Here is a 57501-nt window from a genome sequence, read left to right on the forward strand (position 1 = left end):
CGAAGCCGATGCCGATGCCGATGCCGATGCCGATGCCGATGCCGATGCCGATGCCGATGCCGATGCCGATGCCGATGCCGATGCCGATGCCGATGCCGATGCCGATGCCGAGTCCGTGGGTTGGGGGGGTCGCGGTGGTGCGGCGTTCGCTGGGTCGGCGGCCCTGGCCTGGCCGGCAGGGATATCCGGGCTCGACAGGACGGCGCCCACCTGCAGGGTGCGTTCGTCGCCGGTGAAGGCGTGCGGATTGTGCTCGAACAGAAGCCGGACCGTTTCCTGGATCGAGGTGTGTTGGTCCGGGCGCAGGTGCTCGGCCAAGTCCCAGAGGGTGTCGCCCGGCTGAACCGTATAGGGTCCCGGAGGGGCGGCCGCCAGGGGCAGGGGGCCAAGCACCAGCAACGCGGCGAGGGCCAGGGCGGGGTGCCCTCCAGCCCGGAGGCCGTCGGCGTTATGGGCGATAGGGGCGCGCAAGGCTCGGGTCCGACAGGCCGCGGATGGTGAACAACTCGCTCGGCAGCCCGCTGTTGTAGGTCACGTCCTCGACCTCGAGGATGGTGGTGCGGTCGCTGGCGAGATCGGTCATGGCGCTGCGGGTGACTGTCCAGTAGCCCTGGATGTCCTCGATCCGCTGGACCTCCAGGCGTTTGGACGGTTCGTCCCCCCCTTCGTACAGGTCAATTCGCAGCGGCAGCAGGGTCTCCTTGTGGATCCAGCTGACGCGCTTGCTGTAGACGGAGTTGCCGGAGTCCACGGGGATGCTTTCGAGGATAGTGACGGGCGCCCCTTCGTAGGTTTCCTCGCCCAGGATGCGATGGTGGTCCTTGTGTGGTTCGCGGTCTTCCAGATCCTCGAAATAGAGTTCCGACTGCACGAAGCTGCCGCCCCGGTTCTCGCTGCTGATGCGGCGCTCGCGCTGGATGGCGGGGAGATACAACCACTGATCGACGTCACCCCCGGGGTGGTTGTGGATCAGGATGGCGGTGTCGGCGATGTTGCGCGGCGAGGTGAAGCGGATGAGGTTGCGGCTGGCGCCGGGCTCGTCGCCTTCCAGGCGGTATTCGTAGCTTTCGCGTACCCGCTCGCGGCGGCCGCCGCCGGTGAGGGTCATGATGCCGCGGGTGACGGCGTCATCGCCGTCCGGGCGTTCGTGCACTGCGCGCGCCAGATCGCGTGCCGCGGATTCCTCGGCCAGGGCCGCGGTGGGGAGAGCGGCGGCCGACAGCAGCAGGGCCGTGCCGGCGAATATGGCGATCCGGGTCATCATGGCGTCATTGTACTCCCGGGTTTGCGGCCCGCTGTTGGGCGCGCTGGGCGTGCAGTCGCTTGCGGGCCATGCGGATCAGCAGGCGATGCAGCGGGTTGCGGTTGCCGCCCGGGCGCCACGTCCGCGCCAGGCGCTGGCGGTAGGCATCGAAATGCACGCCCCGCGGGGCCCACGTGACCGTCCCGCGGCCCAGCAAGAGCTTGAGCACCTCGGTTCCCATGACGCCGGCGCACAGGTCGCAGGCCATGGGCGTGGAGGGCCCGCGCCGCGCGGCCAGGTCGACGGCTGTCGGGTCGGCCAGGTAGCCCATCTGCAGCATGGCGGGGGCCAGCCCAATCATGAAACGAAGCGCCAGCTCCTCGTCGTCCAGGCCGTCATGCAGGTCGAAGTAGGCATCGAAGCTCATCCCGCCGGGACGGAAGTTCAGGAGCGCCGCCCCCATACCGAGGGGCGCCACCGTGACGGCCGGGATGCCGCGCTCGGCGCAGGCCGCGAACACCTGGCGCCGGATGTCGAAGGCGAAGAAGTCGAGGCCATCGACATAGACATCCACGCCGGCGAGGAACGCATCGAGGTTGTCCGGACTGATGCCCTGCGGGAACGCGTCGATCTCGAGCTCCGGGTTGATGTCCCGGGCCATCTCTTCCAGCACCTCGACCTTGGGCCGGTCCAGGCGCGACAGGGCCGCCCCGACCTGGCGGTTCATGTTGTGCAGTTCGAAGATATCCGGATCAGCGATGCGGAAGTGGCCCACGCCAAGGCGAACGAGGGTCAGCAGGTGGGCCCCGCCGACGCCACCGAGGCCGGCGATCGCGATCCGCGCCCCGCGCAGCCGCTGTAGCTCGCCGGCGGTGACCCAGCCAACCGTGCGGGCAAAGGCCGTCTGGTAGTTGAACCCGGAACTCAATTCAGCAACCTGCGGTGTCCATTTTCGGGTCCTGCCTGCTGCGGCAGGGGCGCCCGCCCTGCCCGCAAGCCCGCAGGCCGCATGGCGACGCCGGGTGGCCAGGCCACCCTCATCGGCATGGAGGTCAGGAGAGGCCGCGGCTCACGCAGCAGGGTGGCCTCCACATGCCGACACAGTTCACTCAAAGCACTCGAACGCCGGATGCTTTCGTGGGCCTCGCCGGAATCGATGTAGAACGCCGCGCGCTTGCCGTGGTAGTGCACGACCTCGCCGATCTGGGTGAACTCCAGCCCGGTGTGACGCAGGATCCGGGCAAGGGCTGGCTCCATCATGGCGAAGGCATGCTGCTTGCGGTAGTGCACGCATAGCAGGGTCGCGGCCACGAACAGGCTGACCGCCAGGATCGGGAATACGCGAATCTGGTCCGGCGAAAGCTTCAGGGCCTCGATGTCGCCGATCGGCGTGGCGGCCTCGCCGTTGCGCCGACGAAACATGCTGTGCACGGCAAGGCGGGATACCTCGCAGATGCTGTTGCGCTCCAGACGGTCGGGGCGCCAGGCACTGTCGAAAAAGCTGTCGTGGCAATGGCGTTCCATCGGCAACTGTCCGATCGGGTCCCCCGTGTCGACATGCACCACCCGCACGCAGCCGGCCGCCATCCTGCTGGGCTTGTGTTCCAGCAGGCAATGCCAGGCCTGGGTGTCGTACTCGTCGACCTCCTTGTGGCCAGGACAGTCTTCCTCGCGTTCGAAGCCGAATTCCCTGCAGTACACCTGATAGCGAAGGTGCTGGATGTCCTCCAGGTTTCGCCCGGTCCGCTTGGAGAGCTCGAAGTACCGCTTGAACGCGCTTACCACCGAGTCGCTTTCCACGACTAAATTCCTCCTGCCGCAACCTTCGCCGTACCCAGGACCGGGTCGAATGGGTCGGCAGCCCCCGCATGCTGTTGCCTGCGCCCCAGACCGGGATCCTCCCATGCAGTGTAGTGCGGAACTTCCGAAGGTGCCGGAAGCCGCAATCGCTGCCGCCAGGCCTGAAGGGCCGCGCCCGCTTCGTCGGTGTGTGTCAGGCAGGGAATGCGCGTGCCGCGATGCCGGTGCGGGGCGCCACACACATCGACGGGCAGGCCGTGAACCCGCAGCAGGCGCGCGAGCGCCGGGCGCACCAGAAAGAACATGCGCGAGTACCCATGACGCTGTGCGTACTCCTGCGATGCCTGACACAAGTGGTAGAGCACCTCGGGCGATGCCCCGCGCACGATCAGGCGCGAAACCTCCACCGCCGGACGATCGGGATCGGGCACTACCTCGGGGAACAGTCGACAGTTTGCCGTGGTTGGCAGGGGACGTTTGCCCGGCAGGATCAGGCGCATGGTGCCGACCCAGCGCGCTTCCGGCGGGTGGCCCTCGTGCCCGACCAGGAAATGTTCGGCATGCTCGTCGAAGGCGTCGCGCTCGATTCCCTCTGGGTGCTGCTCGGCCGGTTCGAATCCGGTTTCACGGCAGTACACTTCGTATCGCAGCCGGAAATGAATGCGTCGAGCGGCCTCGGAACGGGCGAGGTAGGCGCGGAGCCGGCCGGCGCTATTCACGCGAGAGGGCGCATCCGGGATCGGATGCGACGGGTGGTTGCGGGGTCGCGCTCGCGACCGTCGTGGAAATGGCCATCCAGTTATTCATGTATCTGCTCTCATGGTTCGGAGATGGGTTGCCGCCCGTTTCAGGCCGCAGCGTTTGCAAACTCCAGCCCGACCCCCCGGGGGCTGGAAAATACGACGACTCCGTCGCGTACCCTGCCACCCGGGATCACGACCCGTATGGACGTGCCGGGGGGCAACCGTGGCTGGTAGCGCAGGGGCATGACCCGTGCGCCAAATCGCGAGAGGTCCACCAGCCGGCAGCGAGCCGGCTCTCCCCGAACCCACATCTCCGTGAGCAGGTTGACCATCTCGCGCGGCCAGCGACGCCGCTCCTCGCGCGCGGGCGCACCACCGTGGGCGTCCTGCCCTTCGCCGAACTGCCATGCCATGGCCGCACCCCAGTGCCGTTCCTTCGCCGAGCCGGCATAGATCTGTGCCTGCGCGGGGTGCGTGACCGGTGGCGAACCCAGCCGGTCGATCAGTGCCGCGACAAAGCTCGCGGAGACCTGTTCGTACTCCCCGGCGGTTTCCAGGTCCTGATAAAGCTGGCCGTGGACCTCGTCGAGGATGCGGAGCCGCTCGTCCCAGGTCTCGTTCGCGATCGCCGGGAACCAGAAGTCCGCGAGTTCCAGTGCCAACTTTTCATGACTCATCAGTGATCCTTGATGGTCGGTGCAGGTGCGCCTGCAGGCTTGAGACTCTACCCTGAGAAGTCATTAGCAAACCTTGTTCCAGTCCACAGAAAGGACCGGGATTGCTTCGCCCGGGCGCGCTTCCGGCGCCGTGATCTGCGCGTCAGTTCGCGGGATGTAAACAATCCCGACATTTGTGGACAGTCCTGAGCAAACCCACTTCAATGAACCTGGAATTCTCCAAACCCCGGTGCTGCCGACGAGTGATGTCGACGCCGGGTGGTCCCGGCGCAAATGCAGGCGCGTCCGGGGGACAGTATTCGCTGCAGACCGGCCCACGGGCGCTACCAGGCGCCGGTGCGGTCGGCGGGAAGTTGGGTTGCATGGAAAAGATCGTTCAAGAGCTCTGGCAGCATATTCGGTCCACTTGGCGCAAGCGCTGGTGGATTCTGCCCATTGCATGGCTGGTCAGTCTTGGCGGCTGGGCCTATGCCCACAACCTGCCGGATACCTATCAGGCAGATGCCCGGGTCTATGTGAATACCCAGTCGGTTCTGGATCCGCTGCTGCGCGGCATGACGGTGCGGCCGAACACCGAACAGCGGTTGCGCATGATCACCCGTACCCTGCTTAGCCGCGACAACCTCGAGGAGATTGCCCGCGAGAGCGATCTCGACGTGCTGACCGGCAACTCCAGCCTGGATGCCCAGGTGGCGTTGCTGCGTTCCCGCCTGGCCCTGGAAGGGGGCGAGCGCGACAACATCTACAGCGTGCGTTTCCGCCACAGCAACCCGGAGGTGGCCTACCGGGTCGTCCGCGAGACGGTGGACCTGTTCATGGCGCGTGGCATGGGGGACTCGCGTCTCGATCTCACAACCTCGCAGGCCTTCATCGAACGCCAGCTCGAGAACTACGAGCGGCAACTGCAGGAGAAGGAGGCCGAGATCGAGCAATTCAAGCGCGACAACGCGCGCTTCCTCAGCGGTGACGGAAATTTTTATTCGCGTCTCGAACGCACCCGTGACCAGCTGCAGGAAGCACGCCTGCAACAGCGGGAAGCGCAGAGCCGGCTGCAATCCCTGATGCGGCGCGCCGGTACCGGGCCGGGGAGCTACGAAAACGCGGAGCTGGACCGGCGTATCAGCGACCTGCAGCAAAGCATCGATTCGATGCGGCTGCGCTACACCGACGAGCATCCGGACCTGATCTCGTCACGGCGCATTCTGGAGGAGCTGGAGGCGCGTCGTGAACAAGAGGCGCAGAACCCGCAGGCCATCCGGCGCCCGGGCAGCGGTAACGAGACGCTGCAGAATGCGATCTCCCAAACCGAGAGCGAGATTGCGTCGCTGACCACGCGCATCGCCGAATTCGAGGACCGGGTGGAACGGCTCGAGGGCGATGTCGATCGGGCGCCGGCGGTGGAATCCGAGCTGACCTCCCTGACCCGCAATTATGACGTCCTGCGCAATTCCTATCGCCAGCTGCAGGATCGCCGGGAACAGGCGGTCATGTCGGGGGCCGTCGAAAGCCAGACCGACGCGGTCGACTTCCGCGTGCTCGAACCACCGCGTCAGCCGACGGCCCCGGCCTCGCCGGATCGCCCGATGCTGGCCACGGCGGTGCTCCTGGTTGGCCTCGGCGCAGGGACCGGTTTCGCGTTCCTGCTCTCGCAGTTGCGCCGGACGATCAGCAGCAGCCAGCAGCTGGCGGCGGTCACCGGTCGCCCGGTCCTGGGCAGCGTCTCGCGGGTGCGCACGCCGATGACCCGCCATCGCCGCCTGTCCGAGCTGGCGGTGTTCTCCGCCGCCCTGGGTACGCTGGTACTGGTTTATGTCGTGGTCATGGTGCTCTACGCGACGGGCTCGGAATTCCTTCTGGACGAGCTCATGGGCGTGCTCCGATGACGGGCCCCGTGGCCTTCGCGGCGGCGTGCTCCGGCAATCCGGGGACGCGCCGACTATCTTTCAGGCAACGGGCCGGCTCGAAGAAGCCGGTGGCCGGCAGGGGGCTTACAGCGCAATGAGCATTATCGAGAAGGCACTGGACAAGAACCGGGCGCGCCAACCGGCCCCCGAAGCAGCGACGGAACCGGCAGCCGTTCACGAAGCCGCCCCGGACCAGCACCAACCATGGCAAGAGCCGGTGTCGCAGGCGGTCAACATCGACTTCGCATGGCTGCGCAAGCAGGGGCTCATCGTACCGGGTGATCAGCGCTCCAGCGTGGCGGAAGAGTTCCGCATGATGAAGCGCCCGCTGCTGAACAATGCGTTCGGACGACATGCCGCGATGCGCGTGCCGAAGGGCCGGCTGATCATGATCACCAGCGCCCTGCCGGGCGAGGGCAAGACCTTCACGAGCGTGAACCTGGCCCTGAGCATGGCGATGGAGCTGGAACGCACGGTATTGCTGGTGGACGCCGATGTGGCGCGACCGTCCATACCCTATGCCCTCGGCTTCCAGGCCGACCTCGGGCTGATGGATGTGCTCAGTGAACCGGATGTCGAGATCCCCGATGTCCTGCTGCGCACCAGTGTGGAGAACCTGACGGTGTTGCCCGCTGGTCGCCCGCATGGGCGCTCGACCGAGATCCTGGCGAGCGACGTGATGCGCGATCTGATCGACGACCTCCATGACCGGTACGAAGACCGGATCATCCTGTTCGACTCCCCGCCGCTGCTCGCCACCAGCGAGCCGGGGGTGCTGGCGACCCATATGGGACAGGTCGTGATGGTGGTGGAGGCCGATCGCACGCCGGCCAGCACGGTCGAACGAGCCATGCACCAGCTGGATTCCTGCGGTGTGGTGCTGACCTCCCTCAACCGCGCGACGCCCGGTCTCGGCCTCGGGGGGCAATACTATGGCGGCAGCTATTATGGCAGCGAGCGTGAGCATGGGCCCGGCGCCCCGGCCCGCTAGTGGCCGGCGCCAGGGGGCAGCCCGCCGATGGCTGCTCGGTACGGCCGGGATCGCGCTGCTGGCTCCCGGTGGTGCGCTGGCCGTCGACTGGACGTTCACCCCGCGGGTCACGGTGTCGGCCGAGGTGACCGACAACGTCCGCCTGGCCCCGCGAGGCCAGGAGAAAGCGGACCTGATCGTCACCACCAGCCCCGGGTTTACCCTGCAAGGGGATGGTGCGCGCAGCGACACCCGCATCGATTACCGCATGAACTCGCGCTTTAATGCCGACGACCCGTTCGAGGGCCGCACGACGCACATCCTGCGCGGGCGCACCAACTGGGAATTGGTGGACGACACCTTTTTTGTCGATGCCGGGGCCTCGCGCACCGAGCAGGTGGCGTCGATTCTCGACCCGGTGGGCATTGGTGGCAGTACCCCGCGCGATAACCTGCGGGAGACCACGACCTACAGCGTCTCGCCGATGTTGCGGACCCGCTACGGCAGTTTTGCCACACAGGAGGTCCGCTACACCTATGGCGAGACCCTGAACCACCGAAGCAATATCCAGGACAGCGACTATCACCGGGGCGAATACGTGCTCAACAGCGGGACCGCTTTCAACCGCCCGTTCTGGCAGGTCGCTGCCTCCTACGACAAGGAACGTTTCGAGGAAGGCCTGGAGGGTGAGTTCGGACAGGTCAGCGGGACACTTGGCTATCGTTTCGGCCGATCCCTGCGTCTGTTCGGCGTGGTGGGCGAGGACTTCAATAATTTCGAGACGACGCGCGAGGAAAACGACGGGAGTTTCTGGCAGGTCGGTGCGGGCTGGGCCCCGACCCGGGTGACCAACATCGAGGCGCGTTACGGCGAGCGCTATTTCGGCAAGAACCGCGCGCTGTCCGTGAGTCATCGCAGTCGCCGCGCGACCTATCGCCTCAGCTACGACGAAGGGGTGAGTTCGACCCGGCAGCGCCGTCAGGGTCCCTTTGCCCAGCTGGCGGAGGATGCGCAGTTCATGACCATCGACGAGTTGCTGGAGAACTACACCCTGGAGGAGATCTTCCTGTTTGCCCTCAATCCGCAGCTGGGCGACGAGGCCTTCGTTGAAGGCTTCTTCTTTACCCGTAGCTGGCGTGCGGGCTGGAGCTATGACACCGGCCGCAGTGTATTCGGAGTCAATCTGGTGCAGACCGAGCGTGAGTCCGAGACCCAGACCAATGTCGGACTGTTCGAGGACAACCGGACCCAGCGCGCGGCCAATGCCTTCTGGCAATGGCGGTACGGGCCGCGCACGACGTCCCTGGTGAGCACCGGCGTCATCCGGACCGATTTCGACGACAGCGATCGCGAGGACGACCTCTGGTACCTGCGAGCCAGTGTCAGCCGACAGCTGACCCCGGATACCACCGCGAGCCTGGCCGTCCGGCACCAGCGCCGGGAGTCGAACAGCGCGGACAACGAGTATCGCGAGAACGCGATCATCGGCACGCTGACCAAGGAGTTCTGAGGCATGTACGAGGAATTCTACGGTTTCACCGGTCGGCCCTTCGCCCTGAGCCCCGACCCGCGCTTTTTCTATGCCAGCAAGGGCCATAGTCGGGCAATGGCGTATCTCGAATACGGCGTGCAGCTGGAGGAAGGCTTCATCGTTATTACCGGCGAGGTCGGGGCCGGCAAGACGACCCTGGTGCGCAGCCTGTTCGAGACCCTGAGTGACAAGCCGCTGGTGGCGGCGCAGCTGGTCAGCACCCAGCTGGATGCGGAAGACTTGCTGCGTTCGGTCTGTCTCGCGTTCGGACTGGACGATGCCCCCAGTCACAAGGCCGGCCAGCTGCGCCGTCTGGAGACCTTCCTGCACGACACGCGAGCCCGGGGCCAGCGCGCGCTGCTGGTGGTCGACGAGGCGCAGAACCTGGGCCCCGATGCCGTCGAGGAGCTGCGCATGCTGTCCAATTTCCAGGGCGAGGACGGGCCGCTGCTGCAGAGCTTCCTGCTCGGGCAGCCGGAATTCCGGCGCCTGCTGCGGAGCGAGGACATGCAGCAGCTGCGCCAGCGGGTGATCGCGACCTACCACCTGGGGCCGATGGACGAAGACGATACCCGGGCCTACGTCGAGCACCGGCTCGCCCGAGTCGGCTGGAACGAGCGGCCGCATTTCGACGACGACATCTGGGCACGCATCCACGACTACACCAGCGGCATCCCGCGCAAGGTAAACACCTTCTGTGACCGCCTGCTGCTGATGGGGTACCTGGAGGAATGTACCGACCTGGATGCCGCGCGGGCGCAGCAGGTGATCGACGAGATCGAGGAAGATCTGGAAGGGGTCCTGCTGGATGAGGGGCCGTCTGCCTCGGTACGCCCCGCAGACGGGGCGGACGCGGGTGGTCTGGATGACCGCCTGGTGGCCAGTCAGGTCTCCATGCTGCGGATCGAGCAGGATATCGAGGCACTGGAGGAACGCCTGCAGCGGATCGAGCGCAATCTCCTGGTCAACTTCCGGGCGACCCAGGAGGTGCTGAAGATCGTGCGCGACGAGGGCTACGAAACGGCGTCGCTGGCGCCGGTTTCCAGTGCCGCGCAGTCGTAGCGGCCGAGGCCTGACATGCAGACGCAAAGTCCCGATCGGCCCAACGCCCTGACCGTCGATGTGGAGGATTACTTCCAGGTCTCGGCCTTGGCCCCGCGCATCCCGCGCGATACCTGGGACACCCGCGAATGCCGGATCGAGCGCAACCTTGATCGCATCCTCGAGCTGTTCGATCAGAGCGGCGCGCAGGCGACCTTCTTCACCCTCGGCTGGATCGCCGAGCGTTACCCGTATGCGATCCGCCGCATCGTCGACGCCGGCCATGAGCTGGCGAGTCACGGCTACGGCCACGAGCGGGTCACGGATCTGGCGCCCGCGGCCTTCCGCGCCGATATCGAGCGCGCCCAACGCATCCTCGAAGACCTCTCCGGAGCCCCGGTCCGCGGTTATCGCGCACCCAGCTTCTCGATCGGCGAGGGCAATCTCTGGGCGCTGGAGGTGCTGCGCGAGGCGGGACTGGAGTACAGCTCGAGTATCTACCCGGTGCATCACGATCACTACGGTATGCCGAAGGCCCCGCGACACCCGCATCGCCCGATGCCCGCCGGGGTCCTGGAGCTGCCCCCGGCGACCCTCCGCATGGGCGGGCGCAACCTGCCGGCGGCCGGTGGCGGCTATTTCCGGTTGCTGCCCTACGTGATGTCGCGCGGGGCCCTTCGGCGTATCGGGGCGCTGGACGGAATGCCGGCGGTTTTCTACTTCCACCCCTGGGAGATCGATCCCGATCAGCCGCGGGTGTCCGGGCTCGGGGCGCGGAGCCGTTTCCGGCACTACGTGAACCTGCACCGTATGGAGTCGCGCCTGAAGCGTCTGCTGCAGGACTTTCGCTGGGATCGCATGGACCGCGTGTTTGCCGCGGAACTGGCGGCACCCGGGGACCATGCAAGAGTGGCAGGGGCAGACAATGTACGAACCGCCTGATCAACGTGCCAGCGGTACCGGTGCCCTGCAGGTCCGGAAGCTGTGTGCGGCCGACCATGCGCGCTGGGATGCGTTCGTGGAGCACTGTCCGCAGGCCACCTTCTTCCACCGCGCAGGCTGGTCGACCGTTTTGCGCGAGGCGTTCGGACACGAGACGCACTTCCTCTATGCCGAGGTGGATGGCGCCATACAGGGCGTGCTGCCGCTGGCCCGTATCCGTTCCCGTCTGTTCGGGGACTCGCTGTCATCGCTGCCGTTCTGTGTCTACGGTGGTGTGGCCGCAGTCACCGACGGCGCGGCTGCGGCGCTGGATGCCCGAGCACAGGAGCTCGCCCGCAGCCTGAATGTCGATTATCTCGAGTATCGCCTGCGCGAACCGAGGCACCCGGACTGGCCGACCAAGAGCGAGCTCTACTTCACCTTCCGCCGCCTTCTGGATCCGGATGTCGACGCGAACATGAATGCGATCCCGCGCAAACAGCGGCGCATGGTGCGCAAGGGCATCAAGGCGGGCCTGGTCAGCGAAGTCGAACATGACATCGACCGCTTCTACCCGATTTACGCGGCCAATGTCCGGCGCATGGGGACCCCGGTCTTCGGCCCGCATTACTTCCGCACATTGCTCGATGTGTTTGGTGATGATTGCGACGTGTTGACGGTGACCCACGAGGGCGAAGCGGTCGCCAGCGTGGTCAGCTTCTGGTTCCGCAACGAGGTGCTGCCCTACTACGGCGCGGGAACCCCGCGCGCCCGCGAAGTGGCGGGCTACGACTTCCTCTACTGGGAGCTGATGCGCCGTGCCTGCGAGGCGGGCTACCGGGTATTCGATTTCGGCCGCAGCAAGCGCGATACCGGGTCTTTCAGCTTCAAGAAGAACTGGGGCTTCGAGCCGCAGCCGCTGTACTACGAATACGACCTGGTGCGTGCCCGCGAGATGCCGGACGTCAATCCCCTCAACCCGAAGTACCGCTACTTCATCGCCGCCTGGCAGCGCCTGCCGCTGCCCGTGGCCAACTGGCTGGGCCCCAAGATCTCCCGCTCCCTCGGCTGAGCGAATGGAAGGTCAAGGTCAAGTACGTTTAACAGGAAGAAGGGGAGAAAAGAAGGTTTATGGTGTGGGGTTCGGGGAAAAGCTTGGGTTGGGGCAGCCTTTGGCGTTGGTATTTACCCCAGGCGCCTCAACCCCAGAACTCTTCTCATCTTCTAACCTTCCTGTAAACCGCTCTTTAGCCGAAGCCATGTGAGAGCTGTATCGAACCGCACAATGTTGAAGGGACGGGAGCGAAATGGAATTCGACCCGCTTTCGAAGGAAGTGATTGGCGCCGCGATCGAAGTTCATCGAGAGCTGGGCCCGGGGCTAATGGAATCCGTCTACGAGAAATGTCTTGCCCATGAGCTTCGTGAAAGAGGGATCTGTTGCACCACGCAGGTTTCGATGCCGGTTGCCTACCAAGGCGAAACCATTGATGTGGGTTACCGCATTGACGTTCTCGTTGAGGAGTGCCTGATGGTTGAACTGAAAAGCGTGGATGAGCTCAGTGGCTTGCACAAGGCGCAGCTTCTTACCTACATGAAACTTGCGCGAGTCGATACTGGGCTCTTGATCAACTTCAACGCCCCCGTTCTCAAGGACGGGATCCGCCGTCTTGAGCGGCGCGGTATTTCAACTGGCTCTTGAAACTCATTCCATGAGCCTTCCCTTCTTCAAATCTTCCTGTGACCAACTGCAGTTGGCAGATGCCTGATGGATGATCTTTTGTATCTGGTGCACCGGATTCCGTGGCCGCCGAACAAGGGGGACAAGATCCGCTCGCACCATATCCTGCGCTACCTGGCGCAGCACTACCGCGTGCATCTGGGTACCTTTATCGATGACCCGGTGGATGCCGCCTACCTGCCCGAGCTCAAGGAGCTGTGCACCAGCGTCTGTGCCCGTCCGCTGCCACGCCGGCGCGCGCAGTTGCGCGCTCTCACGGGGTTCCTGACAGGCGAGCCGCTGACGGTACCGTGGTATCGCGACCGCGAGCTGGCGCGCTGGGTCCGCACCACCCTGACCCGCCAGCCGGTGGCCTGTGCCGTCGCCTTTTCCTCGGCCATGGCCCAGTACCTGCCGGAAGGAACCGCGCGCACCCGGGTGGTCGACTTCGTGGACGTAGATTCCGACAAGTGGACCCAGTACGCGCCGACGCGGCGCTGGCCTATGAGCGCCATATATCGGCGCGAAGGGAGACGGTTGCTGGCATACGAGCGCCAGGTCGCGCAGGCCAGTGACGCCAGTCTGTTCGTGTCGCCGGCCGAAGCGGACACCTTTCGCGAGCAAGCACCGGAAGTGGCGGACCGGGTGCATGCCCTGAACAACGGTGTCGATGCCGCCTTCTTCTCGCCCGATGCGGTTGCGGCACCCGGTCCCTATGCGGACGGGGTGCGCACCGTGGTGTTCTCGGGGGCGATGGATTACTGGCCCAATGTCGATGCCGTGATCTGGTTCGCCGACCACGTCCTGCCTGCGCTGCGGCTCGAACATCCCGGTGTGGAGTTCTGCATCGTTGGCAGCCGGCCGGCCCCGGAGGTGATGGCGCTGGCGGATCGCCCCGGTGTCACGGTGACCGGATTCGTGGACGACGTGCGACCGTGGATCGCGCACGCGACCGTCGTCATTGCACCCCTGCGAATTGCCCGTGGGGTGCAGAACAAGGTCCTGGAGGCGATGGCCCTGGCGCGCCCGGTCGTGGCCAGCCCGCAGGCTCTGGAAGGCCTGGCCGCGATGGCTGGGCGCGAGGTGATCCGTGCCGAGGCCGAACCGGGCGCGTTCCTGCAGGCCGTTTCCGGATATCTGCGTGCACCGGATCCGGCGCTCGGGCACGCGGCGCGCACCCGGGTGCTGGCGGACTATGACTGGGCGCGCAATCTCGCGCACCTGGGCGAGTTTCTCCGCCTGCACCCCGGCGGGCTTCCCGGCGCCGAGCCGGTCCCGGAGGCTGCCCATGGACGCTGAAACGCTCAACATCCGGGCGTCCGTCCGCGGCTCGTCCTGGTGGCTGGCCGGGCCGGTGCTGGTGCTGGGTCTCGCCGTGCTGGGATGGATGTTCTACCCGACGTTCGAATCCATTGTGGCCGTCTGGAACCGTTCGGAGACCTTTGCCCATGGTTTCCTGATTGTCCCCATCGTGCTGTTTCTGTTGTTTCTCAAGCGCGAGGAGGTGCTGGCCCTGGAGCCGCGACCATCCTGGTGGGCGCTGGTGCCCCTGGTGGGCTTTTCCCTGGTATGGGTGGCGGGAGAACTGGTGGATGTGGTGTCCGTGCGCCAGTTCGCGGCCGTGCTGATGATCCCCGCGCTGTTCTGGCTGGTCCTGGGCAACGCGATCAGCTGGCGCCTGCAGTTCCCCCTGGCGTACTTGCTGTTCGCCGTTCCGTTCGGCGAATTTCTGGTACCGCCGCTGATGGACTTCACAGCGGACTTCACCGTGGCGGCAGTCCAGCTCACCGGGATCCCGGTTTATCGCGACGGGCTTTACTTCGATCTGCCCACCGGACGCTGGTCGGTGGTAGAGGCCTGCAGTGGCGTACGCTACCTGATCGCGTCGGTCGCGCTCGGGACCCTGTACGCCTATCTGATGTATCGCAGCACCTGGCGGCGGCTGGTGTTCGTCGGTGTCTCCGTCGTGGTGCCCATCGTGGCCAACGGGCTGCGGGCCTACATGATCGTGATGATCGGGCACTTCAGCGACATGGAACATGCGGCCGGGGTCGATCACCTGATCTACGGCTGGATCTTCTTCGGCGTGGTGATCGCGCTGATGTTCGGCATCGGAGCCTTCTGGCGCGAGGACATGGACCCACCCCGCGCGCCGGTGCGCACCGCCGCCCCCGGCCGCTCGCTGCGGGCCGGACGGTTCGCCGCGGCGGCCGTTCTGGCCGTGGTGCTGGCCAGTGCCGCCCCGCTGTATGCGGGCTGGATGAACCAGCGGGATCTCGGCCCGGTCGCCGGCCTGGGTACGGGGCCGCTGGCACCCGCCGGCTGGCGGGTGCTGGAAGATCAGGCGGATGCCTGGGAGCCGGGATATCGCGGCTCCCGGGACGGCCGTGGCGGCCTGGTCGTCGGGGACGGAGGCGGGCCGCCGGTGGGCATGCACGTGCTGTTTTATCGCGAGCAGCATCGGTACGGGAACATGGTGGGCTGGAGCAACACCCTGGCCGGGCGTCACCGCGCGGCGGCCTGGTCGCAATCGCATCGCGGGCGGGCCACCGTCGAAGGCTATCCCGATCCGGACCGTTTCCTGCTGAACGGCCCGGGACAGCAGTTCCTGGTCTGGCGCTGGTACTGGGTGGATGGTCGGCTGACCACGCGCCCGCACGCAGTGAAGGCCCGCGAGGCGCTGAACCGATTGGTGGGCGGTCGGGACGACGCGGCGCTGGTCGTGCTCTATGCACCCTATGGCGCCGAGTCCGGCGAAGCGGAGCGGGTGCTCGGGGCCTATGCGGAGGATGTTCTCCCCGGGCTCCTCGAGCAGCTCGACGGCGTCGCGCGACAGTGACGGAGCCCTCTGCCAAAGCCGCCGCCCGGAAGGGAGACCCTCGCCCCTGTGTGGCACATGTGATCCACCGCCTCGACATCGGCGGGATGGAGAATGGACTGGTCAACCTGATCAACCGCATGCCGGCGGAGCGCTTCCGGCACGCCATCATCTGCATGACCGACTACACCGACTTCCGCCGGCGTATCCGGCGCGAGGATGTCAGCCTGTATGCCCTGCACAAGCGCGAGGGCAAGGACCCGCGGGTCCACGTCCGCCTGTGGCAACTGTTGCGCGCCCTGCAACCGGATATCGTCCATACCCGGAACTTCGGCACGCTGGAGGCGCAGGTGACCGCCGCGCTCGCCGGCGTGCGGGCGCGGGTGCACGGCGAGCATGGCTGGGACGTCGGCGACCTGGATGGCACGCGTGACCGCAACCGCCGCCTGCGCCGCCTGGTGCGACCGCTGGTCGGTCACTACATTGCCCTGTCGCAGCACCAAAAGGCATATCTCCGGGATGCGATCGGCGTGCCCGCCGCGCGCCTGTCGCACGTCTTCAACGGCGTGGATACCGGCCGTTTCGCGCCCCCGACAGCCGGGTTCGTGCCGCCCTTTCCGGAAGGTTTCCGGCGGGGCGACACCTTCGTCATCGGTTCGGTCATGCGCATGCAGGCCGTCAAGGCGCCGCTGGATCTGGCGCGGGCCTTTGTCGCGCTGCGCGAGCGCATGCCCGCGGATTTCCCGCGTCTGCGCCTCGCCATGATCGGGGACGGTCCGCTGCACGGCGAGCTCCGGCACTTCCTGGAGCAGGCCGGGGTGGCCGACCAGGCCTGGCTCCCCGGTGCCCGGGAAGACATCCACGATTGCCTGCGGGCGCTGGATCTCTTCGTGCTGCCCTCGCTGGCCGAAGGCATCTGCAACACCGTGCTGGAAGCCATGGCCACCGGGCTCCCGGTGGTTGCGACGGACGTGGGGGGGAACCCCGATCTCGTCCAGCCCGGGATGACCGGGGCCCTGGTTCCGGCCGGCAATCCGGAAGCGACCGCCGACGCACTCATGGGGTATCCGGGCGACCCGGCGCGGACCGCGCGCGAAGGTGCGGCCGCTCGTGCCCGGGCCGAGGCAGCCTTCAGCATGGACGCGATGGTCGCGGGGTACATGGGGGTGTATGACCGGGTGCTAGTGAACGGGGGCGCGGCCCGGCGTTAGTTCGGGCGCTAACGCCAGCCGCCGTGTGCCGCGGATTGCGGGCGCTGCGTGGCGGGGTTGTCGTTTATGCTGAATTTTCCGTGATGGTGCGAAGGGCCTTGCCCGACTCAGTGCATTCCCGGCTGTACCGACCAGCGCCTCTCCCGGCAAGGAAGCGATCAGGAACCCGACATGTGCGGCATTACCGGCATCTTCGATCTGCGCGACCGGCAGCCGATCAATCGGTCCCTGCTGGAGGCGATGAACGAGACCCAGTTTCACCGCGGTCCGGACGAGGGGGGTGTGCACCTGGAGCCGGGCGTCGGGCTGGCGCATCGTCGCCTGTCGATCATCGACCTCTCCGGCGGGCAGCAGCCGCTGTTCAACGAGGACGAAACCGTCGTTGTGACCTACAACGGCGAGATCTACAACTTCCCGGAGCTGACCGCCGAGTTGCAGCAGGCGGGGCACCGGTTCCGCTCCCACTGCGATACCGAGGTGATCGTGCATGCCTGGGAGGAGTGGGGCGAGGCCTGCGTACAGCGCTTTCGTGGCATGTTCGCGTTCGTCGTCTGGGATCGCAATCGCGACACCCTGTTCCTCGCCCGCGACCGCCTGGGGGTCAAGCCCCTGTACTACAGCGCGCTGGCGGACGGGCACCTGATCTTCGGCTCGGAGCTCAAGGCGCTGATGGCGCATCCGGGGATGCCGCGAGAGATGGATCCGCACGCGGTGGAGGACTATTTTGCCTTCGGCTATGTGCCGGAGCCGCGCAGCATCTTCCGGGGCGTGCACAAGCTGCCGCCCGGCCATACGCTGACCGTGCGCCGTGGACAGGGCAACCTGAGCGAACCACGCGAATACTGGGACGTTCCGTTCGCGGAAAACGGCGTCACGCACCTGGACACGGCCGCCGAGGAACTCACCGCCCGCCTGCGCGAGGCGGTAGACATCCGCATGGTGGCAGACGTCCCGCTGGGCGCGTTTCTCTCCGGCGGGGTGGACTCCAGCGCGGTGGTCGCCATGATGGCGGGCCTGTCCGACGACCCCGTCCGCACCAGCTCCATCGGCTTCGCCGATCCCGCCTATGACGAGTCCCGCTACGCGCGCCTGGTGGCCGAGCGTTACCACACCGATCACCAGACGCAGGAGGTTGATCCCGATGACTTCGCGCTGCTGGATCGGCTGAGCGGGCTGTACGACGAACCGTTTGCCGACAGCTCCGCGCTGCCGACCTATCGCGTCTGCGAACAGGCGCGCCAGCAGGTGGTGGTGGCGCTTTCCGGGGACGGCGGCGACGAGAACCTCGCCGGGTACCGCCGCTACCGCCACCACCTGGCCGAGGAACGCCTGCGGTCGCCCCTGTCCCTCGGGCTGCGGCGGCCGCTTTTTGGCACCCTTGCGAAACTCTATCCGAAGGCCGACTGGGCCCCACGTCCGCTGCGCGCCAAGGCGACGTTCCAGGCCCTGGCGCGGGACTCGGTCGAGGGCTATTTCCAGGGGGTATCCATCCTGCGTGACGATCTGCGCGCGCACCTGTTTTCCCCGGCGTTTCGGCGCTCGCTTCAGGGCTACAGCGCGGTGGAGGTCCTGCGTCGGCATGCGGCGCGCGCTCCCACCGAGCACCCGCTGTCGCTGGTGCAGTACCTGGACATGAAGACCTACCTGCCGGGCGACATCCTGACCAAGGTCGACCGCGCGAGCATGGCGCATTCGCTGGAGGTCCGGGTGCCCCTGCTCGACCACCAGCTGGTCGAGTGGACCTCGGGCCTGCCCCCGGATCTCAAGCTGCGGGGGACGGAGGGCAAATACGTGCTGAAAAAGGCCATGGAGCCCTACCTGCCGGAGGAGATCCTCTATCGGCGCAAGAAGGGCTTCGCCGTCCCGGTCGCCGAGTGGTTTCGCGGACCGCTGCGTGAACGCATGCGGGCGCAGGTGCTGGGGCCGCGCATCGCCGACTCCGGCATCTTCAACATGGACTATCTCAAGACCCTCGTGGACCAGCACACCAGTGGTGCCCGCGACCACAGCCCGGCCCTGTGGTCGCTGTTGATGTTCGAGGGCTTCCTGGCCCGGGCCCAGAGCCCGCAGCTTTCTGAACCAAGCGGGAGCTAACCAATGTACGGACGCCGACCTGTCGCTGATGCCAAACGGGCCTCCAGGGCTATTCTCAGCAACTTTCTGGCGAAGGGGGCGCCGGGCCTGTACGTACGGCTGACGGGGGAAACAGGGCGCGGCAAGAAGGCGGAAACGCCCCAGTCAGTTGCTGATTATTTCCGCACTTGTTTCTCGGATTATTTCGAAAAACTTGGCGTGGGAGCGGACGCTGTTGATGAATGGCTCGAGGGGAAGGTGCTACTGGAATATGGACCCGGGGATGTGCCTGGTGTTGGTCTGCTAATGCTGGCCCACGGTGCCGAAAAGGTAATTTGTGTCGATCGGTTTTCGCTCAATCAGCGGACCTCATTTCAGGTGTCGGTGTTGCAGGAAATCCTCGACGGCCTGGAAGGCGAATCCCGACGACGAGCCGCCTCGTGTTTCGTGCAAGAGGGTGATCCCGCCTCCGGCTTCAAGCCGGCACGTTTGGAATACCGCGTGACACGAAGCGGTTTGTCCGGCCTTTCAGAGGAGGTCGATCTGGTGTATTCACGAGCGGTCCTTGAGCACGTGAATGATCTGGGTGCCACTTTTGATGATATGGCCCGTGCGCTCAAGCCGGATGGAGTCGCGATCCATCAAGTGGACCTGAAGAGCCATGGCTTGCATCGGGAAAATCCGCTTGATTTTCTGACTTGGCCGGCCCTTCTGTGGCGACTCATGTACGAAGGCAAGGGCGTTCCGAATCGCTGGCGTCTTAATCGTTACCGCCAGGCCCTGGGAGATAGCGGAATGGTTGCTCTAAGCATTGAGCCGACAGCGCTTGCCGAGCAGGAGGATATCAACGCCGTTCGCCCGTTCCTTGCGACACCTTTCCGCGAATTGGATGACGAGACACTGCAATGTCTGGGCTTTTGGCTGGTTGCCACCAAGGATACCGACAAGGAAGTTGAAGTCGGGTCGGTCTGATGAGAATCCTGCATGTCCTTGATCACTCTATCCCGCTGCACAGTGGGTATACCTTCCGCACGGCCGCCATCCTGCGCGAGCAGCACCGGCTCGGCTGGGAGACGTTTCATTTGACCAGCCCCAAGCAGGGGGCGGTGGAGGCGGACGAGGAGGATGTCGACGGCCTGCACTTCTACCGCACGCGCTATCGCCCCGGGACGCTGCCGGGGCTGGGCGAATGGGGGCTGATGGGCGCCCTGACCCGGCGCCTGGAGGCCGTGGCCCGGGAAGTGCAGCCGGACGTGCTGCATGCCCATTCCCCGGTTCTCAATGCCCTGCCGGCCCTGCGGGTCGGCCGGCGGCTCGGCATCCCCGTGGTCTACGAGGTGCGGGCCTTCTGGGAGGATGCCGCGGTGGATCACGGGACCAGCCGCGAACACGGACTGCGCTACCGCATGACGCGCGGTTTCGAGTCATACGTGTTCCGCCGGGTGGACCACGTGACGACCATCTGCGAAGGCCTGCGGCGGGACATCGTCGCCCGGGGTATCCCGCAGGACCGCGTCACCGTGATCCCGAATGCGGTGGATGCCGAGGCCTTCCGCCTGGGCGGGGCGCCGGACGTCGAGCTCAAGGCGCAGCTCGGGCTGGCCAATGCCCGGGTGCTGGGCTTTATCGGCTCGTTCTATGCCTACGAGGGGCTGGACCTGCTGCTGGAGGCCTTTCCGCGCATCCGGGCGCAGGCCCCGGATGTACGCATCCTGCTGGTGGGTGGCGGGCCGCAGGCGGAACGCCTGCAGGAGCAGGCCCGGCGCCTGGGCATCGCCGATCAGGTCGTCTTTGCGGGTCGGGTGCCGCATGACCAGGTGCAGCGCTACTACGACCTGGTGGATCTGCTCGTCTACCCACGGCACTCGATGCGGCTGACCGAGCTGGTGACCCCGCTCAAGCCGCTGGAGGCGATGGCCCAGGGGCGACTGCTGGTGGCCTCGGACGTCGGCGGACACCAGGAACTGATCCGGCACGGCGAAACCGGCTGGCTGTTCCCCGCCGACGACCCGGGGGCGCTGGCGGACACGGTGCTCGACACCCTGGCCCGCGAGCCCGAATGGGATGCGGTACGCGCCGCGGGGCGCCGCTTTGTCGAGCAGGAACGCACCTGGGCGAGGAGTGTGGCCCGCTACCAGGCGATCTACGAACGTCTGCGGGGTGTCGTGGAGCCCGCCCATGCCCGGTGACCGGCGTCATGCTGGCCGGCGCCCGCGCCTGGTGGTGTTCACCCGCGTCTACCCCAACGCGGCGCAGCCCAACCTGGGGCTGTTCGTGCGCGAACGCATGCGGCGGGTGGCCGAACATCTGGACCTGGTCGTCGTGGCGCCGGCCCCGTGGTTCCCCTTCCAGGGGCTGCTCGGGCGTCTCCGGCCGCACTCGCGCCCGCCGCTGCCGCGCTACGAGGAGCAGGACGGCATTGCGGTTTACCACCCGCGGTTCTTCTGTTTTCCGGGCGTGCTCAAGTGGACCGACGGGTTCTTCCTGGCGCTGGGCAGTTTCTGGCTGATGCGGCGGTTGCGGCGCGATTTCCGGTTTGAGCTGATCGACGCCCACTTTGTCTATCCCGATGGCGTGGCCGCGCGCTGGCTGGCGCGCTGGTTGCGCTGCCCCTACACCATCACCCTGCGCGGCAGCCTCGTGCGCTTCGCCGGCAGCGCCCTGCATCGGCGCCAGATCAGCCGGGCGATGAGCGCGGCGGCGCGGGTGTTCTCGGTGGCGGACTCGCTGCGGCAGGATGCGATCGCCTGGGGGCAGGCCCCCGGGCATGTGCAGGTCGTCGGCAACGGCGCGGACCTGCGGCGTTTCCATCCCGAGGACCGGGCCGGGGCCCGCCAGCGCCTGGGTCTGCCGCAGGAGGGCCGCTTGCTCGTGTCGGTGGGGGGGCTGACCGAGCGCAAGGGCTTTCACCGGGTGATCGCGACCCTCCCCGAATTGCTGCGCACGCAACCCGACCTGCACCTGGTCATTGCCGGCGGCGCGACCCCCGAGGGCAACAACGAGGCCGAGTTGCGCCAGCAGGTAAGGAGCCTGGGTCTGGAAGACCGGGTCTGGTTCCTGGGGCAGGTATCGCCGGAAGACCTGCGTTTCGTCTATTCGGCTGGTGACGTGTTCGTCCTGGCCACCCGGTTCGAGGGCTGGGCGAATGTCTTCCTCGAGGCGTCGGCCTGCGCCCTGCCGATCGTGACCACCCGGGTTGGAGGCAACGCCGAGGTGGTGAATTCCGATCAGGTCGGGATCGTGGTCCCGTACGGCGACCATGACGCGCTGCGCGACGCCCTGCTGGAGGCGCTCGAGCGCGAATGGGACCGCGAGGCCATCCTGGCCCATGCGCGGGCGAATGCCTGGGAGACGCGGATCCCGGAGCTGGTTGCAGCCTTCGAGCAGATCGCGGCCGCGGATACCGCGACGGCCCCCGGGACCGCGCGGTCCGGCTGAACATGGGGCTTTATACCCAATGGGTGGCGCGCGGCCTGTTCCCGCTGCAGGAGCGGCTCAAGGGTCACCCGACGGTGGCGTGGCACAAGGCCCTGGAAGCCACTCAGTGGTGGACGCCGGAGGCCCTGCAGAGCCTGCAGCAGCAGCGGCTGCAGGGGCTTCTGGAACGTGTCGCGCGGCAGGTGCCGTTCTACCGGGAATGGTTTGCGCAACAGGCCTGGTCGCCTGCGGCGTTCTCCGGCATCGCGGACCTTCAGCGCCTCCCGGTCATCGACAAGGCACTGATCCGCGAACAGGGCGCGGCCTGGCGCGCGGAGGGCGCGAGGAACCTCGAAGAGCAGCACACCAGCGGGTCGTCCGGCGAGCCTCTGAGGTTCTGGCTGGGCGCGGATCGCATCGGCATGGATATCGCCGCAAAGTGGCGGGCAACCCGCTGGTGGGGCGTGGACGTGGGCGACCGCGAACTGGTCCTGTGGGGATCCGCCGTCGAGAACGAGGCCCAGAACGGCCTGCGTGCCTGGCGCGATCGCCTGTTCCGTTCGTATCTGGTGCCGGCCCGCGACCTGAATCCGGCGCGGCTCGACCGCATCATCGAGCAGATCCGCCAGCGGCGTCCGCGCATGCTGTTCGGGTATCCGTCGGCATTGTCCCGCGTGGCATGGCGGGCGCGCGAGCGAGGGCAGCGGCTGGATGATCTCGGGATTCGTGTCGCCTTCACAACCTCCGAGGTGTTGCGCCCGGAGTGGCGCGCGGTGATCGGCGAGGTGATGGGCTGTGGGGTCGCCAACGAATACGGCGCGCGCGACGCCGGGTTCATCGCCCGCGAATGTCCGGCGGGGGGCATGCACATCACGCCCGAGGCCCTGATCGTCGAGATCCTGGATGCGGAGGATCGACCGGTGCCGCCCGGCGCGACCGGAAACATCGTCATCACCAACCTGGTGGGCCCGGAATTCCCGTTCATCCGCTATCGCACTGGGGACCGGGGTGCACTGGACCCGCGTCCCTGCCCCTGCGGGCGCGGCCTGCCGCTGCTGCGCGACATCGACGGCCGTGCCAACGACGGCCTGATCACGACGGACGGTTCCTGGATCCACGGCAGCCGCTTCAACTACCTGATGCGCGACCTGCCCGGGCTGCGCGCCTACAAGGTCATCCAGCACGACCGACACCACGTCGAGGTGCTGCTGAGCCTGGTCGCCGCACTGCCGGCGGCCGCCGAGGGGCGCCTGCGCCGTGCATTGGTCGACGCGCTGGGGCAGGCGGTCCAGGTGGATGTGCGGGCGGTGGATGCCATCCCGCCGGAGCCCAACGGCAAGCACCGCCATGTTGTCTGCCGCGTTCCCGATACCGATCAGCCAGCCCGGAACGCCTGAGTACTCACCACGAAGCGCACGAAGATACGAAGAAGGGCTAGTTAACAGGAAGTGGGGAAAACGGGAAGATTCGTGATGGTGGTGCCGAGGCGTGCCGGGTGATCATGATAGCCCCCAGCGCGGCGCGTGCAGGTGAACCGGGAAGCCGGTGTCTCGTGCGTGGGCGTGGTTGGAGGCCGAGATGCGTTTCGCTGCGCTCAACACATCCTACCCGCTACTGGGAACCCGGCTCAGGCAGTTTGCTTACACGAACGGAATTCCCGGATCTGTTTCAGGTCCGCCTGTTCCGATTGCTCCGCCTTGAACAAATCCCAGCGTACCTGAAGGTTCAACCAGAAATCGGGCGACATGCCGAAAAAGCGTGCCAGACGCAGCGACGTACTTGGCGTAATGCCGCGCTTCTGGTTCACGAGCTCGTTGATGCGCTGATACGGAACATGGAGCGCGTCCGCCAACTGGCGCTGGGAGATATGCATCGGCTCCAGGAACTCTTTCGCCAGCATTTCACCGGGGTGGGTCGGCTGTCGGTGGGTAGGGATGCGGACCATGATTGTGCCTCAGTGGTAATCCGTGATTTCGACCTGGTCGGGCCCGGAGTCTGTCCAGGCGAAGCAGATCCGATATTGCTCGTTGATTCGAATGCTGTGTTGGCCTTTTCGCTCTCCCGCCAGGGCCTCCAGTCGGTTACCCGGCGGGACTCTCAGCTCCTCAACGTTCATGGCCGAATCCAGCAATTCCAGCTTTCTTGCGGCAACCCGCCATACAGATTGTGGGCAGACCTTGCGAGCAGCCTTCGACGAAAGCCCGTTGAAGATATCCTCAGTGCCTCGATCCTTGAAGCATACAATCATGGAAACACGGTATCACGGGTTCCATGCTATTCCAAAACCTGAAAAGGGCGGGGCGAAGGGCGGCGTGGGTGTCACGGCCTGGAGATCCCGGCTCTCCGCTTCGCTGCGGCCGGGATGACGATGGTGGTGTGCTGCGGCCCGGATGACGGGGATATGGAAACCGTTGCAGTCGGGAGCCCCAAGCGGTCGATCGCGGGCCATTTCGTCCAGAGCGTTCGCGCGTTTCCCGCCTTCCTGTGACCCGCCCTTGCGTCGTGTCTTCGTGCTTTTCGTGCTCTTCGTGACTCATGCCAGGCGGGCGGCGGGGTGCGATTCGAGCCAGAGGTCGAGCATCATCAGGATCCAGACGAAATCGCCGTAATAGGCTGCGTGGCCCTCGCGGTGCAGTCGGATCAGCTCGTCGATGAAGTCGTCGCGGAGGAAATTGCGGCCCTTCAGTCGCAGCAGGCTGTCGTATGCCAGCTCCCGCAGCGGCGCGTGCTCCTGCATCCAGACGCCGAACGGCAGGCCGAAGCCGTGTTTTTTCTTGTCGATGATGGCGTCGGGCAGGAAACCGGTAAACGCCTCCTTGTAGAAGTGGCGCAGGCGGCCCTTCTTTAGTTTGAGGTCCGACGGCACGCGGCACGAGAACTCGACCAGATCGTCGTCCAGCATCGGGAAGGCGACATCGACGCCGGCCAGCTGGCACATCCCGGTCACCTTGCGCAGGTCGTTGTCGGCCAGGGTTTGCTGCCAGTCCAGGTACATCATGCGGTTGAGGGACGACGCCGATTGGGGCTGCGCGTAGATCCCGCGCATCAACTCCCAGGGGGCCTCGCGGTCCACCGCCGCGAGAAACTCCGGTGCGAACATCGTCTCCGGCGCCAGGCGGTGCAGGTAGTTGTAGGTCTGCAGTCGATCCGGCAGCGGGATACGCGCCTGTTCCACGTAGCTGCGGGCCTTGCCGGCCAGCGGCAGGCCGCGCGGCAGGCGGGTGAACAGCGGATCCAGCAGGTGGTGGCGCAGCGGCGCGGGGATCCGGCCCCAGTGTTCGAATACGCCCTGCTTGGCGTAGCGCGCATTCCCCGCGAACAGCTCGTCGCCGCCATCCCCGGCCAGTAGCCGGGTGATGCCGGCGTCGGCCGCCATGCGGGCGCAGAAATAGGCCGGCAGGGCCGACGAATTACCGAAGGGCTCGTCGTAGCTGCCGGCGATCCGGGGCACGGCGTCGACGACGTCCTCCGGCGTCACGTAGTACTCGTGCGCCTGGGTCCCGAAGTGCCGCGAGGCGATGCGCGCGTACTCCATCTCGTCGTATCCGGGCGCATCAAAGCCGATGCTGAAGCTGTCGGCCCCGGGGTGCATGCCGGCGAGCATCCCGGCCACCGTCGAGCTGTCCAGGCCGCCGCTCAGAAAGGCGCCGGGGCGGGGGGAGTCCGCACGTCGTTCCACCGCTGCTTGCGCGTGTTCGTGCAGGGCATGTTCCAGGGCCTCGGGCGTGGCCGCACTGTCTTCCTCGAAGCGCGGGCGCCAGTAGCGGGACACCTCGGCCCGGTCGCCGTTGTGGGTCAGGCGGTGGGCGCCCGGCAGTTTCTCCAGCCCGGAGAACAGGCTGACCGGGGCCGGAAGCATGTGAAAGAAACAGTAGTGGTAGAGCCCCTCGCGGGTCACCTCGGTGGCAACCGCCGGGTGTGCGGCCACGCATCCGGCACTGGTGCCGAAGGCCACGCCGCCATCCAGGTGCGCAAAGTGAAGCGGTGTCTGGCCCAGGCGGTCGATGCCGGCCACCAGGCGGCCGTGCCCGGAATCCACGATGGCCAGTGCATAGTCGCCGCCAACCTGCTCGAAGAGGCCGATGCCGTGCTGCCGCCAGGCCTCCAGCAGGGCTTGCGCCGGGTCGTGCTCTCGCGCCCGTCGGGCCAGGGCAGGGTCCCGCCATTGCGGATGGCCAGTGATGGCGGCAATGACGTCGGCATCCTGCGCGATCCAGCCGCCCCGGACCCGGCAGCCGCCCAGGCGGTTCGTGCATTGGGCGTCAGGCGCCCCGGAGAGCCCCGGGAGCGCCTGCCCCTGGGCCTCAAGGGCGCCGGCCGGTGATGCGGCATTCACCGCGAACCATCCACAAAGTCCCGCCATCCGTCCGCCTGTTGCCTGGTCGGGCCAGGGAAACGTTGATTGATGTATGCGTTCGCGCTCGAGTCGTTGTTGCTTGCTGACAAGGCGCGGGATGCGCGGGGCGAGGCCGCGCGCACTGCTCGCGAGCACGGATCCGTGCCGTGCTGGACCTCATTCTACGTGCGGGTCCGGGTGCGCGAGGTGGTCCGAGGCCCAGGGCTTTAACGAGCCGATCACGCAGGGGGCGCGGTCTGCCGGCACCGATCTGGACAGCCCGTGCAGATGCGGTAACCTGCCGGATAACCCGCATCCCCGGCCGGGCACGGATACCCGACTTCAGGAACCTTGATATGTCGACGCTCGATCACACCCGGAATCTGCTGGACAGTGCCCTGAGTCTGAATGGACGCGCTCAGCACTTCGATCGCAACACCACGCTGTTGGGTGGCGTACCGGAGCTGGACTCGATGGCGGTCGTTTCGCTGATCACCTCGATCGAGAGCCATTTCGACATCGTGATCGATGATGACGATGTCAGCGCCGAGACCTTCGAGACGCTCGGCACTCTGGTCGATTTCATCGACTCCAAGCTCGACCGCTAGGCGCGCGGCATGGAAGCCGGGTTCCTGGAGGGCAAGGCCGGGCCGGTATTCCATGTGCTCCATCTGCCGGATGGTCCCTCCATCCGGGGTGCCGTCCTGTTTGTCCCGCCCCTGGCCGAGGAGCTCAACAAGTCCCGTCGCATGGTGAGCCTGCAGGCGCGCCGCCTGGCGCAGGCGGGCTACGCCGTGTTGATCCCGGACCTCTACGGGTGCGGCGACAGCGGCGGCGACTTTGGCGACGCGGACTGGGATCTCTGGCTGGACGACCTCGCACGCTGCAGTGAACACCTCGAGACGCGTTGCCCGGCGCCGTTCATGGTCTGGGGGTTGCGGGCGGGTTGCCTGCTCGCGGGTGATTTTCTGGCCATGCGTGCGCAGCCGGCCGCCGCCGCGATCTACTGGGCGCCCGTGACGAATGGCGAACAGCACCTGACCCAGTTCCTGCGCCTGCGCATGGCCGCCGGGCTGATGGGTGGGCAGAAGGAAGGTACCGCCCAGCTGCGGGCCCAACTGGATGCGGGAGAGCCGCTGGAAGTCGCCGGGTATACCCTGGCACCCGGGCTGGCCGCGCGCCTGGCGGCGGCCCGTCTGCGGCGGCCGCATGCGGAGGCGGTCGAATGGTTCGAGGTGGCCGCGCAGGACACCGCACCGCTGCCGCCGGCGAGCGAACGCCTGATCGAGCGCTGGCGAGAGGAGGGCGCCGCGGTCACCGCGACGGTCGTTGCTGGCGATGCCTTCTGGTCCACCCAGGACATCGTCGAGGTGCCGCAATTGCTGGAGGCGACCATGCAACGCCTGGAGGCTCTCCCATGAGCGAGCGCGCCGTCGTCTTCCAGGTGGGGGAGGACGAACTCCTGGGGATCCTGCATCCCGGCGCGGAGGGCGCCCGGCGTGGCGTGCTGATCGCCGTGGGTGGGCCGCAGTACCGGGTAGGCAGCCACCGCCAGTTCCTGCTCCTGGCCCGACATCTCGCGGCGCAGGGGATACCCGTTTTCCGCTTCGATTTCCGCGGCATGGGCGATTCTTCCGGTGCCCAGCGAACGTTCCACGACGTGCACGACGACCTGCATGCGGCCGTCGATACCTTTGCAGGCGAGGTGCCGGGGATGCACGAGGTGACCCTGTGGGGTCTGTGTGGCGCGGCCTCTGCGGCGTTGTTCTATGCCTGGCGCGACCCCCGTGTGACAGGCCTGGTGCTGGTCAACCCCTGGGCCCGCACCGAGGAAGGGCTGGCTCGGGCCTACCTGAAGACCTACTACCTCCAGCGCCTGTTCTCGCGCGATTTCTGGTCCGGGGCCCTCAAGGGGCGTTTTAACCCCTGGGTGTCCCTGCGCTCCCTGGGGCGCATGGTCGGCACTGCGGTGGGTTCCGGTTCCGGTGGGGCCTCCGGCGAGCCCGACAACACAAGCCCGGATCGCATCGACAAAGGCCCCCTGCCGGATCGGATGGCCGAGGGCTGGCGGCGCTTCCAGGGGCCCGTCCTGGTGATCCTGAGCGGCGATGACCTGACCGCGGCCGAGTTTCGCGATGTGGCGACGAACGCGCCGGCATGGAGTGGATTGCTGCAGGAGCCGCGCGTGACCTTGCGCGAACTGCCCGGTGCCAACCACACCTTTTCTCGCCGCGTGTGGCGCGACCAGGTGGCGCTGTGGACGCATGACTGGCTACAGACATTGCCGGAACGAGGGCGGGAGTGATGTCGTCCGTGGAGCAAGCCCGGACGAGCAGCAGGGCCCCGGCCGCGCCGGAGGGTCGTGACCGCAAGCCCCTGGTCTCGGTGATCATGCCGGCCTACAACACGGCCGCATATATTGCCGAGTCCGTCGACAGTGTTCTGGATCAGGACTACCCGGGCATCGAGCTGATCGTGGTAGACGACGGCTCGACCGACGGGACGCTCGACATCCTGCGCGGATATGGTGACCGCCTGACACTGCTGACCCAGCAGAACCAGGGGGCGGCCGTGGCCCGCAATGCCGGCGTCGCGAGGGCAGGCGGTGACTACATCGCCTTTATCGACTCCGACGATGTCTGGCTGCCGGGAAAGGTCGCGGCTCAGGTGGACTACATGGACCAGCATCCCGGGATCGGGATGACCTTTACCGCCTGGGCCACATGGAAGCCCGATCCGTCCGGCACGTTCCTGAAACCCGATGCGGCCAAGGGCGCGTACCCGATGAACCCTGACGGCAAACCGCTCGTGGATCGTGGGTCCGGGTGGCTTTACAACCGTCTGCTCTTCGGCTCGCTGCCTCACACCATCACGGTGATGATGCGACGCGACCTGGTGGGACGTGTCGGACAGTTCGACCCTGATCTCAAAAGGGGGCAGGACTACGATTACTGGTTGCGCGCGTCGCGCTTGACCGAGATCCACCAGCTGAACCTCGTGACGGCTCTCTACCGGCTTCATGGCGAGGGCTGCATCACCAAGTACCCCGACACGAACTATGAATACGAGGTCGTCCGCAAGGCGCTCGGCCGCTGGGGTCGGGTTGGCCCGGGCGGAGAGCAGACGTCACGCGGCGCGATTCGCAGGCGCCTTGCCGAGACCTGCTTCAGTTTCGGCTATCACCATTACTGGGAGGGGGACCCGAGGCTGGCGGCACGATCGTTCCTGCAGTCGACGCTTCGGGACCCCTGGTCCGTGTCCACCTGGGCCTACCTGGTCCTGAGTGCCGGGAAGAGTGTGGCAGGGAGACGCAAGGCGCGGTGAGGCATTGGGTCGGACCCGGCATCGTCCGGGCTGATTAAGGGCCCTCGGCAAGACCCAAGCCGGAGACAGGAGGAGGTACCATGACTGAAGATCCATCTTCCGCCCAGGCCGAGCGGGTCGAGGCCGAGGCCTACGAGAGCATGATGCAGCTGGCCGAAAGCGCGGGCATCCCGGGCTTTCGAGCGGTCCGCAGCGGGACGCATGTTGCCCTGATCGCCCCGGGCCTGAAGAAGATGCTGGTCTTTAACCGGGTGCTGGGATTGGGCGTTTCAGACCCGGCAACCGAGGGCCATATTGATGAACTAGCGGCCCTGTACGCCGAGCATGACCTTCCCTGGGCAATCGAGCTCAGCCCTCATGCCCGCCCGGAGTCCGTTCTCCAATGGCTACGCGATCGCAGGATTCGCCGGGGGGCGGCATCTGCGGTCCTGATGCGGGCCAGCAGCGACGTCCCCGAGGGGAAGAGCGATCTCGAGATCCGCCCCTGGCGGCCAGAAGACGAAGATGCTGGCGCCGCGCTGGCGGTCGATGCGTTCTCCGTGCCGCAGGAGGCAAAGGCCCTTCTGGCGGAACTGCCGCGATCATCCAAATGGCGTCAGTGGCTGGCGCTCGACGATGGAACGGTGGTGGCAACCGGCCTGTTGTATCTCGGGGACGGGGTGGCCTGGGCCGGGTGGGAAGCAACCCGCCCGGACTACCGTGGACGTGGCCTGCATGGGGCGCTCATCTCCGCTTGCCTCAGGGACGCGTCGCTGCATGGGTGTACGTCGGTGATCACGGATACCGCCGTGGGGACACCGGACAGACCGGACCCGTCCTATCAAAACCACCTCCGCAAGGGGTTCGAGGTATTGCATCTCCGGCATACGTACCTGGCTGTCCCTGGAGTGGTCGCGCCGGCGTAGCCTGGAAACAGACGTTGGCCAGAGGCTCGGCGCAGCCTCGTGGTTACGGGGTCGCCGTCTCTTCCAGGGTCGAGATCAGTGCCTTTCGGTCGGCCTTGCCATTGGCGTTGAGCGGCAGGTTGTCCAGCGAGTGGATGGCCCGGGGCACCATCACCGTGGGCAGTCGCTGGCGGAGTCGGTCGCGTATGGCCGATTCGTCCATATCTTCCGCGACCACGAAGGCCACGATCCCCGAGGCGCCGCTTTCCGTTCGTGGCCATCCGACGGCCACGGCCTGGTCCGTACCGGCGGCCTCGCGCAGTGCGGCCTCGACCTCGCCGAGCTCGATCCGCACCCCGCCAATCTTGATCTGGTGATCCAGGCGCCCGAGAAAGATGATCGGTTCGCCCGCGGCCGGCCGGCGCACCAGGTCCCCCGTGCGGTAGTGCACGCGCCCATCGTCTTGGTGCACAAAGGCCTTCGCCGTGCGTTCGGGGTCCTTCCAGTAGCCGGGCGTCACCTGCGGGCCACTGATCAGCAGTTCGCCCTCGGCCCCGACCGGCACCTCCCGCAGGGCCTCGTCCGCCACGCGCAGGCCGACCTGGTTGCCCGGATAGCCGATCGGGACCATGCCGTGCTCGCATTCCGCCGGCGAGCGCTCCCCGTCCCAGCGGTAGTAGCAGGCATCCACCGTGCATTCGGTGGGCCCGTAGGCATTGTCGACAATGGCATTGGGGGCGGCGGCCGCCATCGCCTCGGCCAGCTCCGCTGACAGGGCCTCCCCGCCAAAGCGGCACAGGCGCAGATCCGGGAACCGTCCCGGCGCCCAGCCGTTGCGGCGATTCATCCCGTGCCCGGCCGAGGGGGTGATGTCGATTACCGTGAGCGCCTTGTCCGCGATGTAGCGGTTGGGGTTGAACCACTCCTTGGCGGAGGGGCAACACAGGCAGGCGCCAAAGGCCCACGACACGTACAGGTCGAACATCGAGGAATCGAAGGTGATGTCGTAGAACTGCGAAAAGCGGTCCGTCTCGCTAATGCCGAACTCGCGGTAGCGCTCCTGAGACATCTCCACGAAACGGGCTGCGTTGCGCTGCAGAACGCCCACGCCCTTGGGCTTGCCCGTGCTGCCGGAGGTGAAGAACAGGCAGGCCAGGTCATCCGGGGATACGGCTGCCGGCGCCCAGTCCGCGGGCCGATGGGAATCGCCGGCCACCCGGAAGTCGTGTCGGGGCCAGCGCGTTTGCAGGTCCTCCAGTCGCTGCGTATCGGGTAGCAGGATCAGGAACGGCCGGGAGAATGCCTGCAGGAGTTCATCGAGCCGCTCAAGACCCTGGGCATCCACCAGCAACGCTGACAGATCGGCCTGTTCGGCCATGGCCACCGTACGTTCCGTGGGAAACCCCGGGTTCAGCGGAACCAGAGCTTGGCCGGCCATCAGGGTGCCCAGAATCCCGCGGTACATCGCGAGCGAGCGCTGGGCCAGCACACCGACCCGGCGGGGCCCGGTCGGGCTCTGCTGTAGCGTGTGCGCAATGTCCGCGCCGGCTGCGAACAGCTCCTCGTAGCTCAGGACGCGACCCTCGACATCCAGGGCGGGGCGTTCCGGGAAGCGTTCGACGGAGCGCAGGAAGCCGGTCAGTAAACCCTTCGTTATCCTGGCGTTTGGCATGGGTGCAGTCCTCGCTCTCCTCGGGAACCCTTTACTGCTGCGGCTCTCGGGGGTTTTTGGGTCGGCCCGGACTGGCGGTCCATCTGGCCAGTCGTACCCAGGCACGTCCACGGTGCCTTCAGCGCAGCATCCGCGAACGCCCCATCTCGTACAATCCAGACGAGAAGCCGGCCGCCAGGCCTGGCTAACGGCCGCCTGATGGCGGTTGTCTACGGGGCCGCGACAAGGCCCCTCGTGCGAAGGATCCCGATTCGGCGAAACCATGCTGCAAACTCTGCACAAGCTGAATGCCCTGCTCGACCCCCGCGATCGCGGCAAGGTTGGCCTGCTGGTGATCCTGATGATCGTCACGGCCTTCATGCAGACCGCGGGCATCGCCTCGGTCATGCCGTTTCTGGCGGTGCTCTCCGACCCCAACATGGTCCACGACAACGAAATACTTCGTCTCGCATACGAGTGGCTCGGATTCCAGTCCACGGGGGGCTTTCTCTACTTCCTGGGTGTGGCGGCGTTCGTACTCTTTGTCACCGGCACTGCGCTCCAGGCGCTGAACCAGTGGGCCATCACACGGTTTACCCACATGCAGCAGTACGAGCTGTCGCGGCGCCTGATGGGGGACTACCTCAGCCGTCCGTTCACGTTCTTCCTAAACCGGAATTCCGGGGACCTTGCCAAGACGGTCCTGCAGGAGACCACTCAGGCGATCAACGGGGCCCTGATGCCAGTCCTCCGGCTAGTCAGCCAAGGACTGCTGGCGATGTTCATCATCGCATTGCTGATCGTAGCCCAGCCCTGGCTGGCCCTGATCGTCGCGTTTTCTCTGGGGGGTATCTATGGAGCCATCTACGTTCTCGCGCGCACGTGGCTGAACCGCATCGGGCAGGATCGCGTGGAGGCGAACCGCCAGCGCTTCACCGCGGCGGCGGAGGCCTTTGCCGGCGCAAAGGAGATCCGCCTGCTGGGACGGGAGCGCGACTATCTGGAGCGCTACCGCCACCCGTCCAAGCGCTTTGCCAGCCACCAGGCGAATGCGGTTTTGCTCCAGAGCCTTCCGCAATACGCGATCGAGGCCATCGCCTTTGGGGGGGTCCTGGTGTTGGTGCTCTACCTGATGGCGGGCGACGGGGGGCTGGCCCAGGCGCTACCGCTGATCGGTCTGTATGCGCTTGCCGGGCGACAATTGATCCCGGCCTTCCAGAAAATCTTCCAACAGGTTGCCTCGTTGCGCTTCAGCACGGCAGCGGTGGACAACATTCTGAAAGACCTGGGCAACCGCCCGGAAAGCACGCCGATGCTCGCGCGCAATGACCGGCCTGAGCCCTTCGTCCCAACCCGATCCATCGAGGTGAGCGGTCTGACTTACCGGTACCCAGGGCTCGAACGCCCCGCCCTTGAAGACGTCACGCTGGAGATACCGGCTCGCAAGACGGTTGGTTTTGTTGGTTCATCCGGCGCCGGCAAGAGCACCCTGGTAGATCTTCTGCTGGGCCTTTTGGAGCCCCAGCAAGGCACCATCCGAATCGATGGCGAACCCCTCACGCGGGAGAACGTCCGCCGCTGGCAGGCCACCCTGGGTTACGTGCCACAGCACATCTTTCTGGCGGACCAGAGCGTGGCAGCAAATATCGCCCTGGGTGTACCGGAAGAGAAAATCGACCATAAGGCCGTGGAGAAGGCGGCCCGCCTGGCCAACCTGCACGAGTTTGTCATGCGGGATCTGCCCGACGGGTATGCCACCGTCATTGGTGAGCGCGGCACCCGCCTTTCGGGTGGACAAAGACAACGAATTGGCATCGCCCGGGCGCTATACCGGGACCCCGCTGTGCTCTTTTTCGATGAAGCCACGAGTGCGCTGGACAACGCCACCGAGCGCGCTGTGATGGAAGCGCTACACAACCTATCCGGAGATAAGACCATCATTCTGGTCGCCCATCGGCTGAGCACTGTCCAGCCCAGCGACCAGATCTTTGTCATGAAAGATGGACGCATCGCCGACCAGGGAAACTGGTCAGAACTTTCCGAGTGCAGCGAACCATTCCGGCGCCTCGCGGCAGGTGTCCTGTAGCGTTGGAATCTCAATGCAGAGAAGGAAATACCGCCAAATGACATCAGGTGCAGAACAGGTAATAGTCCAGCCCCACGCGGTTCGCCGTCGTGCCCTGTCCATCGGCACCAATCCAAAAGTGCTTGCTCGCTGCGTTTGCCCATGAAACCCACACCTTTCAGCTGTGGCCCTGCCGGGCCGGATGCGCACCTTCTGGATCGCATCCGTTGCCGTCTGGAGGAGCGCTTAAATCAAAAGATCCGCGCTTGCGATTGTGTCCGGTCGACCGTCCGTCAAAGTTCGTCCGTGTACCAGGTGCGGATCGACCTTGAAACGGATTCACTGCTTGCCTGGATCAAGATCCTCCATGGCCCGGACGGCGTCGATTCCCGGAAAGCAAGCCAGACCCTCAGAGACGCTGATCTGACCGAATTTCTCTTCAGGCACGAACGTGCGAGCCGTGCCTTCGGTGTGCCGGAGATGCTCCTCACGATTCCGGATGCCGGTGTGATGGTTACCCGGCACGCCCCCGGTGAGCGCGTTCAGAACCTGCTTGAGGCTATTCCCAGAATGACCTGGGGACCGCGAAACATCGATCAACTCGCAGATGTGTCCCATCGCTGCGGGAAATGGCTACTAGAATTTCAAAGCCTGACTCAGGGTTTCTGCCCCGCTCAGGGGACAGAGGCAGAACCGCCCTACCAGAAGAACCTTGACTCTATGGTTGACCAGGCTTCCGGCCGATTGACCGAGGCTCAGGCGGCCGGCACTCTGGTTTTTTCCCGCGAGGAGCTCGATGGATTCAAGGGTCAGCTTGCCCGGCTCTCTGCGCAGTCCAGCGGAGAAGCACCATTTTGTGCAGTTCATGCCGATTTCTTTGCAGGTAACCTGCTCGCATCGCCGGACAAAATAACCGGTATCGATTTCTCCAGCAGTACGTACGGATCCCCGCTTTTTGATCCTGGCTACTTTATCTTCCAGACAGAGACCCTGTTTAAAAATAAGCTTGTTCCGAAAGCGACACCGAACGTGATCATTCAGGCCTTTCTCGATGGCTATGGATTTTCCCGAAGCCCTGGGGAGTTCTGGTCGGCAAGCCCCGGCCACAAGATCGTCCGGTTCTCGTTAAATGCATCCAGAATTGTAAGTTGCAGCAATATTAATGGCATGAGCATGCCACGCCGTTTTATCCGGCTTCGGCATGCTCGCAAGCTGCTTGAGGAGCTGAAGTCCATATAGTGTTGGGTATATGCACATCTGTCAGCCCACGCCATGTTTAACGAGTCTGGCGCTCAGGGCGTCTAAGGAAACACTGATCAATGGGCCTGCATCCGGCTCGGTGCCCCGCCGAAGCGTTTTGGAAGGGCACTGGGGCCATTACGGCCGGCCTGGGCCCCTGTAACCGCCGTTTTTGGCGGTTACAGGGGCGATTTCCGGTCCTGCGGACACACTACCCCTGCGGCAGGAGTCCCCATCGTCGCGCACGGTACAGGTTCGCCAGGGCGAACAGGCTGTGCAGCTGCGCGGTGTTCTTCTTGAGGCCCCGGTAACGCACCTTGCGATACCCGAACAGGTTCTTCAGCACATGGAACGGATGCTCCACGATCGAACGCAACTGGGCCTTCTGTCGTTCATCGGCCCGCACCTGATCGCGTTCCGGGCCGTCTTGCATTGCGCGTACCGTGCCGCGCTTGCGCGCGATGTGCGTCTCCGGACGATGCCCGTTCAGGCGTTTCTCCGCACCGATGTAACCGGCATCGCCATGCAGGCTGGCTTCCTCGCCGTGGAGCAGTTCCGGCACCTGCGATACATCGGAGACGTTCGCCGCCGTGCCCTTCACGGTGTGAACCAGGCCGGTGACGACATCGGCCCCGATATGCGCCTTCATCCCGAAGTACCACTGGTTGCCCTTCTTCGCTTGGTGCATCTCCGGATCGCGGGCCTTCTTCTCGTTCTTGGTCGAGGGCGAGGCCGCGATCAGGGTGGCATCCACCACCGTGCCCTCGCGCAGCATCAGTCCCCGCTGCTGCAGATGGGCGTTGATCCGGTCGAAGATTACCTGGGTCAGGTTGTGCTGCTCCAGAAGCCGGCGGAACTGCAGCAGGGTCGTAGCATCCGGGGCGTCTTCGCGGCTCAGGTCGATCCCGACAAAGCTCCGGATCGCCCGACTGTCATAGACCGAATCTTCGATCCTTCCGTCCGACAGGCTGAAGCACTGATCCGCCACATACATCCGCAGCAACCGTTCCAGACCCATCGGCGGACGGCCCCGCTTCCCCTTCGGGTAGTGCGGTTCGATCGCCTCCACCACCGCCGCCCAAGGCGTGATCGCATAGAAACCGGTCCCACCGCGTCTGCTTGCGCTTGGCGGAATACTCAAGATCGGAACGGCTGCGCTGGGGCATCGGTCGTCACCTCGGGCAGAACGCCTGGCGCCATTATCCCAAACCCGTTCGTCGGGCGGGAGCGGCGGCGGCATAAATCAATGTTTCCCTACGTGCTCGTGTGCGCAGCTGATAGCGAGCTAACTGGTTCTTGCATGTTGACTCTTGCGCGGTGGTGTGGGGATCGGTTCCAGTCGCAGGAGTATGGTTCAAGTACTATATGACCCGTGCGCCCTTGTCCCACGGTAATTCCTGAGGAACGAATTCATGACGCCTGGCTACCCCCGTTCGCCCCAGGCAGACCGTATCGTGTTCCGATACAGCTTCCGTAATTGACGAATCTTGTATCGTAGCTCTGGAGTTCTGGCGCTGGCTGCGATTCGCGCCTTCAAGGGGGCGCGGAATCGGTACAGCTTCATCGCCTCCTGTAATTCTTTATCGTATGTTCTTCGTCCTCGAGTGGTTTCAGCAATATATCGAATTCGGTGCTTGTTATAGATGTCGAGATTGAAGGCTTCGGTGAATTTGTCCAGGGTTCCTATTATTTCCAGGCAAAGGAGTGTCCTGAGGCATTTCTCACAGCGCGAGCAGTTCTCCCCCTTTTCATTGGTTACGCATACGTCCAAGCCCTTTCGCGCGGTTCGGTTCTCTCCGATTGCCACTGTCTTCTGAACCCGGTTGAGCTCGCCACCCACGGGAAGTATCTCGATGGATTCAGTTCCTAGGATGGGCAGCAAGACAGGGTCTGTGTGCGCGATCGAGCCCGTTTGTCCAACAAATGTACTCGCATACGGATAGGCTGAAGAGTACAAGAATCGGGACGTTCTCTCCTGAAAGAGAAGTGCTGTCGCGCTGTTCCTTACCGAATGCGTCTGTACAAAGTCAATTTCTTTCGATACGTGGAAGAAGTCGTCCATATTTGAGTCAATCGGAACCAGTTCGAACCCCTCCTGGGATGCTTTTTGTTTTAGGTTTTCATATCGCTCGATGAACTCATTCGTATTGGATCGTTTTTGCGACCCTACATTGTGGTAGGTCAAAAAGGAGAGCCCAAACCCCTGCGGCGCATTGTCAGGATGGTATTGCGTCAGAGTGCAGAAGGAGTCCACCCCAGCGGAAAAGCCTGTCGCAACTAGCCCGTCTCCATGGTGCGGAGGACGTGGCGCGGGGGTTGCTTTGACCTTAACCTGTGTGAGGTAGGGCGCAATAGCCAGAAGGATCGTTTGAATTGGGCCGTTAAGGTTTCGGAGAAGCTTTTCGGATACGGTGGTGGAGAGATGGATATCTTCGCCTAAGGCCATGGCGGGGATGATAAGGGCGAGCGCGGCTGCGTCCGATGCTTCGGATATCATTTCGGCGTAACGGTGGAGCGTGCGGAAATATAGGGTGCCGGGCAGTCGTGGATGGTGAACCGTGGTTTCGAAAACGGCCCAGCCATCTTCTTCGCGTTTTTCCATTTGGGCGACGTGGATGGTCATGAAACTGTTCCGTAGTGGTGGTTTCCGGTTTCGCTATGTGATCTGGAGTTGAATTCGTCGATCTTTTTTTCTATGCGTCTAACACGGTCCTGAAGAATGCCTTCGCTACTGAGTTGGAAAGACCCTTTCTGCGAGAGCTGTTGCAGCTTTCGAGAGAAGGTATAAGCCTTAATGCGTGCAAGCAGCCAGCCATGGGGTGACCGGTGGGCGTGAGACCATATCGTTGGCAGCTTGTGGAAGCGGATGTCAGTCTGAATACTGGCGGACCAGTCGTACCACTTGCTCAGTAACATTTGTCGGTTTGTAATCACGGGAAGCCACGGTACGCGAAGTGCGTCGGCGGTGATCGCGCCGTGCATGGCGGAGCAGATGAGCTTGCGGGATCGTCCGATCTGATCGATTACGCTGTCGCAAGGGGCTTCCGGGTGAATGAAATGAACGCCGGCCTGCTCGCAAAGCTGGCTCATTCGTTTGGAGAAAAGGGCGTGATGCGGCATGAAGGCGCAGTCGATATCCTTTTTGCGGTTGAGGTCTTCGGTGCGGTGGAGGAGGATGCCGGGATCAGAGATGGCGAGTTTCGGGTCCAGGTTCAGGGAGGCGGCGGTCAAGGGACCCCGTACGAAGTGGACCGTCCAGCGCGCGATGGCTTCTGCAGGGACCGTTCCATAACCGAGGCCGCTGCCGAAGATGTGGAGAGTGCCCGAGGTGGGCAGGCGTTCGTTGAGCAAGGTGCCAATGCCGACAAACACCTCGTCGGATCCCGGCTCAGTCTCCAGTGGCGTATCGATGAAGCGTGGCCAGAGGTAGTCGTTAAGAGCGTCCCCAAAGTTGGGGTGTTTACGATAGCTGTAGAGATACATCTCTGGCTCCAGCACAATCCGGTGGAATGCCTCCCGGATGTTGGGTTTGCATGAAATGGCGGTGAGCGCGACGTGCTAGCCGCTTGATCCCCATGATGGAGTAGTCGCCTTGTCCGAGAATCCTTTGAAGGTCGCTGTGGTTATCCCGTACTTTCAGCGAGAGCGCGGTCTTTTGCGCCGTTGTGTCCAATCGGTGCTCGATTGGCGGGCTGGACTTTCGATATGCGTGATTGTGGTTGACGATGGTTCGCCCTTGCCGGCTGACCAAGAGATCGGGGACCTCCTGGATGATGGAGAGATCGTGATCGTCCGAAAGGAAAATGGCGGACCGGGTGCGGCAAGAAACACCGGTCTGGATCATGTGCCTCGCGACACACCGTTTGTGGCATTTCTCGATTCGGATGATCAGTGGATTGGGCCGTTTCTGGGAGATGCGGTTCGCGCGCTCGGCCGGGGCTTCGACCTGTTTATTGGCGATACGCAACGAACAGGGATTTCCAGAACGCGTTTCCAATGGGCGGATTCCCGGGAAGACAATATTCACCCGGAGGACCATCCACTGATCGATGCGGAGCATGAGCTTTACGAGTTTTCTGGCGACTTTTTCGATCTCCTGGTACGTCGAAGCAGCATCATTAGTGCGAATGCCATGGCATATCGACTGGATCGTTTTTCCAGGAACCGGTTTCCAGAGGGTCTGATGCAGGGCGAGGATCGGTTCTTCAAGCTGCAACTGGGGCAATCGCTGCGACGCGTAGCATTTTCGCCCCGTATTTATGCCGACGAAGGCGAGGGCGTGAATGTCTTCGACAAGTCGGGCTGGAAGACGGAAGGCTATCTTCGCCTGACATCCAACTACATTGCGCTCTCCCGCATGGTTCTTGAAGAGATTCGGCTGGATGAGAAGCAGCGGGCATTTGTGCGGGGACAGCTGGCGGACTCGCGGCGTTCTTTCGTCGCGGCCGTCTTGCACCAGCTGAGGCACCGTAAACCCCTGGACTGGTCTTTGGTGAGGGCGACGCTGCGTCGAGATCCGCTGGGGGCGGTCCTGTTCTTGCCGAACATCCTGGGCCTGGCCCTCGGACGCCTTGGACAAAAGGGTGGACGGCCAACGGCGTAAGCGATGTTGGGCGGCTAGCATGGCGCGTCCCGGTGCCGACTGGGCCATTCGAGTGTCAGTTCGGACATGTAAGTGCCTCTCAGGATGCTTTCGGGGCTCTGGCAAAACGCCATGCCACCGGCAATGGCGGAGGGCAAGGGCGTCTCGTGCCAGTCGCCAGATGAGTAATCGTGCTGGGCTCCGTTTACGGCTTGTCTGAACCCGCGATTCACCCGTCGCGTGTCGGTGACAGCGTGTCCGCCTGGGTTCAGGAGGGTGAGACCCTGCCGACCGCCGTATTCGAGGTTCAGCCGTTGCACGATGCAAGGCTTCTTCAGGGAAATGATCAGGGTGACAGTGCCGACGACGTCCCGGTATGTTGCTCTCCGCAGGGCGGCGCGCCGGCCTAATGCGCCATCCAGCAACCGCCAGTCGAGTGCTGCCAGGGTTCGCGCCGGTAGGCTTGTGTCGGCAAGGCGAAGCAAAGGGCGCGGGTGTCCCGAGAGCGTTACTCGCAAGCGTTCTTCCGAAGCCTCGCTTTCACACTGTTCGAAGTCCGTGAGTCCGAACAGGCGGTCGTCGATCAGGAACACGGGCGTCCAGCCCGCCAGGGCGGGAGCGTGCAGCAGGGCTTTTGCGGGTATTCGGGCAGGCGCGGGACAAAGCACGTTCCCTTGCCAGGTCACGTGCAATGGCACGCCACCGGCATAGCGCAGCTCCACGGTGTCGCGGCTGAAGGCCTGTGGAGGCTGCCCGTGCGTAGCGACCAGGGCAAGGGTGGCAGACGGTGTCCCGGCCCGGAGAAGCTCGGTCCCGATGTGGGCTGGCTGTGCGGCCTCGAGCGCATCGAGGTGGACGGCATGCTTGCGATCAGGGCGGTTCGTGCGACAGCGCGCCCATGCGACTATGGCCGCGGCCCAGGCGTTGTAGACCGACAGATGCATGTAGGGGTCCCAGCCTGTGCCCGAAATGGCGGTATCGGCGGGGTTCAGTGCCAGGAAGCCATCGGGTCGAATCTGGTCGGACCAGCGCCCAAGAAGGCCGCTCAACATCCGTCCGGATGCGGTGTCCTGGTGTGCGTCAGTTGCGGCCCCGAGCAGTAGCAGGCTCGCTACCAGACAGGCATCTCCAAAGAGCGCATGGCTGCTCCGGCCGAGGCCGCCAGCATGGCCGTGGCCGTCCCACACGTAGAGGCTCCATCGCAGCAGGCGCTCGATGGTGGGCCGCCATGCTTCCGGTTCGCCAAGCTCCGCGGCCATGACCGCCACGAATAACGCTTTGTGATGATAGGCCGCGGGTGTGGCCCCGCGTGCCGGTGTGCCGGGGCGGGCCGGGTAATCAACGAAGGCGCCTGAAGGGGTTGTCCAGCGGTCAACGAGTCCGCGCAGGCGCGCATGCGCCCGGGGTTCGGCCTTGCCGTTGGCCTCCTGCAGTTCGCACAGCCGGGCCAGCAAGGTCCAATTGTTGGATGGATAACGGCGCGCCAACTTGCAGCCTTGAGCCAATGCCCGGCTGTGCGCCACTTCGCTTGCCGGTGCCCCGGATCGCTCGAGGTGCTCCGCGAGCAGGTTCAGCAGGAAGCGGTTGAACGGGGCGTGCCCGGTCTGTTGCGCGGGCAGGGTCTCCCATGCCTCCAGGGGGTGCCGCCACATCCGCGAGTCGGGCCCATCCAGGATTGCAAGCGCGAGAGCGGCACCGGTTTGGCCGTAGTGATCTGCGGGTGTGGGGGCTTCATCGACTGGATCGTGCAAGCCACAGCCGGGCCGGATGTGTGTGCGTAATGCAGCGGCGAGCGTGTCGAGACAAAGGTCCAACCCGGGTACTACCGGGTTGGAGGGAGGGATGATCGGTATGGCCCCCATCAGGTCTGCATCCGCAATCGAGTCAGCCCCTGGACGATGACGGCCCCATCAGGGTGCCGGACATCACCGTGTCCTTGTCTGCGCGGACTGGGTTGGGTTCGGGATCCGGACCCGAGGCTGGTTCCGGCTCCATGGGCCGACTGGCTGCCGGGGCCGTGGCCGCTTGTGGGGCCTGTTCCAGTTCCCTGCGCATGATGACGGCCAGGGCGACAAAGGCATATAGCAGGTTGAAGTAGGCGACATCCAGGAAGATGCCGGATATCAGATAGCCCACGAGCCCAATCTGCAGGGCCCATGCGTATTCCGAAAGCCAGACTTCTCCCGTTTGTTGGCGCGCCGATCGCCGGATCCGATTGAAGGTCTGAAACGTGAAGGCGATCAGTAGCAGGAATACGGCCAGGCCGCCGAATCCGTGCTGCCCCAGTATCCCGAAGTACACGCTGTGGGGGGACAGTACGTGGCGCCAGCCACCCTCGAAATTGGCATAACTAATCCACCACTCATAACCTAGCGCTGTGTTGCGGAAGCCCATGCCAGTGAGCGGTCGTTCCAGCGCCATGTTCCAGGCCACGCCCCAGGACTGGATGCGTTGCATGGCGGATGTGTCTTCCTCGTAGGTCTCGATCGTCTGCCAGCGCTCGACCAGTGGCTCCGGTGCAGTGACGCCGACCACCGCTATCAGGAAAAAGCCGACGCCGACCATCAGCCATTTTTTCTGCATGTGCCAGAAGAGCAGGGGCACGATCGCGAGCAGGCCGACAAACGCCCCGCGCGAGTGGGTGGCGAGGATCGCGATTGCGGTGAGCCAGAAGACGCCGTACAGGAACCAGCTAATGGGGCGCGAGAATCGACGGAGCAGGTCGAATCCCAGGTCGACCCACTGGTGATGGAACATGCGCGCGCTTGCCAGGATGAGTGGCAGCACCATGAGCATGGCCAGGCCGATGTAGGTATTGCCGGAAAGGTAGGAGCCAACGGGCCCAAGGACCATGTGAGCCCCGCCCGTCTGGATGGCGAAGATGCCGCCCTTGAATCCGTAGAAGGCGAGCGAGGCGGTGATCACCAGCAGCAGCCAGACAATGCGGCGCTCGCCGTAGATCAGCAGGGGGGTGATGAAGGTGATCAGCAGGATCTTCATGAAGTGGATCCAGAAGTCCCAGGCGCCACTGGAATTCACCGCGAAGTGGCTGGTCATCGCGAAATACGCCGCCAGCGCGAACAGCATCACCGTCTCGCGGGTGAACGGAAACGGCTTGCGATCCTTTGCCAGGAACAGTGCGACCAGGGTCGCCCCGCCAAGGTAGGTGGCGAGGGGGGCCCCGCGCATGAAGGTCCACGCATGCCACTGGGGCGCAAAGAGCCCGACCCAGAACCAGGCCAGGATGCCGATCCACGCGTAGCGCACGATCAGGGGCACGAGCACGACGACGATCAGGGCGAGCAGGTAATCACGCATGCAGTTCGAACCTCGCGCCGCTATGGCCGGGACGGACGGAAAAGGGATGGCTCATGGCGCGTCTTTTCGGATGTTACACGCGGCGAGAGGCATTTAAGGCCGGGCCGACGAACGGACTACTAACGCTGCGGCCGGGTCGCGGCCAGCGGTGCAAAGTGCGTGGGGTATGATCGACCCGTCAGTCTCCGAGATCCCTTGGCGCCGAATGTCCTTTCTCCTGCACGATTCCGTATTGATGCAAGCCGAGCGCTCGGCGGCCGTGCCGGCCCTGCGCCATCGGGGTGCCGTCGAGGACTATGCGACGCTGGCGGCCAGTATCGGGCGCGCCGCGGCGCGCCTTATGGGGCGCGGCCTGGAGCGTCAGGAACGGGTGGCGGTCTACCTCGACAAGCGGCCGGAGACGGTGCACGCCCTGTTCGGTGCGGCTCGCGCCGGCGGTGTCTTCGTTCCGGTTAACCCGCTACTCAAGGCGGAACAGGTGGCGCACATCCTGCGCGACTGCAATGTGCGCATCCTGGTGACCTCCGCGGACCGCCTGGCGGCACTGCGTGCGGCACTCGCCGGGTGCCCCGACCTGCACACGGTGCTGGTGGTGGGGCAGGAGTCGAGCCAGGACTCGGGTCAGGACTCGGGCGATGCCGGGGGCGGGCATGTGCGAGTGGACGCCTGGGATGCCGAGCCGGATCGCGATGGATTGAGCGGGCACCGGGTGATCGATACCGACATGGCCGCGATCCTTTACACCTCGGGGAGTACCGGACGCCCCAAGGGGGTTGTGCTTTCGCACCGCAACATGGTCGCGGGCGCACAGAGCGTGTCGACCTACCTGGACAACCGGCCGGAGGATCGCATCCTCGCGGTGCTCCCCTTCAGTTTTGACTATGGCCTGAGCCAGCTGACCACCGCCTTCCGGATCGGGGCCGAGGCCGTGTTGCTGAATTACCTGCTGCCGCGCGACGTGATCCGGGCCGTGGAGCGCGACGGCATCACCGGCCTTGCGGCCGTCCCGCCTCTGTGGATCCAGCTCGCCCGCCTGGAATGGCCGGAAGCGGCACGCGCCTCCCTGCGCTATATCACCAACTCCGGCGGTGCGATGCCGAAGGAGACACTCGCGGCCCTGCGTGAACAACTTCCTCGCACCGATTGCTACCTGATGTACGGATTGACCGAGGCATTTCGCTCTACCTATCTCCCACCGGCCGAGCTGGACAAGCGTCCCGGCTCCATGGGCCGGGCGATCCCCAATGCGGAGATCCAGGTGGTCCGCGAGGACGGCAGCCCCTGCGCCCCCGGCGAGCCGGGCGAGCTGGTGCATCGCGGTGCGCTGGTCGCCATGGGGTACTGGAACGATCCGGAACGCACGGCGGAGCGTTTCCGCCCCGCGCCGGGCCAACCGCCCGGTGCGCCCCTGACCGAGATGGCGGTGTGGTCCGGCGATACGGTACGCATGGATGCGGATGGGTTCCTCTATTTCGTCGGGCGCCGTGACGAGATGATCAAGACTTCCGGGTACCGCGTGAGCCCCAACGAGGTGGAAGAAGCGGTCTATGCCACAGGGCTGGTGGCGGAGGCCGCCGCGCTGGGGGTGGAACACCCGGGCCTGGGGCAAGCGATCGTGCTTGTGGCCCTGCCGCAGGCCCCGGGGCTGCGGGCGGATGACCTGGTCGACGCGCTGCGCCCCCATTTGCCGGGCTTCATGCTGCCGGCGCATGTCGGTTTATGCACCGAGCCGCTGCCGCGCAACGCCAACGGAAAGATCGACCGCAAGGCGCTTGCCAGCGAGTTTGGCGACCTGTTCCGGGAAGGGGTGCCGGCGTGAACGATACCCGCCCCGACCACTGCCCGATGGACCAGTTCAGCGTGGTGGACGACTGCCTCCAGCTTGGAGGGCAGTCGCTCGTAGATCTGGCCGCGCGTATCGGACAGACTCCCTTTTATGCCTATGACCGGGACGCAATGACCCGCCGGGTCGCGCTGCTGCGTCGCAGCCTGCCGGATGGCCTCTCGCTGCATTACGCGATCAAGGCCAACCCGATGCCGGCGGTCGTACAACACATGGCCGGGCAGGTGGACGGGCTCGATGTGGCCTCGCAGCGCGAGATGCAGGTGGCGCTCGATACCGGGACCCGTCCGGATGACATCAGCTTTGCCGGACCGGGCAAGTCGGTGCCGGAGCTGGAGGCCGCCGTCGCGGCCGGGATCACCATCAACCTGGAATCTCCCACCGAACTCGAGCGGGTCGGCGCGATTGCCGCGCGTACCGGCTATCAGGCCCGTGTCGCGGTCCGGGTGAATCCCGATTTCGAGCTGAAGAGCTCCGGCATGCGCATGAGTGGCGGCCCCAAGGCCTTCGGGATCGATGCCGAACGGGTCCCCGACCTGCTGGCCCGCATTGGCGAACTCGGGCTGCATTTTCGCGGTTTCCATATCTTCTCCGGCTCGCAGAACCTGCGACCAGAGACCTTGGTCGAGGCGCAGGGGCAGACGTTCGAGCTTGCCCTGCGTTTGGCCGAGTCCGCCCCGGGGCCGGTCGAGATGCTGAACATCGGCGGCGGCTTCGGTATCCCCTATTTCCCGGGCGATCAACCGCTGGATCTCGGGCCGGTCGCGGAGCACCTGGAAGGCCGTCTGCCTGCGGTGCGGGATGTGCTCCCGGATGCAGAGATCATTCTCGAACTGGGGCGCTACCTGGTGGGCGAGGCCGGCATTTATGTGGCCGAGGTCCTGGACCGCAAGGAGTCGCGCGGCCAGGTGTTCCTGGTCACCAATGGCGGCCTGCATCACCACCTGGCCGCTTCCGGCAACTTTGGCCAGGTGATCCGCAAGAACTATCCGGTGGTGGTGGGCAATCGCGTGCGCGGTACCGAGCGCGAGGTCGTGAACGTGGTGGGCCCTTTGTGCACGCCGCTGGATGTGCTGGCCCAGCAGATGGAACTGGCACGCGCCGACGTGGGCGACCTGATCGTGGTCTTCCAGTCGGGTGCTTACGGCTACACCGCGAGCCCCACGCGCTTCCTCAGTCATCCAGAACCCGTGGAGATCCTGGTGTGAACGGCGCCGTTGCCGTGCCCCCGGAAAGCCCGGCCCTGCCGCTGGCGCGCCAGACGGTGTATCTGCCTTTCCGCTTCGGGTATCGCACCCTGGCGGAGCCGGTGCGCACGATGCAGGTGCTGCAGCTTCCGTTTACCCGGATTCGTGCCGAGCATGCCGAAGAGATCCTGACGGCCGCACCGGACGAGGACTGCCTGATCCGCTCCATGCCGGTGGAGGCGCCCCTGCCCCGCGTCTCGCGGTTTCGGGGGCGATTGCGCTTCGTGCCACGCCAATACCAGCGCCATTTCATCGATTTGACCACCGGGTGGGACGCCTATCAGGGACGGTTCAGCGCGAAGACGCGCGCGAGCATGCGCCGCAAGGTGCGCAAGCTGGCGGAGGCCTCCGGCGGCGCGGTCGACTGGCGTCAATACGACACGCCGGAGGGGATCCAGGAGTTTCATCAACTCGCCCGCGAGGTGTCGGCCCGGACCTATCAGGAGCGCTTGCTGGATGCCGGTCTGCCCGGGGGCAAGGCGTTCGTCGAGCAACTGGTGGAACGTGCTCGCGAGGGGCGGGTGCGCGGGTACCTGCTGTTTCTGCAGGGGCAGCCCATTGCCTATCTGTACTGTCCGATCGACGACGGGATTCTGCGTTACGCATTCCTCGGCTACTTGCAGGAGCATGCCGACCTGTCCCCCGGCACGGTCCTGCAGTGGCTGGTGCTGGAGGCGCTGTTCCACGAGGAGCGATTTGCCCTGTTCGATTTCAGCCCGGGGGAAGGCGCGCACAAGTCGCTGTTCGGGAAGGACTCCCGCTATTGCGCCGACGTGTACCTGTTGCGCCCGTCCTGGCGTAACCGCGCCCTGGTGTACTCGTATCTGGCGGTCACGGACCTTTCGCGTCTGGCCAGTGATGTCCTGAGCCGCTTGCAGCTCAAGGGCCGGGCCAAGCGTCGTGCCCGGGCGGCCGCGGCAGGCTGAGGGGCGATCGCTCGTGCGCCGACTGCGCCTGTCACCGATGACGTTCGAGGCATCCGCCCTGTGGCTGCTCAAGCGACTGACCGGTCTCCAGGTCCACTGGCTCTACGAACTGCGCGCGGCCGCCACGGACGGCGGGAGTCCGCACGGGGGGGCACCGGAAGTGTGCTACCACCAGTTTCGTGATGTGGCGGGGTTCGACGGTCTGCCCGAGGATCAGGCCCGGTCGATCGCGGGACACACCGGCCGCTCACCGCGGCGCCTGTTGCGCGAGGGCGGGCGCATCCATGCGCTGGAGGCGGGCGGACGAATCGTGTCGCAGCTGAACGTGCAGTTCGGCGCATTCGATGTCTCCACGCCGATTCCGTTGCGGTTCTCCCTGCCGGCCGAGGCGTTCTTTGTCTCCTTCCTGTACACGCCCGAATCCGAGCGCGGGCGGGGGCACGCCCAGGCACTGGTGCGGCATGCCTGCGAGACGCTGTTTCGGGAAGGCTACGGGCGCGCGTACTGCCACGTCCGCTCCACCAACATTGCCTCTCGCCGGGCATTCCGGCGCGCAGGCTGGCGGCCGGCGGGGATCATTGTCGCGACCACGTCCGGACGCCTTGTCGCCACCCCCGGTACCCGCCGGCGGGGCTTCGGCGTCACGCGCCTCAAACCCGCCGCAGAACCCTCCGGATCCGGTCCTTGAATTTCAGACGTGCGGCGAGGGCAGAGAGGGTGTCAGAGAGCCTGTTGAAGCTACCCAGCGAGGTGTAGAGGAGGGTCCCCCGCACGTTTCGGGGGAACAGGTAGAACTTGCCTTCGCGGCGCGACTGGTTCGAGAGTTTGCGTTTCGCCGCGTTGTCCCCATGCAGCATGTCGACACGCTGGACGGTCGGTGACAGCGAACAGAGGTCCTGGAGGGTCCGTGCTTGCAGCACAATGCCCGGATGCCATTCGGACCAGTCCGGGTCGTAGCCGATGTGGTGGCTGAAATAGGTGCCCTGAAAGACAAAGCCGACTCTCCAGGCGACCAGCTTCTGGTCCACAAACAAGCCGTAACATCGCGCGTAGCCGCGTTCGGCGGCGGCCTGCAGCATGCGCTCAATCCAGTGCCCCCGCTTCACCCCCAGTCCGAGCAGGCGGCTTTGGTAGGTGCGGGCCGATACGGGCTCGACGGTATCAAGAAACGCCGTGATCTCTTCCGGTCGGGAGAAGACATCCAGGCGTGCGCTTTGGCCGAAGTGTTCGTTGAATCGACGTTCACTGCGGCGGATGTCCTGGCGGGCCTTGCGTGGCAACGAGCCGAGATAGGCATCGAAGGTGCCTGGCAGGTCCGCCAGACGCCGCGTGTCTGTCTCGCCGCTTTGCAGTACGTGGTAGTGACGGCGGAGCTCGGCCGATTGCAGCGCCTGCCAAAGCGGTTCGCCTTCGACCACGCCGATCAGGAACACCACGCCGCGCCGGTCCAGGTGGCCTTTCAGCTCGCCGAGGACGGCCGTCAGGTCATCCTGCGACCAGTCGGGCAGGTTGCCGGTGAGTACATGGCGGCGGATCTCGATGCGCCTCAGGGCCATGCCACCGAGGACGAAGCTGAGGGCCCCGTCGTGGACATAGATGGGTAACTGGCGGGAGTCCCGCTCGGCCAGCAGCACGCTGCCGTGGCCGGGATGCCGCATGGCGAGCAGCCACTCCGGGTCATGCTCCATCATCGTGCCCGGCGCCGGGGGCGTGAAGGTCTCGCCCGGCGAGGCCTGGCGCAGGACCCAGTTCGCTGCGCGGGCACGATCGTTCTGGTGGGTCGCGGCGGCGCTGGGGGAGCGGGCCATGCTCACACCCCGACCGAGGCGTGGTTGAGGCGGTTGACGAGGATGCGCCCCAGGGCTCGATAGGCGGGGACATCAAGCGTGTCGTCATGGGGTGCTGCCGGCTCGTTTCCGAGTGTGCTCATGCAGGCCGCCTCCAGACCGGGCTGTTCCGCGACGAATTTGCACAGTCGCTTCAGGCGGTGGCGATTGACGCGATCAAGGGTCGGCGACCGGGCGGCGTCGCCCCGGTGCTTCACGAACTCGAATGGGTGGGTGAGGACCACGACATCCGATACGCCCTGTTCGCGGGCCTTTTTCAGGACGGTCCGGGTCTCCGGCCAGGAGCATCCCGTGATCGTGAGGGTCTTGTAGTGGCGTTCGCCCCGCAGGCAAAAGTCCGTGTAGGTGGTGACCGGGAACTCGCGTATGCCGTCGATATCGTGATGTCCGGCGAATAAGTGCAGCTCGGGCTCGCGCGGGCGGTAGATCGCCAGGCCGATGTTCGAGGCGATCCCCATGCCGCAGCGGCGCATCGCCGCGTAGACGCCAAGCCCGACCTTGAGCCCGCCGGTACGCAGGACCGTGGGCGCGGGCAGGCCCCAGCGGGTGAAGGTGTCCTGGCCCATCCGGATCAGCCGAACCTGCTCGTCCTCGCTGCGGCGGGTGATGTCATCGTTCGGCGGATTCGTCTGCAGCTGTTGAGACCAGTTCGGCTGTTCGAAGTACGTCCAGCAGGGGTGCAGGTGGAGTTGCACGTCATGCCCCCGCGCGGCGATCTCGCGCGCGATGCCCCCCATGAGCTCGTCTCCGAAATAGCAGGTGTTCAGGGTCTCGACAAAGAAGGTGCCGCGAATGCCGTACTGCTCCAGGGTCTCCAGAAGATAGCCCAGACCTTCCGAGCGACCATGGCGCTCGCAGTAGACGGACGGCGGGCCGATCGGCCGCCGGCCCTGCGGGTCGGCAAAGGCCCCGCCGATGCTGAATTCGGTGTCGACCGTGATGTGGACACGGGTGGTCATGCGGCGCGGCGTTCCAGGGGTCCGGCGAGGTTGCGGGCCAGGCGCAGGCCGAAGCGCAGGGGCGTGCGGTCCCAGGGGGTAAAGCGCGGGAGCTGGAACGGATCGGAAGCCGCGCGCGCGGCGCCGGCGGCGGTGGAGACGGCGGCATCGAAGCCGCACTCGCGCGCGATCTGCACGTGCGCGGCGGCGTAGTCGCGGTCCGGGCGGCCGTTGGGGTAGGCGAACAGGCGCAGCGGGCGGTCCAGCAGCGTTTCCAGATCGGCCTTGCCGCGCTGGATCTCGGCGCGCGCGGTCGTGGCGTCCACCTCGGTGAGGATCGGGTGGGTGGCCGTATGCCCGCCGATCCCCATGCCCGCTGCCACCAGTTCGCGGACCTGCGCGCGGGTCATCATCAGGTCGTCTGGCAGCTCCAGCCCGAAGCGCCGGGCAAGCGCCTCGGTGCCGGCTGTGCGCTGCTCCGCGGGCTGGTACTTGAACCGGCCGATCAGTTCGCGGATCAACTCCCGCCGGTCGGCGACCGTGTCCAGCTGCCGCTGTCCCAGCCCCTCCGGCGTCAGATCGATGGGTCCTGCTGGCAGGCGGCGTACGGTCTCGATCAGGGTATCGTTGAACATGCGCCCGCCGTCGAGATACCCGGTAGCGATGAAGAACGTGGCCGGCACGCCCGCCTCGCGCAGGATCGGCAGGGCGACCTCGGCGTTGTCGGCGTAGCCGTCGTCGAAGGTCACGCTGACCGCGCGGGCGGGCAGGGTGCCGGCCTGCAGGCGGTCCACGGCTTCGTCCAGTGGCAAGGGGTTCATGGAGCGGGCCAGCAGGCGCATCTGCCAGCGAAACTCATCGGCGTGCGGATCGCCGGGCAACAGCGGGTCGGGTGCGGGCAGGACGCGGTGGTAGATCAGGATGGACAGCCGCGCGCGGGAGCCGCCGGGCGACATCAGGGACAGCAGCGAGCGCAGCAGCATGCGGGTCAGCCCGTGGCGCGCGCGCGCGGCTCGTGCCCCAGCCATTGGGCGATGACGGAGGCAATGCGCTCGCCGGCGCGGCCATCCCAGTATTGCGGGGCGCGGCCCTGTTTGCCGCCATGGTCCATGACGTCGCGGAAGGCGGCCTGCAGACGCTTCGGGTCGTGTCCGACCAGGACATTGGTGCCCTCGTCGATGGTGATGGGCCGTTCGGTATTCTCCCGCAGGGTGATGCAGGGTACGCCCAGGGCCGTGGTTTCTTCCTGCATGCCGCCGGAGTCGGTGAGCACGACTCGTGCGTCCTTCATCAGGCCCAGCATTTCCAGATAGCCGGCCGGCGGCAGGACCGCGATGGGCGCCTCGCTCAGGTGGTGGTCCAGCCCGGAGGCCTGCAGCCGGTCGCGGGTGCGGGGGTGCAGCGGGAAGACCAGGGGCAGTTCGCGGGCGATGGTCGCGAGAGTGGCGATGAGGCGTTCCAGGATCGCCGGGTCGTCGACATTGGAGGGACGGTGCAGGGTCAGCACGCCGTAGGCACCCTCCGGGGCGAAGCGCGCCGGGTCGATACCCGCGGATTGCAGGGATTCGTCCCAGGGCACGGCCCGGTCCAGGTTGTGGAGCTGGGTGTCGATCATCACGTTGCCGACGAAGTGGACGCGTTCGTGTTCGATCCCCTCGCGGGCGAGGTTGTCGATCGCATGCCCTTCGGTGGTGAACAGAAGATCGGAGATCTGGTCGGTCAGGACCCGGTTGATCTCCTCCGGCATGCGACGATCGTAGCTGCGCAGTCCGGCCTCGACGTGGATCACGCCGATCCCCTTCTTGGCCGCGACCAGGGCACAGGCGATGGTGGAGTTCACATCGCCCACCACCAGCACGGCCTGTGGGTTCAGGCTGTCCAGTACCGGTTCGAAGCGGCTCATGACTTCGGCGGTCTGGATCGCGTGGGAGGAGGAGCCGACTTCCAGGTTGATGTCCGGGTACGGGATGTTCAGATCGGTGAAGAAGCGCTCGTTCATCGCCGGATCGTAGTGCTGGCCGGTATGCACGAGCTGCGCGGTGATGCCAGCGTTCGCCAGCGCGCGCATCACCGGGCCGATCTTCATGAAATTCGGCCGTGCGCCAACGACGCACACGATGTCGCATTGCTGATGGCTTGTCATGGGCTGTCGAGACGTCCTGTGGGCGCATGGGCGTGCCCGTTCGCGACGACGCCAACGGGCGCGGCTCGGCATCCTCGGCGGGTTCACGGCCCGGTCCGGATACCTGTGGAATCACTTTATCGTGTCGACAGAAACACGCTGCGCCATTCGTGAATGGCTCGTTAGGTCCGGAGTGCTTGCTGGTGCGTGACAACCGGATGGGAGGCGCTCATCGTTGGGTCTTGCAGACGGGTGCGACAGGGACTGCGTGGATCCGCATTCCGGCGCAGAGGTGCGGTGATGGGGTGTTTCGAGCGCGGATTGCATCAGGGGTCTTGCCTAACGCTTGCAGCGTGCGTCTGGCTGATCGCTGCCATTTCCGCCGCTTCGTCGGCTCCGGGAAGTCCTGGCGTTGGTCTGCCGGATGGGGGCTGGAATGTCGTGCGGGCCGGGCCGGAGGATTACCGGGCAGTAGTGGCAGCGCTGGAGCCCGGCGACTGGCTGCAGCTGGCACCGGGCGACTACCCCCGGGCCCTGCGACTGCATGGCGTGCGCGGAACGCCGGAGCAACCCATCGTGATCAGTGGCCCGGTCGACGGCGAGCCCGCCATCCTGCGTGGACGCCGCGGGGCGAACACGATCAGCCTGGTGGACGCCGAGCATGTCGTGATCCGGCACCTGACCCTGGATGGTGGTGGCGAACCCGTGGCCGGGGTGGTCGCCGAGGCGCGCGGTGATGGGGTCCATCACGTGACCCTGGAACACCTGACCATCCGTCATTACGACCATTCGCAGGGCAACGCCGGGATCACCACGCGGGCGCCCGCCCGGGACTGGGTGATCCGGCACAACGAGATCCACGATGTGGGGACCGGGATGTATCTGGGACAGCCGGACGGGACCAGCCCGTTTGTCGCTGGCGTGATCGAGCACAATCACGTTCACCGCACCCTGGGGTACAACATCCAGATCAAGCACCAGACGGACCGCGACGGGATCCCGGGGATGCCGGCGGAGCCGCGGGAGACCCGCATTCGGTACAACCTGCTGAGCAAGGCGGAGCGGGCGACCGACGGGGGACGGGCGCGGCCCAACCTGCTGGTGGGGCATTTCCCGCCTGCCGGGCCGGGGGCGGAGGACCGCTATCGCATCGCGGGGAACCTGTTCTATCAGAATCCGCACGAGCGTCTGTTTCAGGGCGAGGGGAATATCGAGCTGCACGACAACCTGTTCCTGAACGATACGGGCGACGCGGTACTCGTGCGGCCGCACAACCACCGGCCACGCGAGATCCGGATCGTGAACAACACGATCCTGGCTGCCGGGTTCGGCATCCGGGTGGACGCGCCGGATCGGGCCTATGACCAGGTGGTGGCCGGCAATGCCGTTTTTGCCCGGGAGCCGCTGCAGCTCGCTGAGGGGATCGCGGGCAACGACAATTTCACTGCGTCGCGCGAGGACGCGGCCCGGTATCTGAGGGCGCCCGATGCCGGGCTGGATGCGCTGGATCTCTATCCCCGGGAGGGCGCGCTGCACGAGCGTTCTGACAGCGTGAGTTCGGCCCCGGTCGCGGGTGCGGATCGCGACTACAATGGCCGTTTGCGCGAGCAGGCGGTCTGGGGTGCCTATGCCGGGCCGCCGGGGCCCAACCCCGGACGAGTGGACGTTATCGGACCGCGTGTCCCGGGCTGTGCGCCCTGCCGGTGACGCGGTTGCGAGCGCCGGTGTCGCACACGAAAACGGAGAGGTACCCGGCCCGACGCCCTCCATTACGATTGGCAAAGAGAACGGACATCTTATGCATACGCTTCCCGAGCTGGATGAAGTCACCATCGGAGTAGTCGGTCTGGGGTACGTCGGCCTGCCACTGGCCGTGGAATTCGGCCATCAATGGCCCACCCGCGGGTTCGATATCGACCCGGAGCGGGTGCGGCAGCTGCAGGCTGGAATGGATCGCACGCGCGAGGTAGAGCCGGAGAAGCTCGCCGCGACCCCGCAGCTGACGTACACCGCCGATCTCGAGACCATGCGCGAATGCAACGTGTTTGTGGTAACCGTCCCGACGCCGATCGACCTGCACAAGCGTCCCGATCTCGGCCCGCTTCTGGGGGCCAGTCGCAGTGTGGGGCAGGTCCTCAAGCCGGGCGACACGGTGATATTTGAGTCCACCGTTTACCCGGGCGCGACCGAGGAGGATTGCGTGCCGATCCTCGAGGCGCAGTCCGGGCTGGTGCATAACCGGGACTTCTTCACCGGCTACAGCCCCGAGCGCATCAATCCGGGCGACAAGGAGCACGGGGTCACCTCCATCATGAAGGTCACCTCGGGCTCCACCCCGGAGGTGGCCGACTTCGTGGACGGGCTGTATGCGCGGGTGATCACCGCCGGGACGCACAAGGCCGAGAGCATCCGCGTGGCCGAGGCCGCCAAGGTGATCGAGAACACCCAGCGCGACGTGAACATCGCGCTGATCAACGAGCTGGCCCTGCTGTTCGAGCGCCTGGGCCTGGATACCGAGGCGGTACTGAAGGCGGCCGGGACCAAGTGGAATTTCCTGCCCTTCCGGCCGGGCCTGGTGGGTGGACACTGCATTGGCGTGGATCCCTACTACCTGACGCACAAGGCACAGGCGGTGGGCCATCACCCGGAGATGATCCTGGCCGGGCGGCGCGTGAACGATGCCATGGGCGCGCACATCGCGGACAACACGGTGCGCGCCCTGGTGCGCAAGGGCATCAATCCGGTGGGGGCGCGGATCCTGGTGATGGGGCTAACCTTCAAGGAGAACTGCCCGGACCTGCGCAACACCCGGGTGATCGACATCCACGCCACCCTGGCTGGCTACAACGCCGAGGTGACGGTCTTCGACCCCTGGGTGGACCCGGCCGAGGCCGAGCACGAGTACGGCATTACGCCGGTGACCGAGACGCCGGCACCGGGGCAGTTCGATGCAATCATCGTGGCCGTGCCGCACCGCGAATTCCTGCAGATGGGGATCGAGGCCATCCGCGAACTGGCACGGCCCGAGTCGGTAATCTTCGACGTGAAATCGGTATTCCCCCGTACTGCCACGGATCTCCGCCTGTAAGGGGGGCCGAGCCCATCAGCGTTCGCGTTGATGCCCCCCCAGGTTCCTGATGGGGAAGCTTCGGGACCTGGCGCGGCGCGCACCGTTCCCCTGGGCCCCGGCGCGGCGCACGGATGGTGAACGCCACGCCCGCATAACGCCCGCGCTGTTCATGGGCGCGGCCGGAGCTACAGTGGCGGGACGCTTTCGTCCCGGGAGACGCTGAACCGTGTGTCCGTCCGCGTTGTTGCCCCATGGTTTCCGACGTGCCGCCTGATTGCAGGGGCGTCGCTGCGCCCCATGTGCATTCGGGCGTGACGCGCGCCCGCACCGATTCATGGATCGGCGCTTCCCTGGCCCTTCGATGAGCCGGCCGCGCGCCGGTTCGGAACCGCTGTCGCTGCGTACCTGCGCGCTGTGGGCCTGGCTGTCGCTGGGCGCTGCGGTCTACCTGACGCTGCTGCCGTTCGAGTTCGGCTCGATGAGCCTGGAGCGTGCCTGGGAGATCTACCGTGGCATGAGCCTGACCGGCCCCGGGACCAGTGGCCGCCAGCAGTTCATGGCCAATGCCCTGATGTTCCTGCCGCTAGGGTTCTTCTGGACCGCATGGCTGACTCATGGTCGCCGCAACCGGCTGCTTGCGATCGGCGCGTTCGTCTTCGTGGCCGCCCTGGGCCTGGCGGTTACGGCCGGCGTGGAGTTCTTGCAGGTGTGGTTGCCGTACCGGCATCCGGCGGCGGCCGATATCGCCGGAAACTTTTCCGGGGCAGTGGCCGGCTCGCTCGCCTGGCTGGCGTTGCGCGACCCGTTGGCGCGCTGGCGTCGGGTGCTGGAGGGTGCGGGTGCGCAGGCCCTGACCGCCGGGCTGGTGATCTATGCCGCCGCCTATGTGATGGTCGGCTTCGTCCCCTTTGACCTGGTGCTCGCCATGGACGAGCTGCGGGCTCGCCTGGCATCCGATGCCTGGGGCTGGTGGGTCGCTGCCGGGGCCTGCACCAGCGGGATTCGCTGTATCAGCTGGCTGACGCTGGAGGTGGTCGCCAGTATCCCGGTGGGGCTGCTCCTGGCATTGTGGCTGCACCGGCGCGGCGCCTCGCTGCTGGGGGCCGGACTCCCGCTGGCCCTGCTTCTTGCGGGGCTGCTGGAACTGTTGAATCTCGCCACCCTGTCGGGCATCGCCGAGGGGCGGTCCGTGCTGCTGCGGGCCCTGGGGATGAGCATCGGCCTGGCTATGTTCCGGCACCTGCCGGCACATCCCCATGGCGTCATCCGTGCGTTGCAGCAGTTCGCCGCGCCGATCCTCGTGGTCGGTGGCCTGTCCTACGCACTGTTGCTGGTTGCGCTGAACCATGGCTTCGGCCCGTTTCATGCCGATCTGGAGGCGGCGCGGGCGCAGTGGGACGACCTGAACCTGTGGCCGTTCTACTACCACTATCACGTGGACGAGATTCACGCCCTGCGCAGTACGGCGCTGCATCTGGCCATGTATGCACCGCTGGGGTTCCTGGTCTGGTTGTGGCAGCTGCGCCGTCCCCTGCAGCCGTCGGCGCTGAACCTGCTGGCCGTCGTGGCAGGGGTTGTCCTGGCGCTGCTGGTCGAGGCCGCCAAGCTCTTCGTGGACGGCGCGCGCCCGGACCCGGCCAGCCTGGTGCTTGCCGGCCTGGCCGCCTGGGCGATGGCCGCGCTGCTGCAATGGCTGGGTCGTGCCAGTGCCGTGGGGGGCGTACCCGCAGAACGGGCTGCGGCTGAGCCACGCGGTCCTCACCCGGAGCCGGCTGGGCCGGGCCCGAATCCGCGCGGTTTTCAGCGCCTGCGCCAGGCGCTTGCCGGCCTGCTGGCGCTGGCGACTCTGTTGCTGGCGGTGACCTGGCCGGTCGTGCCAGTGGCACTGAGCGCCGGGTTGCTGGCCTATGCCGCATTGCTGGCGTGGCGGCCGCAGGGCTGGCTGTTCGTGATCCCCGTGCTGCTGGCCACCCTGGACCTGACGCTCTACCACGGGCGCCTTTTCGTCTCCGAGCTGGACCTGTTCCTGTTGATGACCCTGG

General features: G+C 65.6%; 48 protein-coding genes and 1 pseudogene (2 of these 49 cut by a window edge). 30 read left to right on the forward strand and 19 right to left on the reverse strand.

Going from position 1 to position 57501, the window contains the following annotated elements:
- The 6 genes from F817_RS0105800 to F817_RS0105825 all read right to left on the reverse strand — a co-directional run.
- Positions 1-471 carry the start of a LysM peptidoglycan-binding domain-containing protein gene (locus F817_RS0105800; protein WP_024326762.1) on the reverse strand. Its footprint begins 1350 nt before the window's first position, so only the first 471 of its 1821 coding nucleotides appear in the window; its start codon is at positions 469-471; its stop codon lies off the left edge, out of view.
- The gene (locus F817_RS0105805; RefSeq protein ID WP_024326763.1) at positions 449-1264 is read right to left on the reverse strand and encodes an outer membrane lipoprotein-sorting protein; all 816 of its coding nucleotides are present in this window, start codon (positions 1262-1264) and stop codon (positions 449-451) included. The genes F817_RS0105800 and F817_RS0105805 overlap by 23 nt, the downstream gene beginning before the upstream one ends.
- 4 nt (positions 1265-1268) lie before the next feature.
- Entirely contained in the window at positions 1269-2171 is a 903-nt protein-coding gene (locus F817_RS0105810; protein ID WP_024326764.1) for a ThiF family adenylyltransferase, read from the reverse strand.
- Entirely contained in the window at positions 2168-3043 is an 876-nt protein-coding gene (locus F817_RS0105815; protein ID WP_024326765.1) for a PEP-CTERM/exosortase system-associated acyltransferase, read from the reverse strand. Before F817_RS0105815 ends, F817_RS0105810 begins: the two co-directional genes overlap by 4 nt.
- Before the next feature lie 2 nt (positions 3044-3045).
- On the reverse strand, positions 3046-3762 hold the full coding sequence (locus F817_RS0105820; RefSeq protein ID WP_024326766.1) for an acyl-homoserine-lactone synthase: 717 nt from the start codon (positions 3760-3762) through the stop codon (positions 3046-3048).
- 128 nt (positions 3763-3890) lie between these two features.
- Positions 3891-4463 (reverse strand): PilZ domain-containing protein, encoded by a 573-nt coding sequence (locus F817_RS0105825; RefSeq protein WP_024326767.1) that lies wholly within the window; start codon positions 4461-4463, stop codon positions 3891-3893.
- A gap of 362 nt (positions 4464-4825) precedes the next feature.
- On the opposite strand from F817_RS0105825, the gene F817_RS0105830 reads away from it, so the two are divergent.
- The 15 genes from F817_RS0105830 (at position 4826) to F817_RS0105900 (ending at position 23464) form a co-directional block, all read left to right on the forward strand.
- Positions 4826-6346, forward strand: coding sequence for an XrtA system polysaccharide chain length determinant (locus F817_RS0105830; RefSeq protein ID WP_024326768.1), 1521 nt, complete (start codon positions 4826-4828; stop codon positions 6344-6346).
- Between the two features lie 115 nt (positions 6347-6461).
- A complete protein-coding gene (locus F817_RS0105835; protein ID WP_024326769.1) occupies positions 6462-7358 on the forward strand; it encodes an XrtA-associated tyrosine autokinase in 897 nt (298 codons plus the stop codon).
- Complete coding sequence (locus F817_RS0105840; protein ID WP_024326770.1) at positions 7333-8847, forward strand: TIGR03016 family PEP-CTERM system-associated outer membrane protein; 1515 nt, start codon at positions 7333-7335, stop codon at positions 8845-8847. The genes F817_RS0105835 and F817_RS0105840 overlap by 26 nt, the downstream gene beginning before the upstream one ends.
- Before the next feature lie 3 nt (positions 8848-8850).
- On the forward strand, positions 8851-9930 hold the full coding sequence (locus tag F817_RS0105845; RefSeq protein WP_024326771.1) for an XrtA/PEP-CTERM system-associated ATPase: 1080 nt from the start codon (positions 8851-8853) through the stop codon (positions 9928-9930).
- 15 nt (positions 9931-9945) lie between these two features.
- Positions 9946-10851, forward strand: a complete 906-nt coding sequence (locus F817_RS0105850; RefSeq protein WP_024326772.1) for an XrtA system polysaccharide deacetylase — start codon at positions 9946-9948, stop codon at positions 10849-10851.
- Positions 10835-11902, forward strand: coding sequence for a FemAB family XrtA/PEP-CTERM system-associated protein (locus tag F817_RS0105855; protein WP_024326773.1), 1068 nt, complete (start codon positions 10835-10837; stop codon positions 11900-11902). Before F817_RS0105850 ends, F817_RS0105855 begins: the two co-directional genes overlap by 17 nt.
- 235 nt (positions 11903-12137) lie before the next feature.
- Positions 12138-12530 carry a GxxExxY protein gene (locus F817_RS0105860; protein WP_024326774.1) on the forward strand — a complete coding sequence of 131 codons (393 nt, stop codon included), beginning with the start codon at positions 12138-12140 and terminating at the stop codon, positions 12528-12530.
- Between the two features lie 66 nt (positions 12531-12596).
- Positions 12597-13847 (forward strand): TIGR03087 family PEP-CTERM/XrtA system glycosyltransferase, encoded by a 1251-nt coding sequence (locus F817_RS0105865; RefSeq protein ID WP_024326775.1) that lies wholly within the window; start codon positions 12597-12599, stop codon positions 13845-13847.
- Positions 13837-15387, forward strand: coding sequence for an exosortase A (gene xrtA / locus F817_RS0105870; RefSeq protein WP_024326776.1), 1551 nt, complete (start codon positions 13837-13839; stop codon positions 15385-15387). The genes F817_RS0105865 and xrtA overlap by 11 nt, the downstream gene beginning before the upstream one ends.
- Before the next feature lie 50 nt (positions 15388-15437).
- Complete coding sequence (locus tag F817_RS0105875; RefSeq protein WP_024326777.1) at positions 15438-16577, forward strand: TIGR03088 family PEP-CTERM/XrtA system glycosyltransferase; 1140 nt, start codon at positions 15438-15440, stop codon at positions 16575-16577.
- Positions 16578-16748: 171 nt separating this feature from the next.
- Positions 16749-18671, forward strand: coding sequence for an XrtA/PEP-CTERM system amidotransferase (locus F817_RS0105880; protein ID WP_024326778.1), 1923 nt, complete (start codon positions 16749-16751; stop codon positions 18669-18671).
- Between the two features lie 3 nt (positions 18672-18674).
- Complete coding sequence (locus F817_RS0105885; RefSeq protein WP_051132326.1) at positions 18675-19622, forward strand: methyltransferase domain-containing protein; 948 nt, start codon at positions 18675-18677, stop codon at positions 19620-19622.
- Positions 19622-20839, forward strand: coding sequence for a TIGR04063 family PEP-CTERM/XrtA system glycosyltransferase (locus F817_RS0105890; protein WP_024326779.1), 1218 nt, complete (start codon positions 19622-19624; stop codon positions 20837-20839). The genes F817_RS0105885 and F817_RS0105890 overlap by 1 nt, the downstream gene beginning before the upstream one ends.
- Positions 20829-22088 carry a glycosyltransferase gene (locus F817_RS0105895; protein ID WP_024326780.1) on the forward strand — a complete coding sequence of 420 codons (1260 nt, stop codon included), beginning with the start codon at positions 20829-20831 and terminating at the stop codon, positions 22086-22088. Before F817_RS0105890 ends, F817_RS0105895 begins: the two co-directional genes overlap by 11 nt.
- 2 nt (positions 22089-22090) lie before the next feature.
- Positions 22091-23464 carry a phenylacetate--CoA ligase family protein gene (locus tag F817_RS0105900; RefSeq protein ID WP_024326781.1) on the forward strand — a complete coding sequence of 458 codons (1374 nt, stop codon included), beginning with the start codon at positions 22091-22093 and terminating at the stop codon, positions 23462-23464.
- A 230-nt stretch (positions 23465-23694) separates the two neighbouring features.
- Here F817_RS0105900 and F817_RS0105905 read toward each other — a convergent pair whose 3' ends face one another.
- The 3 genes from F817_RS0105905 to F817_RS0105920 all read right to left on the reverse strand — a co-directional run bounded on the left by F817_RS0105905 (position 23695) and on the right by F817_RS0105920 (position 26430).
- On the reverse strand, positions 23695-24012 hold the full coding sequence (locus F817_RS0105905) for a HigA family addiction module antitoxin (RefSeq protein WP_024326782.1): 318 nt from the start codon (positions 24010-24012) through the stop codon (positions 23695-23697).
- 9 nt (positions 24013-24021) lie between these two features.
- Positions 24022-24315: a type II toxin-antitoxin system RelE/ParE family toxin gene (locus F817_RS0105910; RefSeq protein WP_024326783.1), complete on the reverse strand. Its 294-nt coding sequence runs from the start codon at positions 24313-24315 to the stop codon at positions 24022-24024.
- A gap of 285 nt (positions 24316-24600) precedes the next feature.
- Positions 24601-26430, reverse strand: a complete 1830-nt coding sequence (locus F817_RS0105920) for an asparagine synthase (protein WP_024326784.1) — start codon at positions 26428-26430, stop codon at positions 24601-24603.
- A 329-nt stretch (positions 26431-26759) separates the two neighbouring features.
- Here F817_RS0105920 and F817_RS0105930 point away from each other — a divergent pair, with 329 nt between their 5' ends.
- The 5 genes from F817_RS0105930 to F817_RS0105950 all read left to right on the forward strand — a co-directional run bounded on the left by F817_RS0105930 (position 26760) and on the right by F817_RS0105950 (position 30632).
- Positions 26760-27011 (forward strand): phosphopantetheine-binding protein, encoded by a 252-nt coding sequence (locus tag F817_RS0105930; protein WP_024326785.1) that lies wholly within the window; start codon positions 26760-26762, stop codon positions 27009-27011.
- 9 nt (positions 27012-27020) lie between these two features.
- A complete protein-coding gene (locus F817_RS0105935) occupies positions 27021-27824 on the forward strand; it encodes a hydrolase 2, exosortase A system-associated (RefSeq protein ID WP_024326786.1) in 804 nt (267 codons plus the stop codon).
- Positions 27821-28708, forward strand: coding sequence for a hydrolase 1, exosortase A system-associated (locus F817_RS0105940; protein WP_024326787.1), 888 nt, complete (start codon positions 27821-27823; stop codon positions 28706-28708). Before F817_RS0105935 ends, F817_RS0105940 begins: the two co-directional genes overlap by 4 nt.
- The gene (locus F817_RS0105945) at positions 28708-29727 is read left to right on the forward strand and encodes a glycosyltransferase (protein ID WP_024326788.1); all 1020 of its coding nucleotides are present in this window, start codon (positions 28708-28710) and stop codon (positions 29725-29727) included. The genes F817_RS0105940 and F817_RS0105945 overlap by 1 nt, the downstream gene beginning before the upstream one ends.
- An 80-nt stretch (positions 29728-29807) precedes the next feature.
- Positions 29808-30632, forward strand: coding sequence for a GNAT family N-acetyltransferase (locus F817_RS0105950; RefSeq protein ID WP_024326789.1), 825 nt, complete (start codon positions 29808-29810; stop codon positions 30630-30632).
- Positions 30633-30675: 43 nt separating this feature from the next.
- Here the strand turns inward: F817_RS0105950 and F817_RS0105955 are convergent, their stop codons facing one another.
- Positions 30676-32283, reverse strand: a complete 1608-nt coding sequence (locus F817_RS0105955; protein ID WP_024326790.1) for an amino acid adenylation domain-containing protein — start codon at positions 32281-32283, stop codon at positions 30676-30678.
- A gap of 262 nt (positions 32284-32545) precedes the next feature.
- Here F817_RS0105955 and F817_RS0105960 point away from each other — a divergent pair, with 262 nt between their 5' ends.
- On the forward strand, positions 32546-34348 hold the full coding sequence (locus F817_RS0105960) for an ABC transporter ATP-binding protein (RefSeq protein WP_024326791.1): 1803 nt from the start codon (positions 32546-32548) through the stop codon (positions 34346-34348).
- Between the two features lie 141 nt (positions 34349-34489).
- Complete coding sequence (locus F817_RS0105965; protein WP_081644464.1) at positions 34490-35566, forward strand: phosphotransferase family protein; 1077 nt, start codon at positions 34490-34492, stop codon at positions 35564-35566.
- A 211-nt stretch (positions 35567-35777) separates the two neighbouring features.
- Here the strand turns inward: F817_RS0105965 and F817_RS13740 are convergent.
- From F817_RS13740 to F817_RS0105975, 3 genes and pseudogenes are all read right to left on the reverse strand, one after another.
- A pseudogene (locus tag F817_RS13740) lies at positions 35778-36732 on the reverse strand (IS5 family transposase).
- Between the two features lie 257 nt (positions 36733-36989).
- Positions 36990-38189: a hypothetical protein gene (locus F817_RS14125; protein WP_081644465.1), complete on the reverse strand. Its 1200-nt coding sequence runs from the start codon at positions 38187-38189 to the stop codon at positions 36990-36992.
- Positions 38186-39049 carry a hypothetical protein gene (locus tag F817_RS0105975; protein WP_024326793.1) on the reverse strand — a complete coding sequence of 288 codons (864 nt, stop codon included), beginning with the start codon at positions 39047-39049 and terminating at the stop codon, positions 38186-38188. Before F817_RS0105975 ends, F817_RS14125 begins: the two co-directional genes overlap by 4 nt.
- A gap of 109 nt (positions 39050-39158) precedes the next feature.
- On the opposite strand from F817_RS0105975, the gene F817_RS0105980 reads away from it, so the two are divergent.
- A complete protein-coding gene (locus F817_RS0105980; RefSeq protein WP_024326794.1) occupies positions 39159-40169 on the forward strand; it encodes a glycosyltransferase family 2 protein in 1011 nt (336 codons plus the stop codon).
- 14 nt (positions 40170-40183) lie between these two features.
- Here the strand turns inward: F817_RS0105980 and F817_RS0105985 are convergent, their stop codons facing one another.
- Together F817_RS0105985 and F817_RS0105990 are read right to left on the reverse strand one after the other, a co-directional pair.
- A complete protein-coding gene (locus F817_RS0105985) occupies positions 40184-42010 on the reverse strand; it encodes a hypothetical protein (protein WP_024326795.1) in 1827 nt (608 codons plus the stop codon).
- A gap of 22 nt (positions 42011-42032) precedes the next feature.
- The gene (locus F817_RS0105990; RefSeq protein ID WP_024326796.1) at positions 42033-43466 is read right to left on the reverse strand and encodes a putative O-glycosylation ligase, exosortase A system-associated; all 1434 of its coding nucleotides are present in this window, start codon (positions 43464-43466) and stop codon (positions 42033-42035) included.
- A 205-nt stretch (positions 43467-43671) separates the two neighbouring features.
- On the opposite strand from F817_RS0105990, the gene F817_RS0105995 reads away from it, so the two are divergent.
- The 4 genes from F817_RS0105995 to F817_RS0106010 are packed head-to-tail and all read left to right on the forward strand — an operon-like array spanning position 43672 to position 48170.
- Positions 43672-45285: an acyl-CoA ligase (AMP-forming), exosortase A system-associated gene (locus F817_RS0105995; protein ID WP_042799100.1), complete on the forward strand. Its 1614-nt coding sequence runs from the start codon at positions 43672-43674 to the stop codon at positions 45283-45285.
- Positions 45282-46517, forward strand: coding sequence for a pyridoxal-dependent decarboxylase, exosortase A system-associated (locus tag F817_RS0106000; RefSeq protein WP_018175569.1), 1236 nt, complete (start codon positions 45282-45284; stop codon positions 46515-46517). Before F817_RS0105995 ends, F817_RS0106000 begins: the two co-directional genes overlap by 4 nt.
- Positions 46514-47482 carry a GNAT family N-acetyltransferase gene (locus F817_RS0106005; protein WP_018169288.1) on the forward strand — a complete coding sequence of 323 codons (969 nt, stop codon included), beginning with the start codon at positions 46514-46516 and terminating at the stop codon, positions 47480-47482. Before F817_RS0106000 ends, F817_RS0106005 begins: the two co-directional genes overlap by 4 nt.
- 37 nt (positions 47483-47519) lie before the next feature.
- Positions 47520-48170 carry a GNAT family N-acetyltransferase gene (locus F817_RS0106010; RefSeq protein WP_024326798.1) on the forward strand — a complete coding sequence of 217 codons (651 nt, stop codon included), beginning with the start codon at positions 47520-47522 and terminating at the stop codon, positions 48168-48170.
- Here the strand turns inward: F817_RS0106010 and F817_RS0106015 are convergent.
- The 4 genes from F817_RS0106015 to wecB are packed head-to-tail and all read right to left on the reverse strand — an operon-like array spanning position 48133 to position 52410.
- Positions 48133-49290, reverse strand: a complete 1158-nt coding sequence (locus F817_RS0106015) for a GNAT family N-acetyltransferase (protein ID WP_024326799.1) — start codon at positions 49288-49290, stop codon at positions 48133-48135. The two genes, F817_RS0106010 and F817_RS0106015, sit on opposite strands and share 38 nt — an antisense overlap.
- Before the next feature lie 2 nt (positions 49291-49292).
- Positions 49293-50288 (reverse strand): polysaccharide deacetylase family protein, encoded by a 996-nt coding sequence (locus tag F817_RS0106020; protein ID WP_018650639.1) that lies wholly within the window; start codon positions 50286-50288, stop codon positions 49293-49295.
- Positions 50285-51250, reverse strand: a complete 966-nt coding sequence (locus F817_RS0106025; protein ID WP_024326800.1) for a polysaccharide deacetylase family protein — start codon at positions 51248-51250, stop codon at positions 50285-50287. Before F817_RS0106025 ends, F817_RS0106020 begins: the two co-directional genes overlap by 4 nt.
- A gap of 5 nt (positions 51251-51255) precedes the next feature.
- A complete protein-coding gene (gene wecB, locus F817_RS0106030) occupies positions 51256-52410 on the reverse strand; it encodes a non-hydrolyzing UDP-N-acetylglucosamine 2-epimerase (RefSeq protein ID WP_024326801.1) in 1155 nt (384 codons plus the stop codon).
- A gap of 279 nt (positions 52411-52689) precedes the next feature.
- Here wecB and F817_RS0106035 point away from each other — a divergent pair, with 279 nt between their 5' ends.
- From F817_RS0106035 to F817_RS0106045, 3 genes are all read left to right on the forward strand, one after another.
- Positions 52690-54096 (forward strand): hypothetical protein, encoded by a 1407-nt coding sequence (locus F817_RS0106035; RefSeq protein ID WP_369774203.1) that lies wholly within the window; start codon positions 52690-52692, stop codon positions 54094-54096.
- A gap of 91 nt (positions 54097-54187) precedes the next feature.
- On the forward strand, positions 54188-55477 hold the full coding sequence (locus F817_RS0106040; RefSeq protein WP_024326803.1) for a nucleotide sugar dehydrogenase: 1290 nt from the start codon (positions 54188-54190) through the stop codon (positions 55475-55477).
- 343 nt (positions 55478-55820) lie between these two features.
- A protein-coding gene (locus F817_RS0106045) for a VanZ family protein (RefSeq protein WP_024326804.1) crosses the window boundary here: on the forward strand, positions 55821-57501 show its 5' portion. It continues 1649 nt past the right edge of the window; 1681 of the gene's 3330 nt are visible here — the first part of the coding sequence; the start codon lies at positions 55821-55823; its stop codon lies beyond the right edge, outside the window.

It is taken from the genome of Thioalkalivibrio sp. AKL19, assembly GCF_000420165.1.
Classification (GTDB): domain Bacteria; phylum Pseudomonadota; class Gammaproteobacteria; order Ectothiorhodospirales; family Ectothiorhodospiraceae; genus Thioalkalivibrio.

Excerpts from the sequence above, each read along its gene's own strand:
- wecB (WP_024326801.1), bottom strand. The coding sequence starts at position 52,410 with ATGACAAGCCATCAGCAATGCGACATCGTGTGCGTCGTTGGCGCACGG.
- F817_RS0106025 (WP_024326800.1), bottom strand. The coding sequence starts at position 51,250 with ATGCTGCTGCGCTCGCTGCTGTCCCTGATGTCGCCCGGCGGCTCCCGC.
- F817_RS14125 (WP_081644465.1), bottom strand. The coding sequence starts at position 38,189 with ATGACCATCCACGTCGCCCAAATGGAAAAACGCGAAGAAGATGGCTGG.
- F817_RS0105840 (WP_024326770.1), top strand. The coding sequence starts at position 7,333 with ATGGGCCCGGCGCCCCGGCCCGCTAGTGGCCGGCGCCAGGGGGCAGCC.
- F817_RS0106035 (WP_369774203.1), top strand. The coding sequence starts at position 52,690 with ATGGGGTGTTTCGAGCGCGGATTGCATCAGGGGTCTTGCCTAACGCTT.
- F817_RS0105960 (WP_024326791.1), top strand. The coding sequence starts at position 32,546 with ATGCTGCAAACTCTGCACAAGCTGAATGCCCTGCTCGACCCCCGCGAT.
- F817_RS0106040 (WP_024326803.1), top strand. The coding sequence starts at position 54,188 with ATGCATACGCTTCCCGAGCTGGATGAAGTCACCATCGGAGTAGTCGGT.
- F817_RS0105850 (WP_024326772.1), top strand. The coding sequence starts at position 9,946 with ATGCAGACGCAAAGTCCCGATCGGCCCAACGCCCTGACCGTCGATGTG.
- F817_RS0105865 (WP_024326775.1), top strand. The coding sequence starts at position 12,597 with ATGGATGATCTTTTGTATCTGGTGCACCGGATTCCGTGGCCGCCGAAC.
- F817_RS0105835 (WP_024326769.1), top strand. The coding sequence starts at position 6,462 with ATGAGCATTATCGAGAAGGCACTGGACAAGAACCGGGCGCGCCAACCG.
- F817_RS0105940 (WP_024326787.1), top strand. The coding sequence starts at position 27,821 with ATGAGCGAGCGCGCCGTCGTCTTCCAGGTGGGGGAGGACGAACTCCTG.
- F817_RS0105880 (WP_024326778.1), top strand. The coding sequence starts at position 16,749 with ATGTGCGGCATTACCGGCATCTTCGATCTGCGCGACCGGCAGCCGATC.
- F817_RS0106015 (WP_024326799.1), bottom strand. The coding sequence starts at position 49,290 with ATGGCCCGCTCCCCCAGCGCCGCCGCGACCCACCAGAACGATCGTGCC.
- F817_RS0105920 (WP_024326784.1), bottom strand. The coding sequence starts at position 26,430 with ATGGCGGGACTTTGTGGATGGTTCGCGGTGAATGCCGCATCACCGGCC.
- F817_RS0106010 (WP_024326798.1), top strand. The coding sequence starts at position 47,520 with ATGACGTTCGAGGCATCCGCCCTGTGGCTGCTCAAGCGACTGACCGGT.
- xrtA (WP_024326776.1), top strand. The coding sequence starts at position 13,837 with ATGGACGCTGAAACGCTCAACATCCGGGCGTCCGTCCGCGGCTCGTCC.
- F817_RS0105900 (WP_024326781.1), top strand. The coding sequence starts at position 22,091 with ATGGGGCTTTATACCCAATGGGTGGCGCGCGGCCTGTTCCCGCTGCAG.
- F817_RS0105885 (WP_051132326.1), top strand. The coding sequence starts at position 18,675 with ATGTACGGACGCCGACCTGTCGCTGATGCCAAACGGGCCTCCAGGGCT.
- F817_RS0105910 (WP_024326783.1), bottom strand. The coding sequence starts at position 24,315 with ATGATTGTATGCTTCAAGGATCGAGGCACTGAGGATATCTTCAACGGG.
- F817_RS0105890 (WP_024326779.1), top strand. The coding sequence starts at position 19,622 with ATGAGAATCCTGCATGTCCTTGATCACTCTATCCCGCTGCACAGTGGG.
- F817_RS0105990 (WP_024326796.1), bottom strand. The coding sequence starts at position 43,466 with ATGCGTGATTACCTGCTCGCCCTGATCGTCGTCGTGCTCGTGCCCCTG.
- F817_RS0105895 (WP_024326780.1), top strand. The coding sequence starts at position 20,829 with ATGCCCGGTGACCGGCGTCATGCTGGCCGGCGCCCGCGCCTGGTGGTG.
- F817_RS0105945 (WP_024326788.1), top strand. The coding sequence starts at position 28,708 with ATGTCGTCCGTGGAGCAAGCCCGGACGAGCAGCAGGGCCCCGGCCGCG.
- F817_RS0105965 (WP_081644464.1), top strand. The coding sequence starts at position 34,490 with ATGAAACCCACACCTTTCAGCTGTGGCCCTGCCGGGCCGGATGCGCAC.
- F817_RS0105935 (WP_024326786.1), top strand. The coding sequence starts at position 27,021 with ATGGAAGCCGGGTTCCTGGAGGGCAAGGCCGGGCCGGTATTCCATGTG.
- F817_RS0105905 (WP_024326782.1), bottom strand. The coding sequence starts at position 24,012 with ATGGTCCGCATCCCTACCCACCGACAGCCGACCCACCCCGGTGAAATG.
- F817_RS0105805 (WP_024326763.1), bottom strand. The coding sequence starts at position 1,264 with ATGATGACCCGGATCGCCATATTCGCCGGCACGGCCCTGCTGCTGTCG.
- F817_RS0105830 (WP_024326768.1), top strand. The coding sequence starts at position 4,826 with ATGGAAAAGATCGTTCAAGAGCTCTGGCAGCATATTCGGTCCACTTGG.
- F817_RS0106020 (WP_018650639.1), bottom strand. The coding sequence starts at position 50,288 with ATGACCACCCGTGTCCACATCACGGTCGACACCGAATTCAGCATCGGC.
- F817_RS0105985 (WP_024326795.1), bottom strand. The coding sequence starts at position 42,010 with ATGGGGGCCATACCGATCATCCCTCCCTCCAACCCGGTAGTACCCGGG.
- F817_RS0105825 (WP_024326767.1), bottom strand. The coding sequence starts at position 4,463 with ATGAGTCATGAAAAGTTGGCACTGGAACTCGCGGACTTCTGGTTCCCG.
- F817_RS0105845 (WP_024326771.1), top strand. The coding sequence starts at position 8,851 with ATGTACGAGGAATTCTACGGTTTCACCGGTCGGCCCTTCGCCCTGAGC.
- F817_RS0105950 (WP_024326789.1), top strand. The coding sequence starts at position 29,808 with ATGACTGAAGATCCATCTTCCGCCCAGGCCGAGCGGGTCGAGGCCGAG.
- F817_RS0105975 (WP_024326793.1), bottom strand. The coding sequence starts at position 39,049 with ATGTATCTCTACAGCTATCGTAAACACCCCAACTTTGGGGACGCTCTT.
- F817_RS0105995 (WP_042799100.1), top strand. The coding sequence starts at position 43,672 with ATGTCCTTTCTCCTGCACGATTCCGTATTGATGCAAGCCGAGCGCTCG.
- F817_RS0105955 (WP_024326790.1), bottom strand. The coding sequence starts at position 32,283 with ATGCCAAACGCCAGGATAACGAAGGGTTTACTGACCGGCTTCCTGCGC.
- F817_RS0105930 (WP_024326785.1), top strand. The coding sequence starts at position 26,760 with ATGTCGACGCTCGATCACACCCGGAATCTGCTGGACAGTGCCCTGAGT.
- F817_RS0105860 (WP_024326774.1), top strand. The coding sequence starts at position 12,138 with ATGGAATTCGACCCGCTTTCGAAGGAAGTGATTGGCGCCGCGATCGAA.
- F817_RS0105855 (WP_024326773.1), top strand. The coding sequence starts at position 10,835 with ATGTACGAACCGCCTGATCAACGTGCCAGCGGTACCGGTGCCCTGCAG.